The sequence below is a fragment of the Azospirillum sp. P4_B5 genome (assembly GCF_056402275.1).
Window position 1 is genome coordinate 1 of sequence record NZ_JBFUHT010000035.1, and the last position, 51,326, is coordinate 51,326.

The following is a 51,326-nucleotide window of genomic DNA, read 5'->3' on the forward strand; positions in this document are numbered from 1 at the left end:
GGCCCGCTGCGCCGCCTGCGCACCATCGTGGCGCCGCTGGTGGCGCCGGCGGCGGCGGCGGGCGGGGTGCTGGTGTTCCTGACGGCCTTCAACGAGCTGACCGTGTCGATCCTGCTGTGGTCGCAGGGGCGGGAGACGCTGGGCGTCGTCGTCTACGCGCTGGAGGAGGGCGGCAGCCCGACGCTCGCCGCGGCGCTGAGCGTGGTGACCATCGCGGTGGTGGTGACGGTGCTGCTGGCGGTCGGCTGGCTGGGCCGGCGGTTGCCGGCGGGGATCATTCCCTGGCGGGGGTGAGGCGTTCCTGAAACGGGCCCCCACCCAACCCTCCCCCGCTCCGCAGGGGAGGGCTTTTCTCCTCCCCCTGCGAAGCGGGGGGAGGTCGGGAGGGGGGCTTTAGGCCGCCACCTCACACCCCCTCCGGCACCACCCACCCATCGCGCACCGCGAGGCGCAGCGCTTCGCCCGGCGCGACCTGCGCGTCGCCGGACACCCGCAGCAGCAGGCGCACGCCCGGTGCCGCCTGGGGTTCGACCTCCACCAGCACGAATCCGCCCTTGTAGGCGGCGCGCACCACCGTCGCGGCGATGGGGCCGTTCACCGCCGGCTCCAGATCCTCGGGCCGCAGGCAGACCAGCGCCGGCCCCTCCGGCTGCCCGGCGCGGCAGCGGACCAGCGCCTCAGCCCCGAACAGGCGCACCCGCACCCGGCCGTCGGCGGCCGGCCCTGTCACCGCACCCTCCACCACCGCGCCCTGGCCGACGAAGCCGGCGACCATGCGCGTCGCCGGCTCGCGGTAGAGCGTCCGGGGCGCCGCCACCTGGGCCAGCCGCCCGTGGTCGAGCACCGCGATGCGCGTCGCCAGCGCCATGGCCTCGGCCTGATCGTGGGTGACGTAGACCATGGTGGCGCCGGTCTTGGCGTGGAAGTCGGCGAACTCCTCCTCCATCGCCGCGCGCAGATGCACGTCGAGGTTGGCGAGCGGCTCGTCCAGCAGCACCAGCTCCGGGCTCATCACGAGGCAGCGGGCCAGGGCGACGCGCTGCCGCTGGCCGCCCGACAGCTCGGCGGGGTGGCGGGCGTCGAAGCCCGACAGCCCCACCGTGTCGAGCGCGGCGCGGACCCGCTGCTCCCGCTCCGCGCGGGGAACGCGGGCGGTCTCCAGCGGGTAGGCGACGTTGCCGGCCACCGTCATGTGCGGCCACAGCGCGTAGGACTGGAAGACGAGGCCGATCCGCCGCTCCTCCGGCGGGACGTGGGTGCCGGGGCCGGACAGGGTGCGCCCGCCGACCGTGATGCGCCCGCCGTCCAGCCGCTCGAACCCGGCGACCATGCGCAGCAGCGTGCTTTTCCCGCAGCCCGACGGGCCGAGCAGGGCGAGGAACTCCCCCGCCGCCACGTCGATGGTCACGCCGTCAACCGCGGGGGCGGGCGTCCCGGCATAGTGGCGGGAGGCGTCGTCGATCAAGAGGGCGGGCGTCTGAGTGGTCATGGCACCGGAAGTCGCGCTATTCAGGAAGGCGGCGAGGGATAGGCACAGTGCGGAACGGGGGCGTGATGTCAAGTGACGCTGCTATGACGGGGGCAATGACGGGACGCGGACGCAAGGTCCGGCTGCGCGCCCTGTCGGGGCTGGGCAACAAGGGGCCGGCCTGCTTTCTGGCGATGATCGGCGGGGCGCGGCTGCTGCTCGACCTCGGCGAGGGGCCGGACGCCGGGCGCCTGCCGCCGCTGAGCGGGGCGGGGCGGGTGGACGCCATCCTGGTCACCCACACCCACGGCGACCATGCCGGCGCCCTGGGCCTGCGCCACCGGGTCGGCAGCCCGCCGGTCTACGCCACGCCGCTGGCCGCCTGCCTCCTGCCGCCGACCGTCGCAGCCTTGCCGCTGCCGGTGCGCGGAACGGTGGAGATCCAGGGCGTGCCGGTGACCACCGGGCGGTCCGGCCACGCGCCGGGCGGGGTGTGGATCCACCTGGGCACGGAGGATGGCGGGATTCTCTACATGGGCGACCATTCCGACGAGTCGGCCCTGTTCCCCTTCGACCCGCCGCCGCCGGCGCGGCGGGTGATCCTCGACGCCTCCTATGGGCTGGACGACACCCCGCAGGCGGAGCGGCTGGCCGCGCTGGAGCCCTTCCTCCACGCGGGCGGCGCTCTGTTCCCGGTGGCGGCGGACGGGCGCGGGCCGGAGATGGCCCTGTGGGCGATGGACCACGGCGTCGTCCCGGCCATCGACGACGCCCACCGCGCCGCCATCACCCATCTGTTGGCGGAGGCCGACACCGCCCTGCGGCCCGGCGCGGAGGAGCGGCTGCGCCGGCTGCTCGACCGCGCCAAGGAACCGGGCGACCCGCGCGACGTGACCTTCGCCGCCGGCCCCAACGCCACCAGCGGCACCGCCGCCGAGTTGGTGGAGCGCTGGGCCGGGGCGGGCGGGCTGGAGACAAGCGGACCGGACATCGTCTTCACCGGCTACCTCGCCGAGGGCACGCCGTCGCGGACGCTGGTCGATGTGGGCCGTGCCCGCTACCGGCGCTGGAACGTCCACCCGACGCTGCGCCAACTGACGGCGCTGGTGGCCGCCACGGGGGCGGAACTGGTGCTGCCCGCCTTCGGCGACATCCGGCACCGGGAGGGCTGGCGGGCCGCCTTCGCCCCGGCGATCCTGGAGGGGCTGGACGACCCGGAGGTCTGACGCGCGAGAGGAACGCGGCGGGCGCCCTGTTGGCATGGCTTGTCCCTTTGCCGACGGATGTTCATGGGCACGTTCGAGTTGCTGTCCATCCTGCTGACCCTGGCGGCGCTGTTCAGCTTCGCCAGCCGCGGCCTGCTCGGCCTGCCGGCGACGGCGGGGGTGTTCCTGCTGGCCTTCGGCTTCGCCTTCGCGACGGCGGTGGTCGGGACGTTGGTCCCGGCCATCGACATCCGCGCCTGGGAGGAGCGGCTGGTGACCAGCGCCCACCTGCCCGAAGCGCTGCTGGAGGGGGTGCTGGCCTTCCTGCTGTTCGCCGGGGCGGTGGAACAGGACAGCGGTACGCTGTGGCGGCGGCGCTGGGCAGTGGCGCTGCTGGCGACGCTGGGTGTCGTGATCTCGACCGCCGTCATGGGCACCGGCATGTGGCTGGTCTTCGACGCCATGGGCCAGCCGGTGCCGCTGATCTGGTGCCTGGTGCTGGGGGCGGCGCTGGCGCCGACCGACCCGGTGGCGGTGCTGGCCGTGCTGCGCAAGGCGCCGCTGCCGGAGGGGCTGCGCACCGCCATCGCGGGGGAGAGCCTGTTCAACGACGGCATGGGGGTGGTGCTGTTCGCCCTCCTGCTCGGGCTGGCCACCGGGACCGACACCGACCTCACGGTGACGGGCGTCGCCTGGGACATCGTGAAGGAGGCGGGCGGCGGCGCCCTGCTCGGGCTGGGTACCGGCTCCCTGGCCTTCTGGGCGAAGAGCCGGGCGGACGATCCGGCGGTGGAGCTGTCGATCTCGCTGGCCCTGGCGGCGGCGACCTACAGCCTCGCCCAACGGCTCGGCCTGTCCGGCCCGATCGCCGTCGTGGTGGCGGGACTGCTGATCGGCAACACCGCCAAGCACCATGTCTCGTCGGAGCGGACGGGCTTCATCATGAAGGCCTTCTGGGCGATGGTGGACGCCATCCTGAACGCCATCCTGTTCATGCTGGTCGGGCTGGAGGCGGCGGTGGTGCTGTCCTGGCAGGCGCCGGTGATGGTCGCGGCGTTCCTGGCGCCCCTGCTGGCGCTGGTGGCCCGGCTGGCGAGCGTGCTGCCCGTCGTGGCCGTCCATCTGCGCAGCCAGCGCAAGGCGGCGGCGACCGCCGTGCTGACCTGGGGCGGGGTGCGCGGTGGCATCGCCGTGGCGCTGGTCCTGTCTCTGCCCGACAACCCGCACCGCGACCTGCTGCTGGTCGCCTGCTACGCCGTCGTCGCCTTCACCATCATCGTGCAGAGCCTGACGCTCGGCCGGCTGGCCCGTCGCCTGTTCCCCGAGGGCTGACGGGTCATCCCGCGCAGGACAGGGATGCGCAGAACGGCCTTTCCTGTGGAAAGCATCCCATTATCTACTGAAGTCAATCAGGCAATCGCCTTTATCAACGTACAATTTTTGTTGTTTTGGAGTGTCGGGATGACGGACACGACTCTGGGCCGGGCGGCGGGTTCGGCCACGCTTCTGCCGGGGATCGACTGGCGGGTGGTCGCCGTGGCGCTGCTCGCCCTGGCGGGCGGCGGCCTGTGGATCGGCGACGCCGTGTCGGGGCGGCAGGCGGCGCTCTACCTGGTGGGCGGCGCGATGGGCCTCGTGCTCTACCACGCGCTGTTCGGCTTTACCTCCGCCTTTCGCGTCTTCATCGCCGACCGGTGCGGGGCGGGGCTGCGGGCGCAGATGGTCATGCTGGCCGTGGCCTGCGCGCTGTTCTTCCCGGTGCTGGCGGCGGGGACGCTGTTCGGCACGCCGGTGAAGGGGCTGGTGTCGCCGGTCGGCCTGTCGGTGGTGGCCGGCGCCTTCCTGTTCGGCATTGGCATGCAGTTGGGCGGCGGCTGCGCCTCGGGCACGCTGTTCACGGTGGGCGGCGGCAGCACGCGGATGGTCGTGACGCTGGCCTTCTTCATCGTCGGCTCGGTGCTGGGCGCCTATCACCTGCCCTGGTGGCAAGCGCAATGGACCGCCGCTCCGGTGTCGGTGGTCGCGGCCTGGGGCTGGCCGGTGGCGCTGGCGGTCAACCTCGCCATCTTCGCCGCGGTCTATGCCGGCACCCTCGCGCTGGAGAAGCGGCGCCACGGCCGCCTGGTCGAAGGCGCCCCGGTCAGGAGCGAGGGGCTGCGGCGCTTCCTGCGCGGTCCCTGGCCGCTGGTCTGGGGCGCGGTCGCTTTGGCGGTGCTGAACTTCGCGACGCTGGCGCTGGCCGGGCGTCCGTGGGGCATCACCTCGGCCTTCGCGCTGTGGGGCAGCAAGGGGCTGGCTGGGCTGGGCGTGGACGTCGCCTCCTGGCCCTTCTGGCAGGCCCCGGCCCAGGCCAGGGCGTTGCAGGACAGCGTGCTGGCCGACGTCACCTCGGTCATGGATTTCGGCATCATCCTGGGCGCGCTGCTCGCCGCCGGCTTGGCCGGCAAGTTCGCCCCGGTGTGGAAATTGCCGCTGCGGTCGCTGGTGGCAGCGGTGGTCGGCGGGCTGCTGCTCGGCTACGGCTCGCGCCTCGCCTACGGTTGCAACATCGGCGCCTATTTCAGCGGGATCGCGTCGGGTAGCCTGCACGGCTGGGTGTGGATTGTCGCGGCTCTGGCCGGCAATTATCTGGGCACCGCGCTGCGCCCGTTCTTCGGTCTGGAGGTCGAGCGCACGCCGCGCCAAACCGCTTGCTGAATGAGCGCCTGCTGACGGGTCAGCGGTATTCCGGCCGCCGGGCCAGCCCTTCCTTGAGATGCTGGATCAGCAGCCGCACCTTGGGCGACAGGTGGCGCTGCGGCGGGTAGACGGCCCAGACGGCGGTGTTGGGCGGGCGATGGGCTTCCAGCAGGGAGACCAGCCGCCCCGCCGTCAGTTGCTCCACCACATAGTAGTCGGGCAGCTGGCACAGCCCGAAACCGCGCAACGCCGCGTCGAGGACCGCCGTGCCGCTGTTGCACCGCCAGCGCCCCTGTGGCCGGAACAGCCATTCCGGGCCGCCATCCTCCAGCGATCCCGCATCGAAGGTCCAGCCGTCCGCGGTGCCGGTCAGGCAGTCGTGCTCGGCGAGGTCGGCCAGCCGGCGCGGCGTCCCGCGGCGCTCCAGATAGGACGGGGCGGCGCACAGATGCATGACCCGCGGCGCGATCCGCGTGGCGACGAGGCTGGAATCCATCAGCCGCCCCAGCCGCACCGCCAGATCCACCCCCTCATGCACCAAGTCCAGCCGGCGGTTGGTCAGCTCGATCTCGACGCGGAGCTGCGGGTGGCGCTCCAGGAAATCGTTCACCAGCGGCACCACGAACCGCTCGCCGTAGGCCACGGCGCAGGTCAGCCGCAGCAGGCCCTTGGGCTCCGCCTGGAGGTCGCTGACGGCGAGCAGCGCCTCGTCCCGCTCCTCGATCAGGCGGCGGCAGTGGGCGAGCAGGGAACGGCCCGCCTCGGTCAAGGTCACGCTGCGGGTGGTGCGGTAGAACAGGCGGGCCTGCAGCCGGTCCTCCAGCCGCGCCACCTGCCGGCTGACCTGCGAGGAGGAGATGCGCAGCCGCTCCGCCGCGCGGGAGAAGCCGCCGCACTCGGCGACCGCCACGAACTCGTCGATGCCATCCCAGCGGCTCACCCGTCAGACCCCCGATTCCGCGCCGATTATCCCCATACGGCAACAATCCTCTCCAACATTGCAGCGTTGTCAACGCGCGCGGAATGCTAACGTCGATCATCAAAGAAACGCGAACGCATGGAGACGGTGGGATGGTGAAGTCACGCGCGGCGGTGGCCTGGGAAGCGAAGCGCCCCCTGGAGATCGAAGAGGTCGAGGTCGCGGCGCCCAAGCAGGGCGAGGTTCTGGTGCGCATCGTCGCCACCGGCGTCTGCCACACCGACGCCTACACCCTGTCCGGCATGGATTCGGAGGGCGTGTTCCCGGCCATCCTGGGCCATGAGGGCGCCGGCATCGTGGAAGAGGTCGGGCCGGGCGTCACCTCCGTCCAGGTGGGCGACCATGTGATCCCGCTCTACACGCCGGAATGCGGCAAGTGCAAATTCTGCCTGTCCGGCAAGACCAACCTCTGTCAGGCGATCCGCGCCACCCAGGGCAAGGGGTTGATGCCGGACGGCACCAGCCGCTTCACGGTGAAGGGCCAGCCGGTGTTCCATTACATGGGCACCTCCACCTTCTCCGAGTACACGGTGTTGCCGGAGATCGCGGTCGCCAAGATCAACAAGGCGGCGCCGCTGGAGAAGGTCTGTCTGCTCGGTTGCGGCGTGACCACCGGGATGGGCGCGGTGCGCAACACCGCGAAGGTCGAGCCGGGCTCGACGGTGGCGATCTTCGGGCTGGGCGGCATCGGCCTGTCGGCGATCATCGGCGCCGTCATGGCGAAGGCGTCGCGCATCATCGGCATCGACATCAACCCCGACAAGTTCGAGATCGCCAAGCAGCTCGGCGCCACCGACGTGGTGAATCCGCAGGACTACGACCGCCCGATCCAGGAGGTGCTGGTCGAGATGACCGACGGCGGTGTCGACTACAGCTTCGAGTGCATCGGCAACGTGAAGGTGATGCGCGCGGCGCTGGAATGCTGCCACAAGGGCTGGGGCGAGTCGGTGATCATCGGCGTCGCCGGGGCGGGGGAGGAGATCAGCACCCGCCCGTTCCAGCTCGTCACCGGGCGCGTCTGGCGCGGCTCCGCCTTCGGCGGCGTGCGCGGCCGCTCGGAGCTGCCGGATTACGTGGAGCGCTACCTGAAGGGCGAGTTCGAGCTGGACACCTTCATCACCCACACCATGGGGCTGGAGGACATCAACCACGCCTTCGACCTGATGCACGAGGGCAAGAGCATCCGGTCCGTCATCCTCTACAACCCGTGAGGACCGGATGGAGTCGCAACTGACCCAGATCGCGGCGAACCGCTGCTTCGGCGGCTGGCACAAGCGCTTCCGGCACCGCTCCGCGGTGCTGGACTGCGACATGGTCTTCGCCGTCTATCTGCCGCCGCCGGCCGAGTCGGCCAAGGTGCCGGTGTTCTACTGGCTGTCCGGCCTGACCTGCACCGATGAGAACTTCATGCATAAGGCCGGCGCCATGCGGATGGCGGCGGACCTCGGCATCGCCATCGTCGCGCCGGACACCAGCCCGCGCGGTCCCGACGTGCCCGGCGACCCGGACGGCGCCTGGGACTTCGGGCTGGGCGCCGGATTCTACGTCAACGCGACGCGGGAGCCGTGGGCGAAGCACTACCGCATGCACGACTATGTGGTGCGGGAGCTGCCGGAACTGGTCGAGGCGGAGCTGCCGGTGACGGACCGGCGTTCCATCGCCGGCCATTCCATGGGCGGGCACGGCGCGCTGGTCTGCGCGCTGCGCAACCCCGGCCGCTACCGCGCCGTGTCGGCCTTCGCGCCGATCGGCAACCCGGCCAGCGTGCCGTGGGGCGAGAAGGCGTTCGAGCGCTTCTTCGGCACCGACTACGCGGCGTGGCTGGAGTGGGACAGCTGCGCCCTGCTGGGCCGCGCCACGGAGAAGCTGCCGATCCTGGTGGACCAGGGCGACGCCGACAGCTTCCTGGAGAAGCAGCTGAAGCCGGAAAACCTGCAGCGGGCGGCGGAGGCGGCGGGCCACCCGCTGACCCTGCGGATGCAGCCGGGCTACGACCACAGCTACTTCTTCATCGCCAGCTTCATCGACGACCATCTGCGCCACCATGCGGCGGCGCTGCTGAAGGACTGACGCGTTTCGTCCGGACATACGGCCCACCCATTCCCGGAATGGGCCGTATGACGGGACAGGACACCCATACGTATCGACAAGCCTCCTACCCAAAGGCATGATTTCGTTACGACGCGAAATAAATGGGAGGTTGTCGTGAAGTTCATGTCCAAGACCCGCCGTCTGGCCTTCGCAGCCGTCGCGGGTGCGGTCGCCATCGGCGCCACCATCGCCGTGGCGCAGACGCCGGCCTTCTTCCGCATCGGCACGGGCGGCACCGCCGGCACCTACTATCCGGTGGGCGGCCTGATCGCCAACGTCATCTCCGGCACCAACGGCGGCGTGCCCGGTCTGGTGGCCACCGCCGTGGCCTCCAACGGGTCGGTCGCCAACATCAACGCGATCAACGGCGGCTCCTCCGAGTCGGGCTTCTCGCAGTCGGACGTCGCCTATTGGGCCCACACCGGCACCGGTCTGTTCGAGGGCAAGGGCAAGGTGGAGGACCTGCGCGTCATCGCCACGCTCTACCCGGAAACCATCCATCTGGTCGCCCGCAAGGACGCCAACATCAAGTCGGTCGCCGACCTGAAGGGCAAGCGGGTGTCGCTGGACGAGCCGGGCTCGGGCACGCTGGTCGATGCGCGCATCGTGCTGGGCGCCTTCGGCCTGACCGAGAAGGACGTGAAGGCGGAGTATCTGAAGCCGGGTCCGGCCGGCGACCGCCTGCGCGACGGCGCGCTGGACGCCTATTTCTTCGTCGGCGGCTACCCGACCGGCGCCATCTCCGAACTCGCGACCTCGTCGGGCATCTCGCTGGTTCCGATCACCGGGCCGGAAGTCGACAAGATGCTGGGCCAGTACCAGTTCTTCGCCAAGGACACGGTTCCGGCCAGCACCTACAAGGACGTTCCGGAGACGGCGACCATCTCCGTCAACGCCCAGTGGCTGACCAGCGCCAAGCAGCCGGACGACCTCGTCTACAACATCGTCAAGACGCTCTACAACGAGAAGAGCCGCGCCGCGCTCGACGCCGGCCACGCCAAGGGCAAGCTCGTCACGCTGAAGAACGCCACCTCGGGCCTCGGCATCCCGCTGCATCCGGGTGCGGAGAAGTTTTACAAGGAACAGGGCGTCCTGAAGTAAGGCTGCGGTTTGCTGCCGATTTTCAATACCGCATCCGAGCCAACATAGCCCTCTCCCCCCTGGGGAGAGGGTGGCCCGAAGGGCCGGTGAGGGGGATGCGCCTTTGTTGAACGTCCCGACACGCGCAACCCCCTCACCCTAACCCTCTCCCCAGAGGGGAGAGGGGAATGGAGCATCCATGACCGATACCCATCGCGACCCGCCGCCCGACATCCGGCTGGAGTCCGCGTCCATGGAACTCGACGAGGCCAAGGCGCGGGAGCTGGAGGAGAAGTTCGACTCCGAAATCCGCTTCCGGCCGCTGTCGCCGCTGGCGGGACATCTGGTCGGCGGCCTGCTGATTATTCTGTCGCTGTTCCACTACTACACCGCGGGGTTCGGCCTGCTGGCGGAGATGGAGCACCGCGGCATCCATCTGTCCTTCGTGCTGGGCCTCGTCTTCCTGGTCTTCCCCTTCACCAAGCGCGGCTATGGCGAGCCGGTGATGGGCACGCTGCTGCGCCCGCTCGGCATCGGCCTCCAGGATTGGGCGCTGGCCATCGGCGCGGTGGTCGCGGTGATGCACGTCCCGCTGATCCCGCTCGACGATCTGGCCTTCCGCGTCGGCAACCCGACCACCACCGACGTGATCCTCGGTTCCATCCTGATCATCGTGCTGCTGGAGGCGACCCGCCGGTCGGTTGGCTGGCCGCTGCCGATCATCGCGTCGATCTTCATGCTCTACGCGATCTGGGGACCACAGATGCCGGGGCTGCTGAAGCATCCCGGCGCGACGATCTCGCAACTTGTCGATCACCTGTACCTGACGACGCAGGGCATCTACGGCATCGCACTCGGCGTGGTGGCGACCTACGTCTTCCATTTCGTGCTGTTCGGCGTCTTCGCCACGCGCATCGGGCTGGGTCAGCTCTTCCTCGACTGCGCGGCCTGGGTGGCCGGGCGCTACGCGGGCGGTCCGGCCAAGGTCGCCATCTTCGGATCGGCGCTGTTCGGCATGATCTCCGGCTCGTCGGTCGCCAACACGGTGACGGTGGGCTCGCTGACCATCCCGGCGATGAAGCGGCTGGGCTACAAGCCGCATTTCGCCGCCGCCGTGGAATCGACGGCCTCGACGGGCGGGCAGATCACCCCGCCGATCATGGGGGCCGCCGCCTTCCTGATGATCGAATTCCTGGGCCTGCCCTACACGACGATCATACTGGCGGCCATCGTCCCGGCCTTCATGCATTTCTTCGGCGTGCTGGTTCAGGTGCATCTGGAAGCCAAGCGCAACGGTCTGCGCGGCCTGCGCCCGGACGAGATGCCGGACCTGAAGGAAGCCTTCCGCCGCGACTGGCCGACGGTCATCCCGCTGGTGGTGCTGATCGGCATCCTGATCGCCGGCTACACCCCCTATCTGGCGGCCTTCTGGGGCATCACCCTGTGCATCGCGGTCGGCCTGCTGAACCCGCGCAAGCGCATGACCATCCGGGAGGTTCTGGACGGCCTGCGCGACGGCGCCAAATACGCGCTGGCGGTCGGCGCCGCCGCCGCTTCCGTGGGCATCATCGTGGGCGTGGTCACGCTGACCGGCGTCGGCTTCAAGATCTCCTACATCGTCACCTCCACCGCCGGCGAGATGGCCGGGGTGCTCGGCGCCTTCCTGCCGGGCTGGCTGGCCGACGTGAAGGGGCTGACGCTGCTGTTCACGCTCGTCATGACCGGCATCGTCTGCATCCTGATGGGTTGCGGCATCCCGACGACGGCCAACTACATCATCATGGCGACCATCGCCGCGCCGGCGCTGGGGCTGCTGGGCGTGGCGCCGATCGTCGCGCACTTCTTCGTCTTCTATTACGGCGTGCTGGCGGACATCACGCCGCCGGTCGCGCTGGCCGCCTACGCGGCGGCGGGCATGGCGGGAGCGGACCCCTTCAAGACCGGCAACACCGCCTTCCGGCTGGGTCTGGCGAAGGCTCTGGTGCCCTTCGTCTTCGTCTTCTCGCCGTCGCTCCTTCTGGTGGCGCCGGGCTTCACCTGGCCGGACTTCCTCATCGCCTTCTTCGGTTGCATCGTCGGCATCGTCTGCCTGGGCGCCACGCTCACCGGCTGGCTGCTGACCACCATGCGGACCTGGGAACGGGTGCTGCTGGGGTTTGCTGCCATCCTGCTGGTCGCGCCGGAGCTGTATTCGTCGCTGCTGGGGCTGGCGCTGATCGTGCCCGTCCTGCTCCGCCAGATGTCCGCCCGACGCCTGACGCCGGAAACGGCCTGAGCCCCGAAGCCGCCTGACAAGAACAACCGGTCTCTTCGAGAGGACCCGATCATGAACATTCCCCATCCCTACCTGATGTTCCTGGGCGACGTGCAGGACCAGCTCGGCGCCAAGACGGCGCAGGGCATCGTGGACTGGCGGCGCGACTGGTGCCTCGGCCAGATCCGGCTGGAGGGCTGCAAGGCCGACCTCGGCATTCCCGACATGACCATCGCGGAGGCGGCGGGGCAGGGCGCCCGCACGCTGGTGGTCGGCGTGGTGAACGCCGGCGGCGTCCTGCCGGAGCATTGGACGAGCATCATCGTCCAGGCCATCGAGGCCGGCATGGACGTGGCGAGCGGCCTGCACACCCGATTGGAAAGCATCCCGGCCATCGCCGACGCGGCGGCGCGCCATGGCCGCCAACTCTTCAACGTGCGCCATTCCGACGAGCGCTTCGCCACCGGCAAGGGGACCAAGCGTCCAGGCCGGCGGCTGCTGACGGTCGGCACCGACTGCTCCGTCGGCAAGAAATACACCGCGCTGGCACTGGAGAAGGAAATGCGCGCCCGCGGCATGGACGCGGATTTCCGCGCCACCGGCCAGACCGGCGTCTTCATCTCCGGGCGCGGGGTCGCCATCGACGCGGTGGTGGCGGACTTCATCTCCGGCGCGGTGGAGTGGATCGCCCCGGCGGCCGATCCGGCCCATTGGGACCTGATCGAGGGGCAGGGCTCGCTCTACCACCCGTCCTTCGCGGGCGTGTCGCTGGGGCTGCTGCACGGCGCCCAGCCGGACGCCTTCGTCGTCTGCCACGAGCCGACCCGGACCACCATGCGCGGCGTGCAGCACCCGCTGCCGTCGATCCAGGAGGTCATCGACCTGACGATCCGCTGCGGGCAACTGACCAACCCGGCCATCCGCCCGGTCGGAATCGCCATCAACACCAAGGCTTACGGCGAGGATGAGGCACGCGCCTGCCTGGAGGCGGCGGCCAAGGCCCATGGCCTTCCGGCCAGTGACCCTATCCGGTTTGGCGTAGGCGAAATTATTGACCGTCTGACGGAAGAATTTGCCACTGAGTAACGTTAATAGGGGATGATCATGATGACGATGGGCGGCACGAAGCACAGCCGCCCATCGTCATAAGAATGATCGCCCGCCATCCCGTTCAGCCGAATTGGATCGCGGGTCCGGCCTTCCCACTTGGACATGATGAGCAGCCGCACTCCCGCCACCCAATACGCCGCCCTTCCTTTCCGCCTTCGCAACGGTCGGCCGGAAATCCTTCTGGTCACGTCGCGGGAAACCAAGCGGTGGATCATCCCCAAGGGGTGGGCGGAGGAGGGCGTGAAGCCCTGCGCCATGGCGGCGCGGGAGGCCTACGAGGAAGCCGGCGTGCGGGGCACCGTCGATCACCGGCCCTTCGGCAACTTCCGCTACATGAAGCGGCTGAGCGTCAACAAGTCGGTGCTGTGCGCGGTGACCGTCTTCCTGCTGGAAGTCGACGAGGTGCTGGACGAGTGGCCCGAGAAGGGCCAGCGCGAGCGCCGTTGGCTGACCCCGTCCCAGGCCGCCCTGGCCGTGGGGGAAAGCGGCCTCGTGGAGATGCTGCTGCGGCTGGGCATTCCGCCGGACTGAGCCCGTCCGGCGGGCTTACCGATCGGGAGCGGATGTCCCTGGAACCTCCTCGCCGGCCCGACGGTACCCTCCGGATCGGTTGGTGTCCGTGCCGGATTGGGGATGGACAGGCTGCTCATCCGTGCTTGGGGACGGATGCTGGTTGACGGCCAGCGGCCCGCTGAACAGGCCGCGGATCACCGTGTAGAACACCGGGGTGAAGATCAGGCCGAACAGGGTGACCCCCAGCATCCCCATGAACACCGCGGTGCCCAGCGACTGACGCATCTCCGCCCCCGCCCCTTGCGCGATCATCAGCGGCACGACCCCCAGGATGAAGGCAAAGGACGTCATCAGGATCGGGCGAAGCCGGGTGCGCGCCGCCGCGACGGCAGCCTCGAAGCGGTCCTTGCCCTCGAACAGCTCGTTCTGGCGGGCGAACTCGACGATGAGGATGGCGTTCTTGGCGGCCAGCCCGACCAGCACGACGAACCCCACCTGCGCCAGGATGTCCACCGCCAGCCCGCGCATCAGCAGGCCGGTCACCGAGGCCAGCAGGCACATCGGCACGATCAGGATGACCGACAGCGGCATCGCCCAGCTCTCGTACTGCGCCGCCAGCACCAGGAAGACGAAGACGACGGACAGCCCGAACACCAGCAGGCCGGTGTTGCCCGCGGCCTTCTCCTGATAGGCCAGCTCGGTCCATTCGAAGCCGAAACCGTCGGGCAGGGTGTCGGCCGCCGCCTTCTCCATCGCCGCCAGCGCGTAGCCGGTGGAGAAGCCGGGCAGCGTGTTCCCCTGAAGCTCCGCCGCCGGATAGAGGTTGTAGCGGGCGACGCGGTAAGGGCCGGTGATGTTCTGGAACTCCGCCACCGCGCCGATCGGGACCATGTCGCCCTGCGCGTTGCGGGTCTTCAGGTTGGCGATGTCGCGCGGGGTCTGGCGGAACCGCCCGTCGGCCTGCGCGGTCACCCGGTAGGTGCGGCCCAGCAGGTTGAACTCGTTGACGAAGGCGGAGCCGACGTAGATCTGCAGCGCCTCGAACACCTGATCGGCGGTGACGCCCAGCATTTCCGCACGCTGGCGGTCGATGTCGGCGAAGACCTTCGGCGTCTTGGTGTTGAACAGCGAGAACACGCCGACGAGGCCCGGGATGCGGTTCGCCGCGCCGGACAGCTCGTTCACCGCTTCCTCCAGCGCGGGCAGGCCGCGGCCCCGCTTGTCCTCGACCATCATCTTGAAGCCGCCGGAATTGCCGATGCCGCGCACCGGCGGCGGCGGGATGGTGATGATGAAGGCGTCCTCGATGGTGCCCAGCCGGGTCCGCAGGTCGCCCAGCACGGACTCCGCGGTCTGGCCCTTCGGGATGCGGTCCGCGAAGGGGGCGAGGGTGACGAAGATCGCCCCGGCGTTCGGCGCGTTGGTGAAGGTGGCGCCGTCGAAGCCGGCGAAGGGCACGGCGTGGATCACCCCCGGCGTCTTCAGCAGCGTGTCGACCGCGGTGCGCACCACCTCGTCCGTGCGGGCCAGCGACGAGCCGGGCGGCAACTGCACCACCGTGATGAGATAGCCCTGGTCCTGGTTCGGGATGAATCCGGTCGGCGCCCGGCTGAACTGCCACGCCGTCAGGGCGAGCAGCACCCCGTAGACCGCCAGCACGATCACCGGCAGCCGCACCAGCCGCCCGGTCAGCCCGGCATAGCCGTTGGACAGCCGGTCGAAGCCGCGGTTGAAGCCGCGGAAGAAGGCGTGGACCGGGCGCGTCAGCGGCGACGGCTTGGGCGGGTGCTCCTCGTGCGGCTTGAACAGCAGCGCGCACAGCGCCGGGCTGAGGGTCAGCGACACCAGGCAGGAGATCACCGTGGCGGTCGCGATGGTCACCGCGAACTGGCGGAAGAACTGGCCGGAGATTCCGCTGACCAGGGCGGCCGGGATGAACACGGCGGTGAGCACCAGGGCGATGGCGATCAGCGCGCCGCCGACCTCGTTCATCGTCTCGTGCGCGGCGTCCTTGGGCTTCATGCCCTGGCGGATGAAGCGCTCCACATTCTCCACCACGACGATGGCGTCGTCCACGACGATGCCGATCGCCAGCACCAGCCCGAACAGCGACAGGGTGTTCAGCGAGTAGCCCAGCGCCGCCAGCACCGTGAAGGTGCCGATCAGAGAGACCGGAATCGCGGCGATCGGCACGATGGAGGCGCGCCACGTCTGGAGGAACAGGATGACGACAAAGACGACCAGCGCCACGGCCTCGAAGATCGTCTTGTAGACCTCCTCCACGGACTGCGCGATGAACTCCGTCGGGTTGTAGACCACATCGTAGCGCATCCCGCTGGGGAAGCCCTTGGACAGGTCCGCCATGGTTGCCAGGATGCGGTCGGCGGTTTCCAGCGCGTTGGAGCCCGGCCTCTGGAAGATGACCAGCGGCACCGCCTGCTGACGGTCCAGATAGGCGTTGAGGTTGTAGTCCTGCGCCCCCAGCTCGACCCGAGCCACGTCGCGCAGGCGGGTGACCGCGGAGCCCTCGGTCTTGACGATGATGTTGCCGAACTCGCGCGGGTCGGTCAGGCGGCCCAGCGTCTCGACGTTGAGCTGGAAGGCGCCGGGGGTCGGCACCGGCGGCTGGTTGATGACGCCGCCCGACACCTGGACATTCTGCGCCTGGATCGCCCGCACCACGTCGCCGGCGGTCAGGCCGCGCGCCGCCACCCGGTCGGGGTCGAGCCAGACGCGCATGGCGTAGTCGCGGGCGCCGAACACCTGGATGTCGCCCACCCCGTCAAGGCGTGCCAGCACGTCCTTGATCTGCAGAAGCGCGTAGTTGGACATGTAGAGCTGGTCGCGTGATCCGTCCGGCGAGTTCAGGTGGATCACCATCAGCATGTCGGGCGAGTTCTTGCGCACCGTCACGCCGATGCGCCGCACGTCCTCCGGCAGGCGGGGCTCGGCCACGGCGAGGCGGTTCTGCACCAGCACCTGCGCGGTGTCCAGGTCGGTGCCCAGCTTGAAGGTGATGGTGAGCTGGAGGCGCCCGTCGCTGGTCGCCTGTGAGGCCATGTAGAGCATGTCCTCGACGCCGTTGACCTCCTGCTCGATGGGAGCGGACACGGTGTCGGCGACCACCTGCGCCGACGCGCCGGGGTAGGTCGCGTTGACCACGATGGTCGGCGGGGCGATCTCCGGGTACTGCGCGACCGGCAGGGTCAGATAGGCGAAGACCCCGATCAGCGTGATGAAGATGGACAGGACCGCCGCGAAGATCGGCCGGTTGATGAAGAAGTGCGAGAGGTTCATGGTGCCGGCTCCGCTCAACCGGCCGGCGGTTTCGGCGGCTCGATCCGTCCGGCTTGCGGGGTTACCTTGGCGCCCGGCCGGGCCCGGACGAGGCCGTTGATGATGACCTTGTCCGTCTCGTCCAGTCCGGAGCGCACGACGCGCAACCCGTCCTCGATTGGGCCGAGGCGCACGGGCTTCGGCACCACCGTGCCGTCGTCGGCGACCGTCAGGACGATCTTGTTGGCTTGGTCGCTGACCACGGCCTGATCGGGAATCAGAGTGGCGGTGTAGCGGTCGGACCCTGGCAGGCGCAGCCGCCCGAACTGGCCGGGTGTCAGCAGCAGCGACGGGTTGGGAAAGACGGCGCGGGCACGGATGGTGCCGGCGCCGGGGCTGACCTGATTGTCGATGAAGTTCAGCGTGCCCTTCAAGGGCCAGCTCTGCTCGTCGAACAGGCGGCCTTCGACCTCGACGCCGCCGTCGCGTTGCGATTTCAGCGCGCCGCGCGCCGCCGCGCGCTGGTAGGCGAGGTAGTCGGACTCGCTCATATCGAAGGTGAAATAGATCGGATCGAGCGAGACGATGGTGGTCAGCAGGGTCGCCGTGCCGCTGTCCCCGCCGACGACGAGGTTGCCGACGCTGACCTCGCGCCGGCTGATGCGGCCGGCGATCGGGGCGGCGATGCGGGTGAAGTTCAGGTTCAGCTCCGCCGTCCGGACGGCGGCCTTCGCCACCTCGACCCCGGCGGCGTCGACGCGGACCTGCTGCTGGCGCTCGTCGAACACGCTGGCCGCGACGTTGTCGCTGCGCCGCAGCTCCGACGCGCGGGCGAGCTGGCGGTTCGACAGGTCCAGCTTGGCTTCGGCCTGCTGCTGCTCGGCCCGCGCCGAGGCCAGGGCCGCCTCGAACGGCCGCGGATCGATGACGAACAGCGGATCGCCCTGTTTGACGAGCTGGCCGTCCTGGAACGCGATGGAGTCGAGGTAGCCGCTGACCCGCGCTCGGATTTCCACGAAGTCCACCGCCTGGAACTGGCCGGTGAACTCGTCCCATTCGACGATTTCCTTGCGCAGCGGCGGGCTGACCGTCACCGGCGGCGGTGCGTTCTGGGCGGTCTCGGCGGCATGGGCGCGATGGCCGGATGGGCCTGCCATTCCCAGGCCACCGACCGCCGCGATGGCGATAAGGAGCATCGCCGGACCGGCCTTCATCCAGGATGCGGCTTTGCTTGTCCCCACCACCATCATGGCCGCCTTCGCTCCCGCTTCAGGAACATCGATGGTTGCATGGATCGGCAGAGTTCCACAGCGCGCGAAAGCTGCGGCTGCCACCCATTATAAAAGGGAAGAGTGACGCCGAACGGCCAGACCGGATGGAGTCAAAAGGCGTTGCCGGCCGTCTGCATGGTTGCTCGTTCTTATGTTTCGCGTTTGCGCGCCCCCGTCAGCGCTCTCGCAGGGACACTATGATTGGAGCGGGGCATGGCGGAAATGCAGATCATGCCGCGTTCCGGATCAGTTCCGATCAGGCCGGAAGGGCCGGCGCCCTGGGGAAGTCGAGGTCGGTTTCGATCAGGTTGTTGGCGTAGTTGGTCAGGATGCCGCCGACGGTGTTGGCCAGCACCTCCAGGATGATGGCGTCGTCCAGCCCGGCGGTCCGAACGGCCTCGAGCACCACCGTCGGGACGCGCCCACGGTTGTCCAGGATGGACCGGGCCAGCGTCACGATGGCGTTCGAGCGCGGGTCCTCCGGTTGGCCGGCGCGCGCCGCCAGCACCTCCGTCTCGCTCAGCCCGACGGCTTTGCCGCTCAGGCTGTGGGCGGAAAGGCAGTAGTCACAGCCGTTCGCCTGCGCGACCGCCAGCGCGATGCGCTCCCGATCCTTGGCGGACAAGGCGCCTCCGGCCAGGGCGCCGGTGATGGCGAGATAGCTGCCGAGCGCCGCGGGGGACTGCGCCAGGGTGGCCAGCACGTTCGGCACCTTGCCGATCTTCGCCTTGATGGCGGCGAGTTGCGGGGCGACGGCGGCGGGCGGGTTGCTGCGGTCGACGGGAATGATGCGGGCCATGGGGGCTGTCTTTCCAATTCGGTGAGGCGACCCGATGCCGCCTCGACATGGGCGGAGAATAGACATACGTTCAGCAACAGATCGTCCGAGTTTGTTTGCAGATCGTCCGAGAAGCCCGCCATGAACCAGCCGGACCGTTTGGCTGCCGCCTTGCAGCGTGTGCGCATCACCGCGCGGGTGTTTCACGCCGGCGGCTTCTGCGGGACGGGCGCCGTGCTGGGTGAGCGCGCCGGTGGTCATCTTCACCTGCTGCGGGGCGGGCGTCTCGGTCTGGAGAGCGGTCATGGGCAACTCATCGACGTGATGGGGCCTGCAGCCATCCTCCTGCCACGGGCACACCGTCACCACCTCACCACCGACCTCGATGAACGCGGCGATGCGGACACGGTCGATCTCGTCTGCGCCGACATCGACCTTGGTGGCCTGCGCAACCCGTTGGAGCATGGACTGCCCGACGTCATGGTTGTTCCGCTCGATCAGGCGCAGCCCCTGGCCGCGGTGTTGGAGTTGCTGTTCGGCGAAGCGGCGGGGCAGGGCTGCGGCCGTCAGGTCGTCCTGGATCGGCTGGCGGAGGTCGCGATCGTCCATGTGCTGCGCCATGCCATTGAACGGGCGGACGGCCGCACGGGATTGCTGGCCGGATTGGCCCATCCCGCGCTGTCCCGCGCGCTGGTCCGGCTGCATGAGCAACCGTCGGCGGCCTGGACCCTGGAACGCATGGCGGACGAGGCCGGCATGTCGCGCAGTGTCTTCGCGGAAACCTTCGCCGGGGTGGTGGGCATGACGCCGGGCCTCTATCTGCGGAACTGGCGCCTTCAGTTGGCGAGAGCCCGGCTGGGCGAGGGGGCAACGCTGAAGCAGGCGGCTCGCGAGGTCGGCTATGCCAGCCATGCCGCGCTGTCGCGGGCCCTGTCGGCAAGCGTGTCGTAGAGAGCCGCTCCAGGGGTGGGACGTCCCGGATGCGAGACACGGCGACGCCGTCTGGTGGCAGAGTGGCGGGCCGCAAGGCGGCCTGGGCTTTCGGCTCGCCGGACCAATATTGACCTCATCAATTTGCCATCAACCGCGATGGTCCGATGCCGAAGCCGCTCCGCCGCAGGTCGCTTGCCCTCATCGCCATTGCCCACATGGCCAGTGCCGTTTTGATCGCGTGTTCCGCTTCGGTGGGTTCGGCCGCTGATCCTGGCAAGGCCGATCCAAGGGGACTGATCATCCTCATGAGGCACGCGGAGGCGCCGGGAGTCGGCGACCCACCGAATTTTCAACTCCGCGACTGTGCGACCCAGCGCAACCTCGACGCGAACGGTCGCGAGCAGGCCCGGCGGGTCGGTGATCGGCTGCGCAGCCTCACTGTCGGGGAGGCCACGGTCTATTCAAGCCAATGGTGTCGATGCCTGGAAACGGCGCGGCTTCTCGATGTTGGGGCGGTGCAGGAACTTCCGGTGCTCAACTCCTTCTTCGAGCGGCGTGAGGAGCAGGATGCGCAGATGGCCTCGTTGCGCCGTTTTCTGGCGGGGCTGCCTGCCGATGGTGCGCCGGTCGTGCTGGTGACGCATCAGGTGGTTGTGACCGCGTTGACCGGCGTCTTCCCGGCGTCCGGAGAATCGGTTCTCCTGCGGGCAAACGGGACGAACAAGCCGACCATCGAGGAGCGCATCGAGACCGACGGCTCCAGATAGACGGTTGGCGCGTAGAAGCCTTCGGGCCACGGCGCCAGCACCGTGACCGTGCGCCTGGGCAACATCGGATGGACCCGGGCGCCATCCGGGCGCGCTACGCGCCCCAGGCCGGCCAGGAATGCCCCTGTTACTCCGCCGCCATGGCCAGGGGGGTGTAGGAGAATTCCTGCGGTTTTGACGTGGCCGCCCTAAAATATTCCAGTACGTAGACCCGTACGGCGCTGGACAGGTTGCTGGCATCCACAGCCTCCACCCGCTCGGCGAGGCGATTGCACAGTTCGCCCACGGTCAGGCTTTCTCTCTGCGCGATTTCCTCCAACCCCTCCCAGAAGGCGGCCTCCAGCCGCATGCTGGTGCGCTTTCCGGCGACATAGACGTTTCTGAGCTTCTTCGATGACATGGCAGGACCATTGCGCGACAGGTTGCACTCTTATGTGTGAAGCGTCGCGGAGTCCGAGCCGAAAAACATGTGATGAACTTCACATAAATCGCAGAGGACCATGCCGCGGCGCCACAATGACACAGCGGGGCGGCTACCGGTTCAATTGCAGAAGCCGCGCTTACAGGTGGCCCTCCTGGGCTTGGATTCGCCCCGCCTCAGCGCCGGGCGTCGCATCGGCCACCCGTCTGGTTGCTCCTCATTTCGCACCGGCCAGTGCCGCCCCCTGTTCCGATGACCGGATATCCAACAGTTCCCACTCCATGCCAAGCTGAACGGCGGGCCGAAGGGCATGGCGTCGTGGCCGATCTCCTTTGGTACCGGATCGAAGCCCCAGCCGGGCTGCAAGCGGACGGAGCCGGCTATGATCACGCTGTACACCTACCCCCACCTTTATGGCTTGGCGGACAACAACCCCTACGGCCTCAAGGTTGTGGCGTTTCTGCGCCTGTGTGGATTGTCCTATCGGCAAGAGCATGTCATCGACGTCCATGACGCCCCCCGCGGGCAATTGCCGTATATCCTGGATGGCAGAACTGTGGTCGGAGACAGCGATCTCATCATCGCGCACCTGATCCGACAACACCGTCTGCCGATCGATGATGACCTCAGTGAGGCCGAACGACGCATTGACCATATGATCCGGCGCACACTCGACGACTTGTATTGGGTAATGTCCTACTCACGGTGGTCCGATGTACGGTTCTGGCCCTTGTTTCGGGACCAGTTGCTCAACACGCATCCAGACATCACTGAGGCATTGCTTGAGGCGGCACGGCAGTACAACCTGAAACGCTACCATTTCCAGGGCATCGGCCGTTACGATACCGACCAAATCTACAACCGCGGTCTCACTGACCTGGACGTTATCGCGGGCACCTTGGCGGACCGGCCTTTCCTGTTCGGCGCCACTCCACACAGCATCGACACGGCGCTGATGGGCTTCCTGCCCAACATTTACCGGTACGAGATCGACACGCCGTTGCGCGCGTTTGTCGCGGCACAGCCCAACCTGACCGATTTCTGCCGGCGCACGGCTCCCTTGGTGAGTTTGGCACCATCCGCACAGTGAGCGCTTGCGGCTGGCGAGACCGTACGGGAACCAGCATCACCTCGGCCTCGCCGTTTGATGAGGGAGGCAGTCCGTGCCATTCACTCGTGCTTTGGCCTATGCGGTCTACACGCTGTGGGTTTCGGTTTGTGCCTTCGCCCCAGAGCTCCTTTGGCAAGGGTTCTTGCTGATGCGCGGCCATTTTGGCGCCGCGGAGCTGTTTTCCGCGCTGTTCATCGGCACGCTCTTTGCCTTTTTCGTGGAACCGCTGGTGGAACGGCTCAAGGCCGGGCGGTGGCGTTTGGCGCACGCGCCATCCGGTGGAATGCTGCTTGGCGTTCTGGTGTCGCTGGTCTTTGGGATTGTCGTCGTGTGCATCCACGAAGCGATGATTGCCTATCTCGGTGCTGAGCACGCTGGTGACGAAGCCAAGCGAGCCAGTTTGGCAAGAGCGATCGACAGCGCCTGCGAGTGGGCTTCCATTCCAGCAGCGATCACGGCCGCCTGGTTCGCCGTGGGTACGTCTCGCCGGCTTGCTCTACCGGCGACGGGCTTCGCGTGCGTCTGGATTGTCATCATCGGCCACTCTTACGGGTGGGGGTGGCCGATCGTGATGACGAGCGCCGTGCCGGGCTTTCTGATTGCGCTGCTTGGCAGCAGAATCGTGCTTCGCCAATGGGATGCGGGCACCATTCCGGCGTTGGCGCAGCTCACAGCGTGGGTGGCAGGGAGTTGGATGCTGCTGGCCTGGGGAATTCAGGCGGGCTCCGCAATGATCGACAGCCCAGGCTTGCAGCTTTACACGCCGGAGGCGTTCTACGAGGATATTCGCTTCTACCTTGGCTGGTGCTTGGGGCTTTTGGTCGCTCCCAATCCGGTGCCGGACCATGCGTCGCAGACCGGTCACGCAACCTGAACGACCAGCGGCTTGCGGTCCAACTCGGACTCCCGGATATCCGCATCGTGCGCAAGCTGATCAATTCGCATCGGAACCGGTTGGCTGGCTTGGGCCGGATCGTGAACGTCGCCGCTGGCGAAGGGGGATGATTCGGCTGCAGCGCAGCTGGTCGCTTGATTCGCTCAACATCGCCCCTCTGGCCCAGATAACCCGAAACCGGGCTTCCCCGTGTGCACATGGTGTGCACAAGAAATTTTCGTACAAAATTGGAAAGTGAGAATTCTGAGGGGGTTCTATTACCTTCTGTCCTTCAGTGCACAGTCTGGTGCGCACGAAAAAGGACCCCAACCAACTCGAAAAAAAGAAAACAAAATCAGTGAGTTAAAGTGGCTGGGGCGCCAGGATTCGAACCTGGGAATGGCGGTACCAAAAACCGCTGCCTTACCGCTTGGCGACGCCCCAACCGAACGGCGCGATCAGCGCCGGAAGGGTCGGGACCATAATCGGAAACCCGACCCGATTGCAACAGCTTCGTTGACCCTTACCGCCCCTCGCGACGCCACGCCATCAACAGCGCCCCCAGCGCCAGCGCCAGCACCGCGGCCACGGGCAGCAGCGGCACCTCGGACACACCCGTCACCGTGAAATCGCCGTTGGCGCGCAGGCCGATCCAGTCGTCGCCGCTCTGCGCCCGGTCGGGGCGGGTGCGGCGCACGTCGATGCCGGGGCGCACGCCGCCCTCGGTGTCGGAAATCCAATGCACGCCGCCGCCGGTCTCCTCGGCGACGCCCGACAGGCGGTCGCCGGTGGAGCGCACGTCGGCCAACTCCGGCGGGTTGACGGCGCCGACCACGGCCAGGGCCGTGCGCTCGCCGTCGGTGATGCGGTAGATGCCCGGCTCGCCGGCGACCACGGTGGCGCTGGCGCGGCCCGTGCGGTCCTCGGTCATCTCCAGCGTCCGGGTCTCGTCGGAGGGGGTGGTGAGGGTGATGCTGCGCGGGTCGGGCTCCAGGGAGCGGCGCTCCACGGTGATGCGGTTGCCGTCCACATGGGCGCGCAGGTCGTTCTCCTCCAGCTCCGGCTCCTTCATCAGCCAGTGGGCGAGGCGCCGCAGAAGCTCGGCCTGGGGGCCGCCACCCTCGAAGCCGCGACTCCACAACCACATCTGGTCGGACGCCAGCTGCGCCACCCGGCCCTTGCCGACGCGGTCGAGGATCAGCAGCGGCCGGTCGTCGGCCCCGTTCATCACCACCGCGCCGTTGCCCGGCACGACCTCCACCTGATGGAACCAGCGGCCCCAGCTCGGTTCGCCGTCCGGGCGGTCGCCGGGCAGCCCCGCGGTCACCGGGTGGCGGCGGCCGACCTCCGTTACGGTCGGCTTGAAGGGGCGGTCGATGGCCTGGCCGGTCGGCTCCGCCGGCATCACCTGGCCCAGCGGCGTGCGGAACAGCGACAGCGGCGTGGCGTAGCCCTGGCCGGACGCCTCCAGCAAGGCGCCGCCCTTCTGCACGTACTCGGCGATGTTCTCCAGATACATCTGCGGCAGCACGCCGCGCCGGCGGTAGCGGTCGAAGATGATCAGGTCGAACTCGTCCAGCTTGATCTCGAACAGCTCGCGGATCGGGAAGGCGATCAGCGACAGCTCGCGGATCGGCGTGCCGTCCTGCTTCTCCGGCGGGCGCAGGATGGTGAAGTGGACGAGGTCGACCGACGGGTCGGCCTTCAGCAGGTTGCGCCACGTCCGCTCGCCGGCGTGCGGCTCGCCGGACACCAGCAGGACGCGCAGGCGGTCGCGAACCCCGTTCACCACCACGGCGGTGCGGTTGTTGGCGAGCGTCAGCTCCTGCCGCGCCGCCTCGACCTCCATTTCCAGCACGTTCTGGCCGCCGTGGTTGACCGGCAGCTCCATGTGGAAGTCCTGCCCCACGGGCACGCGGATGGTGCGCGGCGGCCCGCCGTCCTGGCGCAGAGTCACCGCCGCGTCGGCCGACTGGCGGCGCGGCATGTCGTCGACCCGGATGGTCAGCTCCACCGGCTTGCCGACAAGGCCGTAGGCCGGCGCCTGGACGATGGCCAGACGGCGGTCGCCCTCGTCGCGGTTGCCGGTCAGCAGCGTGTGCACCGGGCCGATCTCGGCCAGCCGGGCGAGGTTTTCCGGAACGTCGTGGACCTGCCCGTCGGTGATCAGCACCGCCCCTGCCATGCGGCGGCGCGGCACGTCGGCCATGGCGCGGTTCAGCGCGTCGAACAGATGCGTCTCGTTGATGGCGGAGGCGCCCGATTCCGCGTCGCCGGCGCGGACCACCCGCAGTTCCAGGTCATCGAAGGCCTTCAACCGCTCGGTCAGGCGCTCCAACTCGGCCTCGGCGCGGGCGCGGCGGTCGCCGACATTCTGGCTGGGCGAGGCGTCGAGCACGACGACAGCCACGTCCTTGATCGGCTCCCTCTTCTCCTGCACCAGCGACGGGTTGATCAGCGCGAGTGCCAGCACCGCCACCGCCAGCGCCCGCAGCCAGACTCCGCGCGCCCGGCGGAAGACGGCCAGCGCCAGGATCGCCAGCGCCACCACGAACAGCGGCACCAGGAAGACCCAGGGCAGCAGCGGCGCCAGTGCGATGGAGGTTCCGTCAAGCAGGGTCACTGGCCGAGCCTCTCAAGGATCGCGGGCACATGGACCTGATCGGCTTTGTAGTTGCCGGTCAGCGCGTACATGACGAGGTTGACGCCGAAGCGGTAGGCCATCTCGCGCTGCCGCTCCCCGCCGGGGACGACGGCGTAGAGGGGCTGGCCGTTGCGGTTCGCCGCCCAGGCGGCGGCCCAGTCGTTGCCGCCGATCAGCACGGGAGACACGCCGTCGTTGGCGCGGCCCTCGCGCGCCTCGATCCACAGATTGCCGCCGTTGTAGCGGCCGGGAAAATCGTTCAGCAGGTAGAAGGACTTGGTCAGCACGTGGTCGGGCGGCACCAGGGCCAGCGGCGGAATGTCCAGCCCCTGCACCATGCCCTGGAGCGCCTGGTTGCCGCCAACGGCACCCGCCGACTGGTCGCGCGTGTCGAACAGGATGGTGCCGCCGTTGCGCATGTACTCGTTCAGCCGGGCGCGGGCGCGGTCGCTCAGCGCGCTCTGTCCGCCGGACACCGGCCAGTAGAGCAGGGGGTAGAAGGCCAGCTCGTCGGTTTCCGGATCGACGCCCACCGCCCCGGCGGCCTCCACCGCGGTGCGGCGGGTCAGCACGTCCACGAGGCTTTCCAGACCGGCGCGCGAGGTGTCGTCCACCGTACCGTTCCCGGTGCGCACATAAGCGAGGTAGGTTTCCGCCGTCACCTTGGTCGACCGCGCGTCGTCGGCGCGGGCGGGGGACCAGGGCACTGCGGCCATGGGAAGCGCCGCGCCCAGCGTCAGCAGGACCGCGGCGGCGGCCCCAGCGCGGCGACGCTTGTTGCCGAAACGCAAGCCGCCGAGCAGGCCGCGCAGCATCAGGGCGATCAGCAGGTCGATCATGGCGAGCGACAGCGCGATGCCGAGCAGCGCCGGCTTCAGCGCCACCTCGCCCCGCGTGCCGTAGGGGCCGCGGGCGACCCCGCCGGGCATGGCGCCCAACGGCTCGATCCGCGTCAGCGTGGCGGTCAGGTTCAAGGCGCGGCGGGCCTCCTCCGTGCCGTAGAAGCCCGGCGGGTGGCGCGGACCGATCACGTCGGCCCCGGCGTCCCCGGCGATGGGGAAGGCGGCGGCCGGCGGCGGCACCAGCCGGCCGAAGCCGTCCAGCACCTCCAGCGGCTCCAGCGTGCCGCCATGGGCGCCGCCGGCGACGCCGCCGCTCAGTGTCACCAGACGGCGCAGCATGTCGACGAACAGGCCGGACATCGGCAGGTTGGACCATTCCGGGCTGGCGGTGGTGTGGACGAGCACGATGTAGCCGTCTCCGCGCTTTTCCGAGGTGACCAGGGGCGTGCCGTCCTGGAGCCGCGCCCAGGTGCGGTCGGCGAGGTCCAGCGCCGGCTCGGCCAGCACCTGCCGCGAGACGGCGACGTCGTCGGGAATGTGCAGTCCGACGAAGGGACTGCGGCCATCGAAGGGCTGGAGCTTCGCCGGCTCCGACCAGGACAGGGCGCCGCCCAGCGCGCGGTCGCCCAGGCGCAGGCGCACCGGGACCAGACGGTCGGGATTTTGGGCCAGCCGCGGCCCGGCGAAGCGCAGCAGCACGCCGCCCTTGCGCACCCAGTCCTCGATGGTCTGGGCCTCCTGCCCGGTCAGGGCGCCGATGTCCGACAAGACCAGCACGGCGAGGTCGCGCTTGAGAAGCTCGTCCGGCTCGCCGCGCCGCACCTCGTTGTAGGGGGCCAGCGCCCGTTCCAGATAGTGCAGGTCGGACAGCAGCGGCTGGTTCTCGCCGTTGGCGCGGCCCGAGGCCAGCCCGACCGGGCGGCGGCGCCAGCGCTCGTCGAGGAGGACGGTGGCCCCGGCGGTGGTGTCGTTCTCCACGCGCAGGCTGGCGGCGTCGTTGCGCAGCTCCGCCGGCACCTCGAAGCGCACCTCGCGGGTGAGCTGCCCGGTGTCGAAGGCGACGGGTTGGCGGGTCAGCAGGCGGCCGTCGGCGCCGGACAGGCGCACGGTGACGCTTTCCGGACGGGAGGAGTCGGCGCGCACCACGCGGGCGGACAGGCCGGAGCCCTCCGACGACGGGGGAAGCAGCAGGTGGGGAGGCTTCTCCGCGGAATCGTCGAGGATCTCCAGGGAGCCCATGCGCTGCAGCGTCTCGGCGAGGCCGCGGGCGGTGCGGTCTCCGATGCCGTCCGACAGCCAGACGGTGTGGGCGGAGCCCCGCGCGGCGAGGCCGCGCACCGCCTCCAGCGCGCTGGCGCGATCGGTCGGCCAAGGGTGCGGCTCCAGCGCCTGGATCAGGCGGCGGGCTTCCGAGGCGGGCAGGGGCGGGCTGGCCTTCACCGCCTCGCCGCCGGCGGGCCGGGCGGTCGGCAGCAGGACGACCGGGCGGTTCTGCCGCTCCGCCTGCGACACCAGCTCCTCCATGGCGGCGCGGCGGCTCGTCCAGTCGCGGCCCGACGCCCAGCCGTTGTCGACCAGAAGCAGCAGCGGACCGCTGCCCGGCAGGGCGGCGCGCGGGTTCAGCAGCGGCCCGGCCAGCGCCAGGATCAGCAGCGCGGCGACGATCAGGCGCAGGATCAGCAGCCACAGCGGGGTGCGGGCGGGAGTCTCCTCCCGCGCCGTCAGGTCGCGCAGCAGCCGGATGGCGGGGAAGCGCACCACCCGCGGGGCCGGCGGCGTGACGCGCAGCAGCCACCACAGCACCGGCAGGACGGCGAGGGCGGCCAGCACCCACGGGACGGCAAAGGCGATCGGTCCGAAACCCAGCATCGGCGTCTACGCTGTTGGAGGATGAAGAATCGAGTGCGATGCAATTGCCCCCACCCCGACCCTCCACCGCTTTGCAGGGGAGGGAGACTTCGCCCTCCCCTGCGTGAGCGGGGGAGGGAGGGGACCCATGCGGAGCATGGGGAGGGTGGGGGCAACGCGCCGCCCCACCTAAACCGCCTCGCGCGCCAGGGCGCCCCACAGCCCGAGCAGAGCGGTCTGGGGCGGCCGGTCGGTGCGGTGGACGGCGTAGGTCCAGCCGGCGGTGCGGGCGAGCGCGTCCAAGCCGTCCTGGTGGGCGCGCAGCCGCTCCAGGTAGGTCTCGCGCACCGCCTCAACCCGCGGCACCAGCAGTTCCTCCTCGCCTTCGAAGCCTTCGAACTCGACGCGGCCCTCGTAGGGCAGGGTCTCCTCCGCCGGGTCGAGGATCTGCAGCAGATGGCCGCGCACGCCGCGTCCGGTCAGGGCGGATACGGTGGCGTGGATCTCCGGCAGCGGCGACAGCAGGTCGCCGACCAGAACCACCTGGGCGTGGCGGGGCAGCGGCTCGGGCTGCGGCAGCGCGTCGGGGGAATGGGCGTTGCGCGCGTCGGTCATCTGACCGGCCATGCGGTTCAGGGCGAACTTGCCATGGTCCGGGCGCTGGCCGGAGTTCAGCAGGCCCACCCGTTCGCCGCCGCGCACCAGCAGGACCGCGGTAGCGAGGGTCAGCAGGTCGGCGCGTTCCCGCTTGGTCGGCAGGCTGTTGACCGAGCGGTAGTCCATGGAGGGCGAGCGGTCGCGCCACAGCCAGACGGTCTGGGCGGCCTCCCACTCGTTCTCGCGCACATAGACCGGCTGGGTCTTGCCGGACTGCCGCCAGTCGATCATTTGCGGCGAGTCGCCGGGCTGGTAGCGACGGAACTGCCAGAAGGTCTCGCCCAGCCCGACGCGGCGCCGTCCGTGCACGCCCTGGGCCACCGTGGAAGCGACGCGCTCCGCCGCGACCAGAAGCGGCGGCAGGGTGGCGGCCAGCCCCTCCGCGCGCTGCTGCGCCCGCAGGGTGGTGGCGCCTAGGGTGGGACTGGCCATCGGCGGGTCCTTACGACAACGGGGCGCAGAGGCGGTTGATGATGTCGTCCAGCGTGATCCCGTCCGCCCGCGCCGCGAAGTTCAGCGCCATGCGGTGGCGCAGCACGGGCTTCGCCAGGGCCACCACGTCGTCGAGCGACGGCGCCAGCCGCCCGTCCAGCACCGCGCGGGCGCGGGCGGCGAGCATCAGCGCCTGGCTGGCGCGCGGGCCGGGACCCCAGGCGACGTGGCGCTGCACCTCCGGCAGGTCGGTCGCCTCCGGACGGCCCCGCCGCACGAGGTCGAGGATGCCGTCCACCACCCCTTCGCTGACCGGCACGCGGCGGACCAGGCGCTGCGCGACCTGGAGGTCGGCGGGGGAGAGCACCGTCACCGCCTGCTCGTCCAGTGATCCGGTGGTGGCGATCATCATCCGCCGCTCGGCGTCGCGGTCCGGGTAATCGACGTCGATCTGCATCAGGAAGCGGTCGAGCTGGGCTTCCGGCAGCGGGTAGGTGCCTTCCTGCTCCAGCGGGTTCTGGGTGGCCAGCACGTGGAAGGGCTGAGGCAGGGCGTGGTAATGGCCGGCGACCGACACGCGACGCTCCTGCATCGCCTGGAGCAGGGCGGACTGGGTGCGCGGGCTGGCGCGGTTGATCTCGTCGGCCATCAGGAGCTGGCTGAACACCGGCCCCGGAATGAAGCGGAAGGAGCGGCGGCCCTGCTCGTTCTCCTCAAGCACCTCCGACCCCAGGATGTCGGCGGGCATCAGGTCGGGCGTGCACTGGATGCGCTTCTCGGCGAGGCCCAGCACGGTGCCCAGCGTCTCGACCAGCCGCGTCTTGGCGAGGCCCGGCACGCCGATCAGCAGCACGTGGCCGCCGGCCAGGAGCGTGATCAGCGTGAGGTCGATGACCTCCTGCTGACCGAAGATGATCCGGCCGATGCGGTCGCGCACATGGGTCAGCCGGCCGCCCAGCGCCTCGATCTCCGCCATGAGCTGGTGCGGGTTCTCGCCGGCGGGAAAGTTCTGGCCCGGATTGGCCCCCGGATTGACGGCGTCGGTTGCGCTCACGTCTCTGCTCCCGTTTAAGACCATGCACTCTGGTGGGCACTCTGGTGGGCAATCATGACCACTCAATCATGACCGCTGGGGTCGAAACGGCCATCGTGGCAAATCCGCCAGTCTGGACCTATGTGACGAGTATGGCGAAATTACGTTGCGCGGCCAGTTCCCTCTGCCCCCCTCAGGCTCGAAAAAGACGAGAAGGCTAGCGATGAAGGTCGGCAATGACGGGGCGAATGACAAGCGCCCAATTGAAACGCTCTCAGGTGGGGAAAACGTCGAAAGCCTGCCCCTGACCGCAAGGGAGCAGCGGTTCGACATCCGCATCGCCCGCGATGGCACCTGGTTCCACGAGGGCGACCCGATCCGGCGGATCGAGCTGGTCAAGCTGTTCGCCACCGTCCTGCGGCGGGACGAGGCGGGCGACTTCTGGCTGGTCACTCCGGTTGAGCGCGGGCGGATCGTGGTCGAGGACACGCCGTTCGTCGCCGTGGAAATGGCCGCAAGCGGAAGTGGAGACGAACAGGTCCTATCTTTCCGTACAAATTTAGACGAATGGGTCGAATGCGGACCGGATCATCCGATCAGGGTCATCCACAATCCTGAAAATGGCGAACCGACGCCCTATATCCTCATAAGAAACGGGCTCGAAGCGCGAATTCTCCGGCCGGTCTACTACGAAATGGTGGACCGGGCCGACACGCGCGGCCATGATGGTGAGGCTGAGGTGGGGGTATGGAGCAAGAAGGTCTTCTTCGCGCTGGGCAGGCTGCCTGGCGAGTGAGTCTCGACGAGATCCGCAAGCGCTTTCCGGGAAGCGCCGCCGCCGGCCTGCGCCCCATGAAGGTGCGCGGCGACCACGATCTGAATCCCGGTTTCGAGCCCTCCCAGGGCAAGCTGCGGGAGGCCGCCGTCCTGGTGCCGCTGGTCGACCGTCCGGAGGAGTTGACGGTCATCTTCACCCAGCGCACCGCCAACCTGACCGCCCATGCCGGGCAGATCAGCTTTCCTGGCGGGCGGATGGAAAGCGACGACCGCGACCCGGAAGACACCGCCCTGCGCGAGACCGAGGAGGAGATCGGGCTGGGACGCGACCGCATCGAGGTGCTGGGGCGGCTCGACACCTACGTGACGCGCACCGGCTTCCGGGTGATTCCGGTGGTCGGGTTGGTGCGCCCGCCCTTCCAGGTGACTCCCGACCCGACCGAGGTGGCGGAGGTGTTCGAAGTGCCGCTGGCCGCCATCCTCGATCCGACCAACCCGCAGCGCCACAGCCGCGAGTTCCAAGGCGCCCGGCGCTATTTCTACGCCTTCCCCTACCAGCAGCGCTTCATCTGGGGGGCGACGGCGGGGATGCTGGTGAATCTCTGCGATGTCCTGCGCGCCGAGGGCTTGGGGGGCGACTGCCTGGGAAGCGATCGTCTGGGCGATCGCTCCGCCGGCGGACCATCGTAAGGCGGACGGCGCGGTGCTGCGGATCTTCCTGACGGTCATCCTGCCCCTGGTCCTGCCCACGGTCGGCTATGCCCTGTATGTGCTGGTCGTCGAGCGGCGCCGCCGTGAGGCGGAGGAGGCGCACAGCCCGGCGCCGTGGTGGGCGACCGCGCCCTGGCCCTGGCTGGTCTTCGCCGGGGTGGCGGCGATGGCGGTGACTCTGGGCTCCGTCGCCCTGACCAGCGGGGTGGCGCCGCACACGCCCTACACGCCGGCCCACCTCGAAGACGGGCGGGTGGTCGGCGGCGGGCCATCTGGCAATTGAGCGTTTTGCGGGCTAGCCTGCCGCCATGACCGTCAACGCCCGCATCGCTCCCCAGCCCTGGATGGTCGCGCCCGAGACGCGCGCCGTGTTCGACGCCCTCGCCGCGGGAGGGGCGGACGCGCGCTTCGTCGGCGGCTGCGTGCGCGACGCGTGGCTGGGCCGCAAGGTCAAGGACATCGACATCGCCACCCACGCTCCGCCGGAGCGGGTGATGGAATTGCTGAAGGCCGCGGGCATCGGCGCCATCCCCACCGGGATCGAGCACGGCACCATCACCGCCGTGGTGGGGAAGGCTCATTACGAGATCACCACGCTGCGCCGTGATGTCGAGACCTTCGGTCGCCACGCCCGCGTGGAGTTCACCGACGACTGGCGGGAGGACGCCGCCCGGCGCGATCTGACCATGAACGCGCTGAGCTGCACGCTGGACGGCTGCGTCTACGACCCCTTCGGCGGGCTGGCGGACATGGCCGCCGGGCGGGTGCGCTTCGTCGGCGACCCGCGCCAGCGCATCGAAGAGGACGTGCTGCGCCTGCTGCGCTTCTTCCGCTTCCACGCCCATTATGGACGCGGAGCGCCGGACGAAGCGGCGCTGGCCGCCTGCGCGGAGATGGCCCCCCGCCTGCCCACGCTGTCGGGGGAACGGGTGCGCGGCGAACTGTCCCGCCTGCTGGCGGCGGCCGACCCGGCGTCGGTCTGGGGGTTGATGATCCGGCTCGGCGTGATGGCGCATCTGCTGCCCGATGCGGTGCGCACCGCTCCGCTGGACGGCCTGGTCCGGCTGGAGCATGACCTGGACGAGCCGCCCGACGCCGTGCGCCGCTTCGCCGCCGTGCTGGACACCGACCGGGCGGGGGCGCTGGCCGTGGCGCAGACGCTGCGCCTGTCCAACGCCGACCGCGACCGCCTCGCCGCACTGACCGAGCCACCGATGGCCGTGGCTCCCTCCGACGGGCCGGTGAAGCGGCGGCAGGCGCTCTACCGGCTGGGCGACGCCGGGCTGTACCGCGACCTCGTGCTGCTGGCGGCGGTGGACGCCCCGGGCCCGGTGGCGCTCGACGCGGTGAAGGCGGCGCTGGCGACCGCGGACGATCTGCCGTCCCTGGTCCTTCCCATCGCCGGGCGCGACCTGCTGGCCATGGGGATGCCGCGCGGCCCGGTGGTGGGCGCGTTGCTGAAGCAGGTCGAGGCGTGGTGGATCGCCGAGGATTTCCGGCCGGGACGGGACGAGTGCCTGGCGGAGGCGGGGCGTCGTTTGGGGTGAGGTGGCGCCGTTACGGCCACTTCACCTCGGGCGGCATGCTCATCAGGATGGCCTCGGTGTTGCCGCCGGTCTTCAGGCCGAAGGTCGTCCCGCGGTCGTAGAGCAGGTTGAACTCGACGTAGCGGCCGCGGCGGATCAGCTGGTGCTCGCGCTGCTCCGGGGTCCAGGGGCGGTTCATGTGGCGGCGGACCAGGGCGGGGAAGACCTCCAGGAAGGCCAGCCCGACGTCGCGGGTGAAGGCGAAGTCAGCCTCCCAGTTCCCGGAATCCAGGTTGTCGTAGAAGATGCCGCCGACGCCGCGCGCCTCGCCGCGGTGCGGCAGGAAGAAGTAGCGGTCGCACCATTCCTTGTAGCGCGCGTAGCAGGTCGGGTCGTGGCGGTCGCAGGCGTTGCGGAAGGCGGCGTGGAAGTCGGCGGTGTCCCGCTCGTCGGGCACCATCGGGGTCAGGTCGGCGCCGCCGCCGAACCAGCCGATGCTGGTCACGATGTGGCGGGTGTTCATGTGGGTGGCCGGGACCAGGGGCGAGCGCATGTGCGCGACGAGGCTGATGCCCGACGCCCAGAACCGCCCGTCCTCCGCGGCGCCGGGGATGTTGGCGCGGAACTCCGGGCTGAAGGTGCCGTGCACCGTGGAGACATTGACCCCCACCTTCTCGAACACGCGGCCGCGCATCACCGACATAACGCCGCCGCCGCCCTCGCCGCCGCCATGGTCGGGGCGCTGCCAGGGCTTGCGCTCGAAACGGCCCGCCGGCAGGTCGGAATGGGTGCCGGTCAGCTCGTCCTCGATACGTTCGAACTCGGCGCAGATGCGGTCGCGCAGTTCGGCGAACCAGGCGCTGGCCTGGGCCTGCCGGCCGGTTCTGATGTCCATGGCGTCGGTGGAGGGGGTGGTCATGGGCGGGCGTCCGGCGTCGGTCAGGGCAAAGGAAGGGGCGAGGGTCTCGGCAATGCGGCCGTCTGCCGCAGGGCTTCACCCAACACCATCGCGGCACTCAGCGCAACATTCAGCGACCGGGCGGGCGGCATCAGGGGAATGACCAGACGGGCGTCGGCGGCCTCGTGCACCGCGTCGGGCACCCCGGCGCTCTCGCGCCCGACCATGATCCGGTCGTCCGGCGCGAAGGCGAACTCCGTATAGGGAACGGCGCCGCGGGTGGTCAGCAGCACCAGCCGCCCGCCCTGCGGCAGTGCCCGGTAGGCCGCCCAGGAGCTGTGCCGAACCAGGGCCAACTGGTCGATGTAGTCCATGCCGGCCCGCCGCAGCTTGCGGTCGTCCAGCACGAAGCCGCAGGGCTCGATCAGGTCCAGGGGCACCCCGAGTCCCGCCGCCAGACGCATCAGAGTCCCGGCGTTCTGGGGGATGTCCGGTTCGAAGAGAACGAGGTGCATGAAATTCCCTTTTGGTTCAGCGATGTCTAATGGTGCACTGCAAAGCGCGACAAGTTGTCCCGATGACAAAACCTTTTCAAGGCGTTGCCGCGACTGTATACCGCACCCCGGATACCCGGGAGATACAACCCCGGTCGACGCGGCGCGCACCCACCCACCCAGTGAGCGGACATGCCCGTCAAGTCGTGATAAACACTGGTCCACGTGTCATAGGGCGCTTCGGCGCGCCGCGTATGCCTTGAGGAGATTAACGCTTATGGCTCAGACCACGCATCCGCCCGGGACGGGTGGCCACGCGGCCCCCGGCGGCGAGGGGGCTTCCCGCCGTGATTTTCTCTACCTCGCCACTGGGGCCGTGGGTGCCGTTGGTGTCGCGTCGGCCGTCTGGCCGTTCATCGACAGCATGAACCCGGCCGCCGACACCCTCGCGCTGGCTTCGATCGACGTGGATCTGGCCCCGGTCCAGGAAGGCCAGGCGATCACCGTCACCTGGCGCGGCAAGCCGGTCTTCGTCCGCCACCGCACGGCAAAGGAGATCGAGGAGGCCCGCACCGTCAACCTCGGCGACCTGCGCGACCCGGCCGCCGACGACGCCCGCGTCAAGAAGCCGGAATGGCTGATCGTCGTCGGCATTTGTACGCACTTGGGCTGCGTGCCCCTGGGGCAAAAGCCGACCGATCCGCGCGGCGACTACGACGGCTGGTTCTGCCCGTGCCACGGCTCGCACTACGACACCGCAGGGCGCATCCGCAAGGGTCCCGCCCCGGCCAACCTCGTCGTTCCGCAGTACGCTTTCACGAGCGACACCGCGGTCCGGCTCGGCTAAGCGGCCCTTAAGGTTCTGGAGACCCCAAGATGGCTCAGGCTCACGCCCCCCAGTTCAAGAATCCCGTCGTGAAGTGGATCGACAGCCGCCTGCCGATCTTCACGATGCTGGACCATGAGTACAACCAGTATCCGATGCCCCGGAACGTCAACTATCTGTGGGCGTTCGGTGCCATCGCCGGCATCATGCTGGTCATCATGATCGCCACCGGCCTCGTGCTGGCGATGCAGTATGCCGCGCACACGACCATCGCCTTCGATTCGGTCGAGCGCATCATGCGCGACGTCAACTACGGCTGGCTGCTGCGCTACGTCCACGCCAACGGCGCGTCGATGTTCTTCATCGCCGTCTACATCCACATGTTCCGCGGCCTCTACTACGGCTCCTACAAGGCGCCGCGCGAGATCCTGTGGATCCTCGGCGTGCTGATCCTGCTGGCCATGATGGCGACCGCCTTCATGGGCTACGTGCTGCCGTGGGGCCAGATGAGCTTCTGGGGCGCCACCGTCATCACGAACCTGTTCTCGGCCTTTCCGCTGGTCGGCGACCCGATCGTGACCTGGCTGTGGGGCGGCTTCTCGGTCGACAACCCGACGCTGAACCGCTTCTTCGCGCTGCACTTCCTGCTGCCGTTCGTGCTGCTCGGCCTGGTCGTCCTGCACACCGCCGCCCTGCACGTCTCCGGCTCCAACAACCCGCTGGGCATCGACGCCAAGGGCCCGCAGGACACCGTGCCGTTCAACCCTTACGTCACGGTCAAGGACGGCTTCGCGGTCGTCGTGTTCCTGATCTTCTACGCGGGCTTCGTCTTCTTCGCCCCGAACTACCTCGGCCACCCGGACAACTACATCCCGGCCAACCCGCTGGTCACCCCGGCGCACATCGTTCCGGAATGGTACTTCCTGCCGTTCTACGCGATCCTGCGCGCGATCCCGGACAAGCTGGGCGGCGTGCTCGCCATGTTCGGCGCCATCGCGGTGCTGGCGGCCCTGCCGTGGCTCGACACCTCCAAAGTGCGCAGCTGCAAGTTCCGTCCGATCTACCGCCAGTTCTTCTGGATCCTCGCCATCGACGCCCTGGTCCTGGGCTACGCCGGCGCGATGCCCGCGGAAGGCGTGTGGCTGCTGGTCGCCCGCATCGGCACGGCCTACTACTTCTTCCACTTCCTGATCCTGCTGCCGCTGCTGGGCAAGCTGGAGCGGCCGCTGCCGCTTCCCGCCAGCATCTGCGAACCGGTTCTGAAGGGCGGTGGCCGCGTTGCCGCCGGCGCCCACGCCAAGCCCATGGAGAAGGCATAATGCGCTCTCTGAAGTCTGCCATCCTCTCCGCGGCCGTCGCCCTGGGCCTGGCCGGCGCCGCGCAGGCGTCGGAAGCGGTGCACATTCCCAAGCAGGAGTGGTCGCACAGCGGCGTCTTCGGCACCATCGACAAGGCCTCGGCGCAGCGCGGCTTCCAGATCTTCAAGGAAGTCTGCGCGACCTGCCACTCGGCCAAGCTGGTCCCGATCCGCACGCTTGCGGGCATCGGCTTCAATGAGGACGAGTTGAAGGCGATCGCCGCCGGCTACGAGGTCCAGGCCGGTCCGAACGACGCGGGCGAGATGTTCATGCGTCCGGGCATCCCGGCCGACCGTTTCCCGTCGCCGTTCCCCAACGACAACGCCGCCCGGGCCGCCAACAACGGCGCCCTGCCGCCGGACCTGTCGCTGATGGCGAAGGCCCGCGTCGGCGGCGAGGACTATCTCTACGCCTTCCTGACCGGCTTCGAGGAGAACCCACCGGAAGGCGTGACCCTGATGCCGGGCATGAACTACAACAAGTACTTCCCGGGCCATCAGGTGGGCATGCCCAACATCCTGATGCCGGACGGCGTGACCTACGCCGACGGCACCCCGGCGACGGTGCAGCAGCAGGCCCACGACATCAGCACCTTCCTGACCTTCATCGCCGAGCCGCACATGGATGCGCGCAAGCAGATGGGCGTGAAGGTGATCCTGTTCCTGATCGTGCTGGCCGGCCTGATGTACGCCACCAAGCGCAAGCTGTGGAGCACCCTGCACTGAGCCGCATCGACGGCCCGGTGTGGATGATCGAGACTGGACAGGGCGCCTTCGGGCGCCCTGTTCTTTTATGGCCGAGGATTTCTTTACCGACGACCCCATTCCCAGGCGAAGGTGGTGCAGATGACCGACAGGCTGATCGACGAGATCGTGGATTTCTGGTTCGACGAGGCGATGAAGCCCTACTGGTTCCGCCAGTCCGACAGCTTCGACCGGACGGTGCGCGACACGCTGCTTCCCCATCACGAGGCTGCGGCGGCGGGGCGGTACGATCATTGGCTGGAGGATGTGGACGGCTGTCTGGCGCTCTGCGTCCTGCTGGATCAGGTGCCGCGCAACGTCTTCCGCGGTTCGCCGCGGGCCTTCGCGACCGACGGCAAGGCGCTGGCGGTGGCCCGCCATGTGGTCGAGCAGGGCTATGACCTCGAATGCAGCGAGGACGAGCGGATCTTCCTCTACCTGCCGTTCGAGCATCAGGAGGACATGGACTGTCAGGATCTGTCCTGCACCCTGTTCCGGGAACGGGTGAGCGATCCGGAGGTCGTGGATTACGCCGAACGCCACCGCGCGGTCATCGCGCGCTTCGGCCGTTTTCCCCACCGCAACGCCGTCCTCGGCCGCGAGACGACGCCGGAGGAGGCGGAGTTTCTCAAGGAGCCGGGCTCGTCTTTCTGACGGTCTCGCCCTCCGGCATCCCGGGATCCAGCCAGCGCTTCAGGGCGGCCAGCAACTCGGGGCGGCGGACCGGCTTGGGCACGTAATCGTTCATGCCGGCGAACACGCAGCGGTCGCGGTCCTCGGCGAAGCCGTGGGCGGTGACCGCGATGATCGGCACCATGGCGCGGGGGCCGGTCATCGCCCGGATGGCCAGGGTCGCGGCGATCCCGTCGACGTCCGGCATGGCGACATCCATCAGCACGGCGTCGTAGGGCGTTTCCGCCATGGTGACGGAGGCGATGGCCTCCGCCCCGCCGTCCGCGGTGTCCACGGTGAAGCCGACCTTTCGCATCAGCGCCGCGGTCAGCAGCCGGTTGGTCGGGCTGTCGTCCACCACCAGCAGACGCCCGCCGCGCGCCATCGCCCAGGCGATCAGCCGATCTTCCGTGGGCGATGATGACGCGGTCAGCGAGACCGGCGCGCTGTGCGGCGCCGGTTCGATGTGGCGGGTGTCTTGCGGCTGCCGGTGCAGAATGTTGTGGTTCACGACGAGCCTTTGGCATTTTGCAAATCAATTTGCGCCGGACCGCCGCAAACTCCCGGTTTCCCGAGGGGGTAGGATGGCCGGCCTGCCCATGCTAAGCAAAGGGTGGGCCAGTTGGTTACGAGATCGAACTTTTCCCGCCGCCCGCAATCGGCGGAATGCGGGAACGCCAGCGTGGAGAGGACCTATGGGATTGGTTGATCGGCTCTGGGTGGCCTTCGCGGCCCTGAACGGTGCGGTTGCGGTGGGGGCCGGCGCTTATGCCAGCCATGGGCTCGCCGACGACCCGCGGGGGCAGGAGCTGTTCCGGCTCGCCGGGCAATACCAGATGTGGCACGCCCTGGCCCTGGTCGCCCTGGTCGCTCTGCTGCGCACCGCCGATGGCCCGGCGCGCTTGGCGCTGCGCCTGTCGGGGTGGCTGTTCGTGGCCGGAATCCTGCTCTTCAGCGGAACACTCTACGCCACGGCAACCAGCGGCCCGCTCTCCTTCGCCATGACGGCCCCGACCGGGGGCAGCGCCTTCATTCTGGGCTGGCTGGTCCTGGCCCTGGCGGTTCTTCTGTTCGGGCGGCGCTTCTTCGGAAAAGCCTGAGCCGAGAAGGAGCCGCGCTCAGGCCGAAGCGCTGCTGGGTTCTTCGGCGGAGGTGGGGGACTCCTCGTCCTTCTTGCGGGCGACGGGCGCGCAGAACAGATCGTGGAGCGTCGCCATGATGGTCTGCGCTTCGTGACCGTTCAGCGAGTAATAGATGTTCTGGGCGGCGCGGCGCGTCCGCACCAGCTTGTCGCGGCGCAGGCGGGCCAGATGCTGGGACAGGGCCGACTGGCTGAGGTCGACCAGTTCCTCCAACTCGCCGACCGACTTCTCGCCCTCGGTCAGATAGCACAGGATGAGCAGGCGGCGCTCGTTGCTCATGGCTTTGAGCAGCGTGCTGGCCCGCCGTGCGTTGCTCTGCAGATCGGCAATGTTCATGAAACGACCGTTTCCATCGGCGCCAAGCAACAGCGAACCGTTGCGCCCAACCTTTGCGCCGCAGCACCGCCGTTTATCGTTCGTGTTCAATCATATGGAAGAGTGTACCGCCCTGTCTACCCGTGGATGTCCCGTAGTCGAAAGAATGTTCCCCGTTCCGCGAAAGCACCGTTCAACGGGTTGAAGGCGCGTGCGCCACCGTTCTAGACTCGCGGCCTCGAATCGTTGCGGCGGTGACCGAAGGAGTTCAAGGAACGATGGCCGACCAGACGCTCGACGCCAAGGGGCTGCAATGCCCGTTGCCGGTGCTGCGCGCGCGCAAGGCGCTGAAGACGGTGCCACCCGGATCGACGCTGACCGTCGAGGCGACCGACCCCAGCGCGCCCAAGGATTTCGCCGCCTTCTGCGAGGCCACCGGCAACCGGCTGGCCTCCAGCGTGGAGGAGGGCGGTGTCTACCGCTTCGTGATCGAGCGTTGCGCCTGACGGCGCCGATGAGCGGTATGGCTTGCACGTACGCCGCGCAAAAGGGGTGGGGGCGGCGGTTGGGGGATGTGACGATAAGCCCCGCAATCATCCTGTACTTTCATTAGCGTTCCGGGAAGAATGGACGCAGGGAAATGCCTCGAACACGAACGAAAAAGACAGAAAAGCATGTTCACCACCCTGTTCACCCACGCCGCCTGCCTGGACCACGACACAGGGCTGGGCCATCCGGAATGCGCCGACCGGCTTCGCGCGGTGCTGGCGGCTCTTGAGACCGAAGAATTCTACATGCTCGAACGGCAGGAGGCGCCGCTCGCCACCTTGGAGCAGCTCTCCCGGGCGCACCCGCAGGAGCATGTCGAGCGCATCCTGGCCCTGGTCCCGGAACAGGAGCACGCCGGCATCGACGCCGACACGGTGATCTCCCCCGGTTCGGGCGAGGCCGCGCTGCGCGCCGCCGGGGCGGTGGTCGCGGCGGTGGACGCGGTGGCGTCGGGCCATTCGCGCAACGCCTTCTGCGCCGTGCGGCCGCCGGGGCACCATGCCGAGCATGAAAAGGCCATGGGCTTCTGCCTGTTCAACAACGCCGCGGTCGGCGCCTACCACGCGCGGGCGGCGCACGGGCTGCAGCGGGTGGCGGTGATGGATTTCGACGTCCACCACGGCAACGGCACGCAGGACATCTTCCAGCGCGACCCGGACCTGCTCTATTGCTCCACCCACCAGTCGCCGCTCTATCCCGGCACGGGCGACGCGGGGGAGAAGGGCGAGTACGGCAACTGCGTCAACGCGCCGCTCGCCGCCATGTCCGGCTCGCCAGAGTTCCGGCACGCGATGACCCACATCATCCTGCCGGCCATCGATCACTTCAAACCGGACCTGCTGATCATCTCCGCCGGATTCGACGCCCATTCGCGCGACCCACTGGCCGGCCTGCACCTGACCGACGACGACTTCGCCTGGGCCACCCGCAAGCTGGGCGATCTGGCCCGCACCCATTGCGGCGCCCGCATCGTGTCCGTGCTGGAAGGCGGCTACAACCTGCGTGCGCTGGCGTCGGCCACCGCGGCGCATGTGCGCGAATTGATGTATTGCTGAGCTTTCCGACTCTTCCGGCCGATTCTTCCGGCTAGGCCCGTGGTGGGAGCGTGATACGCCCGCCGCGGGCCTTGCGCATTTGGGGGCTGAGCCATAATTTCGGTTTTCGGTCCCATCGCGGGCACCCCATCGTATGGATCATTGGCCGGATGGATCATGGCTGACCTCGCTCACATTCCCCCCGACATCGCCGCCCTCAGCTTCGAGGACGCGCTGGCCGAGCTTGAGCGCATCGTGCGCCAGCTCGAAGACGGGCGCGGCAAGCTCGACGACGCGATCTCCTCCTACGAGCGCGGCACTGCGCTGAAGCGGCATTGCGAGGCGAAGCTGCGGGAGGCCCAGGCCAAGATCGACCGCATCACCGTTGCCGCCGATGGCACCCTCGGCACCGAACCCGCCCGGATCGACTGACGTGCAGACCGACCTCAAGACAGCCATGGCCGACATGGCCGCCGATGTGGAGCGTGCGATCCTGCACCTCCTGCCGACCACCGACCTTCCCGAATCGCGTGTGCTGGAGGCGATGCGCTACGGTTGCCTGAACGGCGGCAAGCGGCTGCGTCCCTTCCTGGTGTGCCAGTCCGCGGCGCTGTTCGGCGTCAACCCGGATTGCGCGCTGCGCGTCGCCGTGGCCGTGGAGTTCGTCCACAGCTACTCTCTGGTCCACGACGACCTGCCGGCGATGGACGACGGCGAGTTGCGCCGCGGCCAGCCGACCGTGCACCGCAAGTTCGACGAGGCGACCGCCATCCTGGCCGGCGACGGGCTGCTGACCTACGCCTTCGAGGTGCTGGCCGATCCGGCGACCCACGAAGACCCGAACGTGCGCTGCCAGCTCGTGGCGGCGCTGGCCAAGGCGGCCGGACCGCACGGCATGGTCGGCGGTCAGATGCTCGACCTGATCGCCGAGCATGAGACCTTCGACCTCGGCACGACGACGCGGCTCCAGCGCATGAAGACCGGCGACATGATCGCCTTCTCCTGCGAGGCCGGCGGCATCCTGGGCAAGGCCCCGCCGCCGCAGCGGCTTGCGTTGCGCGCCTACGCCCACGATCTCGGGCTGGCCTTCCAGATCGTCGACGACCTGCTGGACGTCGAGGGGACGGAGGCGGAAACCGGCAAGTCGGTCGGGCGCGACGCGGAGGCCGGAAAGTCGACCTTCGTGTCCATCCTCGGGCAGGACCGTGCCCGCTCGCAGGCCGCGATGCTGGCCGTCCAGGCCAAGGCGCACCTGGAGATCTTCGACGGGCGCGCCGATATCCTCAAAGCGGTCGCCGACTTCGTCGTCGCGCGGCGGACCTGAACGGAGGACGTTTCGAACGTGACCCCCAACGACAAGACGCCGCTTCTCGACCTCGTCCGCACCCCCGCCGACCTGCGCGCGTTCAAGCCCGAACAGCTCCGGCAGGTGGCCGACGAGCTGCGCACGGAAACCATCAGCGCGGTGTCGGTGACCGGCGGTCATCTGGGCGCCGGGCTGGGGGTGGTCGAGCTGACCGTCGCCCTGCATTATGTGTTCCAGACACCGGCCGACCGGCTGATCTGGGACGTCGGGCACCAGTGCTACCCGCACAAGATCCTGACCGGGCGCCGCGACCGCATCCGCACCCTGCGCACCGGCGGCGGGCTGTCGGGATTCACCAACCGGTCGGAGAGCGAGTACGATCCCTTCGGCGCCGGCCACAGCTCCACCTCGATCTCCGCGGGGCTGGGCATGGCGGTGGCGCGCGACCAGCTGGGCCGCGACAACCATGTGGTCGCCGTGATCGGCGACGGCGCGATGAGCGCCGGCATGGCTTACGAGGCGATGAACAACGCCGGGTCGGCGAACAGCAAGCTGATCGTCATCCTGAACGACAACGACATGTCCATCGCCCCGCCGGTCGGCGCGATGAGCGCATACCTGTCGCGGCTGATCTCGTCGAAGCCCTATCTCAGCCTGCGCCATCTGGCCAAGGACATCGCGGAGCAGCTGCCGCGGCCGCTGCGCACGGCGGCGCGGCGGGCGGAGGAGTACGCCCGCGGCATGGTCACCGGCGGCACGCTGTTCGAGGAGATGGGCTTCTACTACATCGGCCCGATCGACGGGCACAATCTGGACCATCTGCTGCCGGTCCTGCAGAACGTGCGCGACGCCGACGACGACAAGCCGGTCCTGATCCACGTCGTCACCAAGAAGGGCAAGGGCTACGGCCCCGCCGAGGCGTCGGCCGACAAGCTGCACGCGGTGGCCAAGTTCGACGTCGTCACCGGCGCCCAGTCGAAGCCCAAGTCCAACGCCCCGACCTACACCCGCGTCTTCGCCAACGCCCTGATCGCCGAGGCGGAGCGCGACCCCAGCGTGCTCGGCATCACCGCGGCCATGCCCTCGGGTACGGGTCTCGACCTGTTCGGCCAGCGCTTTCCCGACCGCTGCTTCGACGTCGGCATCGCCGAGCAGCACGCCGTGACCTTCGCCGCCGGGCTGGCGACCGAGGGCTTCAAGCCCTTCTGCGCGATCTATTCAACGTTCCTGCAGCGCGCCTACGACCAGGTGGTGCACGACGTGGTGCTGCAACGCCTGCCGGTGCGCTTCGCGCTCGACCGCGCCGGTCTGGTCGGGGCTGACGGGGCGACCCACGCCGGGGCCTTCGACGTGGCCTATCTCGGCTGCCTGCCCGACATCGTGCTGATGGCGGCGGCGGACGAGCTGGAGCTGATGCATATGGTGGCGACCAGCGCCGCCATCGACGACCGCGCCTCGGCGCTGCGCTACCCGCGCGGCGAGGGGGTGGGGCTGGAACTGCCGGAGCGCGGCGAGGTGCTGCCCATAGGCAAGGGCCGCATCCTCCAGGAAGGCACCAAGGTGGCGATCCTCAGCTACGGCACGCGTCTGGCCGAGGCGCGCAAGGCGGCGGCGGAGCTGGGCGCGCGCGGCCTGTCCACGACGGTGGCCGACGCGCGCTTCGCCAAGCCGCTGGACGAGGAGCTGGTGCGCCGTTTGGCGTTGGAGCATGAGGTGCTGATCACCATCGAGGAGGGCTCGGTCGGCGGCTTCGGCAGCTTCGTGCTGCAGCATCTGGCGATGGCCGGGCTGCTGGACGGCGGGTTGAAGATCCGCCCGATGGTCCTGCCCGACCGCTTTCTCGACCATGACAGCCCGACGAAACAGTATGAGGAGGCCGGTCTGGCCGCTCGCCACATCGTCGCCACCGCGTTGCAAGCGCTGGGGATCGAGGCGGCGGCGGTGCGGGCCTGAATCCGGAAGGAAAGCGCCGCCGGCTCGATCCTGGACGAAGGGGCTAATGCCATTAGCCTAAGGTTGGGCGGGGCGCTTTCTCTGGTGCGGCTGGGACTGCTGTCTTACAATTCGAAAACAATAGATAATTAACGTATCCGGCGGGACTGGGTTTTGTCGAACATGCCTCAGGTGTTTGCAGCGGGCGCTGGGCGCGCATCCGACGAAAACGGAGCTTCGGCTCAGGATGGTCCGGGGATGTTCCGGTCCATCGTTGAAGCGTCGCCGATGCCCACCGCCGTGGTCGACGGCGCGTCCTTCCGTTGTCTTTACGCCAACGCGACCATGCGCGCCCTGGGCTTGGTACCAGGGCATCCCTTGCCGGACCGTTTCCCGGAGGCCTCCGCCGCGCGCGTCGCCGAGGCGCTGGCCAACGGCGAGGGCGCCCGCCTGCGGGTCTCCGGGCCGGACGAAGTGTCCTGGAACCTTGATCTGGCCGCGCTCGACGGCGGCCCGTCGCTGCTGGTCACCCTGCGTCCCGCCGAATCCGAATCGACCGAGACCGCCCAGCATCACGCGCGGGAGGTCAGCCACCGGGTCAAGAACACGCTTCAGCTCGTATCCAGCCTCTTGACGCTCCAGACCCTGTCGGCCAAGGACCCGGACATGCGCCGCGCCTTCCAGGAGGCGTGCAGCCGCATCGGCACGGTGACCCAGGCGCACCAGCGCGTGCACGCCGCCGCCCGCGGCAGTCTCGTCGATTTCGGGGCCTATCTGAGCGATGCCTGCCGGGAGATGGAAAGCCACTTCGCGGTCGGCGGGCCGGAACGGCGCATCGCCGTGACGGTGGAACAGGCGATGCTGCCGGTGGATTCGGTGATCCCGCTCGCCCTCATCGTCAACGAACTGGTCGGCAACGCCACCAAATACGCTTACGCGGCAGGCAGCCCGGGAGACATTGAAGTCAGCCTCGTGCCGCAAGACGAGGGTGGCCATCGCTTGACCGTCTCCGACCATGGGCGCGGTCTGCCACAGGGATTCGAGGTGGCGCGTGCCGACACGCTGGGCATGAAGGTGGCGCGGGCCTTCGCCGGCCAATTGAAGGGCAAGCTGCGCGCGGAGCCGAACGTTCCAGGCACCCGCTTCGTCCTGGATCTGCCTTTCTGACCATCCTTCGCTCGTGACGGTCCATCGCCTCTTGCCGAACGCCGCGTCCTGCGCCATGCATCCACCCTCGTCGATGGGGGAGTTCTGAGATGGCGCGGGTGCGTGCGGATGTGGCGCTGGTGGAGCGCGGGCTGGCGGAAAGCCGCGCCAAGGCGCAGGCGCTGATCCTGGCCGGGCTGGTCTATTCCGACACCAAGCGCATCGACAAGGCCGGCGATCCGATCGCCGAGGACGCTCCTCTGTCGGTGAAGGGGCAGGACCATCCCTGGGTGTCGCGCGGCGGGTTGAAGCTGGTCAAGGGGCTGGACGCCTTCGGCATCGACCCCACCGGCCTGACCGCCATCGACGTGGGCGCCTCGACCGGCGGCTTCACCGACGTGCTGCTGACTCGCGGTGCCGCCAAGGTCTATGCGGTGGACGTCGGGCATGGACAGTTGGCCTGGAAGCTGCGCAACGACCCGCGCGTCGTGGTGCTGGAGAAGACCAACGCCCGCCACTTGACCAGCGCCGAGATTCCCGATCCGGTGGACATGGTGGTGTGCGACGCCAGCTTCATCGGGCTGGAGGTGGTGCTGCCGGCGGCGCTCGCCCTGACGGTGCCGGGCGGGCAACTCGTCGCCCTCATCAAGCCCCAGTTCGAGGTCGGCAAGGGCCGCGTCGGCAAGGGCGGGGTGGTGCGCGAGCCGGAATTGCACCAGGAGGTCTGCGACCGCATCCGCGGGTGGCTCGACGCCTTGCCGGGTTGGCGCGTGCTGGATATCACCGAAAGCCCGATCACCGGTCCCGAGGGAAACAAGGAGTTCCTGATCGGGGCGGTGAAGGACTTCTAGATGGAACCATAAACTGTTACGAGAGCACGCATAAACCGCACTCCGTGGAACCATAAAATGGTCCGCTGCAACCGCGCGCCAAGATCGCCGACCAGGATGTTGGGTGGCTGTGAAACAGCGCCCAATGGACAATTTTTCTTGTGAAATAGGATGCGCTTTCTGCGTGTTGTGGTCGCTTGGCCAAGGCTCGCTTTTGGATTGCTTTCATGGTCAGGAAGGGTAGGTTTCGTGATGGTTGAGAAATAATATTTACTCCTCCCATCTGTAAATAAAAAGGCATCTATGGAATATAAATTGGATCAACGTCTTTTGATAAACCTAATAGAGAACTCAAATAATCAGTATTGAATAGAATGATGATCTATATATCGGTGAATTTTTCTATGATTCACTTACGAATGCCCGATTTCAGAGAGGTGGAATTCGACTGTCCTGCTGGTGAACGCTCACCGTAGGAGGCCCGCATGTCGCACAGCGTCACATTGCGCGTCTCGGGGGCCCGGGCTTGCTTTTCCCGCGCGGAGTCGAAAACCGAACGCGTCTCCTATGATGTCATTACTCCGTCCACCGCTCGCGGTATCTTCGACAGCGTGTATTGGCGCTCTGGGCTGCGCTGGATCATCGACCGCATCCATGTCCTCAAACCGATCCGCTTCCAGTCACTGAGCCGCAACGAGATCGGCAACCGCATTCCGCTTGCCTCCGTGCGCCAGGCCATGCGGAACGGTGCCTTTCAGACCCTGCCGCGAATCGCCGCCGACAACCGGCAACGACGCGCCGCCACCATCCTGGTCGAGGTCGATTATCTCATCACCGCCCGCCTCACCCTGACCGATGACGCCCCGGTTGGGGACCGGCTGGACATCCCCCTTGGCATCTTCACCCGTCGCGCCCGGCGCGGCCAATGCTTCCGCTCCCCCTGCCTCGGCACCCGCGAGTTTCCGGCCGACGTCATGCTGTGGGAGGGCCCCCCCGATGCACCAGCTCTCCGACGACCAGCGCGACCGCGACCTCGGTCTCATGCTCCTGGACATCGATTACGCCAACAATCATGCCTCCCGTTTTTTTCATGCCGTCCTGCGCGACGGCGTCATCTGCGTTCCGCCTTTTGTTGCGGCGGCGGTGCGGCCATGAGCGTCCTTGCCGCTCTTGCCGCCCATTACGACCGGCTGGAACGCTGCCATGACGTCGTCCCCTTCGGCTTCACCCGCGAATGCATCACCTTCGGGCTCGTGCTGTCCACCGATGGTGAGGCCGTCGCCTGCGACGATCTGCGGCTCGGGGCGAACGGCCAGAGCCACGGGCGGCCGATGACGGTGCCACGCTCGTTCAAGCGGTCGGGGATCAAGCCTCCTCCGTTCTTCCTGTGGGACAGCAGCCGCTATGTCCTCGGGCTCGGACGCTCGGCAGAGGGGAGCAAACCATGGGCCTACGCCGACCGCGCTGCCGCCTTCCGCCACTGGCACGAGCGGCTGTTCGACGGCACGGACGATCCTGGTCTGTTGGCGGTCCGTGCGTATTCCGGTGATTGCGCGCGGTGGTTCCAGCGCGAAGGTGTCCACCGATTCCGGTCGATGGCGTCCAGGTGTTCCGGCGGATGACGTCCACTCCGCGCGGGGGCAGCCTCGGCTGGCTGCTGGATGACGTGTAGGTTGCAGAAGCGCGGCGGCCGGGTCAAGCCGTCGCGGCGAACGCGTTGCGCTTGCGCATGGACTCGCCGGCCAACTCGATGCGATGGGCGCTGTGCAGCACGCGGTCCAGGATGGCGTCGGCCAGCGTCAACCCGCCGATCGCCGCGTGCCATTCCGGCACCGGCAACCGGCTGGTGATCAGCGTCGCCGCGCGGCCGGTTCGGTCGTCGATCACCTCCAGCAGATCGCGCCGCTGGTCGGCGGTCATCGGCGTCACGCCCCAGTCGTCCAGGATCAGCAACTGAACGCGCGCCAGCGTCTTGAGCAGGCGCGGATAGCGGCCGTCGGCGCAGGCGAGCGCCAGATCCTCCAGCAGCCGCGGCGTGCGCGTGTACAGAACCGAGAGGTTGTCCCGGCAGGCCCGGTGCCCGAAGGCACAGGCCAGCCGTGATCTCGATCCCGCCGATGGCCATCTTGCACAGCTATGTGGTCACCGGGCCATCAAAGGCTTTTCCTTTACCTCCCACGTAATCGCAGATGGATCGCGGAATGACGATGCTGTGGGTGTCCGGTCGATCCGGGCAATCCTACAAAGGAGTTCCGCCATGACGAATGCCACCCAAATCGCTCAGCGCTACATCGACACATGGAACGAGACAGCCCCCAACCGCCGGCTGGCGTTGCTCATTGAACACTGGAGCGATGACGCGCATTACCTTGACCCGATGATGCAGGCAAATGGCCACACCGGCATTAACGCCCTGATCGGCGCCGTGCAGCAGCGGTTCCCGAGTTGTCGTTTCTTCCTGCACGGCACGCCCGACGGTCACAACGACCGCGTGCGCTTCTCCTGGTCCCTCGCTCCGGCGGGGGCAGAGCCCATTGCCGGCGGCACCGACTTCATCCGGTTGGCCGCCGATGGACGCATCCGCTCGGTGAGCGGCTTTCTGGACCGGGTTCCGGAAGGTGCATAGCGCACCGGCTTTCCCGTCCCGCAGCGTCCCGAACGCAGGAGCACCAACTATGAACATGCCTTCGATATCTCCCGCCGACCCGGCCCAGCCCGGCTTCATCCACACGGACGACGGCGTAAAGCTTTACTACCGGGATTGGGGGCTGGGGAAACCCGTCGTCTTTCTGTCCAGTTGGTCGCTGAACTCCGACTCCTGGGCCTATCAGATGTTGGCGCTGACTGAGCGCGGTTACCGCTGCGTCGCGTACGACCGTCGCGGCCATGGCCGGTCGAGCGACCCGGGAATCGGCTTCGACTTCGACCGGCTGGCCGACGACCTCGCAACCCTGCTCGACACGCTGGATCTGGACGGTGTTACGTTGGTCGGCCATTCCATGTCCTGTGGGGAAATCATCCGCTACCTGAGCCGGCACGGCAGCCGCCGCGTTTCCCGCACGGTTCTGGTCGGCACGATGACACCAACGCTTTCCCGGACCGACGACCACCCTGACGGAATCGATCCTGCCGTCTTCGAAGCCTTCCGCTCGGATTGGCTGATGCGGGACTTTCCGGCATGGCTGGAGGACAACATTCGCCCCTTCATGACGGCGGACAGTTCACCCGGCATGATGGCCTGGGTGAAATCGATGGCCTTGCAAGCCTCGATGAAGGCGCTTCTGGACTGCCATCGGGCGACGACGTCCACCGACTTCCAGCGGGAGCTTCGGGACATCACCGTGCCGACCCTGCTGATCCACGGCGATCTGGATGTCTCCAGCCCGCTTGGCATCACCGGAAGGAAAACCGCCGAGTTGATGCCGAACGCGACGCTGACCGTCTACGAGGGGGCGCCGCACGGTCTGTTCCTGACGCATATGGACCGCTTCAACCGCGACCTGCTGACCTTTCTGGATGCATGATCGGCAGCGTTGGTATCATGTGGAGCGCAAAACACCGAAAACGCCGGACCGGAGGCCGGAACAATGCCGCAAACAGCCACCCGGCACCGACCGCCCCCCAGGACCGTGCCGCGCCAACCGGTCGGCGAGTTGCTGCGCGCGTGGCGCAAGCGGCGTGGCTTGAGCCAACTCGACCTCGCCTGCGAAGCCGACATCTCGACCCGGCACGTCAGCTTCTTGGAAACCGGGCGCTCGCAGCCCAGCCGGACCATGCTGCTCCATTTGGCGGAGCGGATGGACATTCCGCTGCGCGACCGCAACGCGCTGCTCGCCGCCGCGGGCTTCGCGCCGGTCTTTTCCGAACACCGGCTGGGCGATCCGGAGATGCAGGCCGCCCGTCAGGCGGTCGATCTCGTGCTGACCGGGCACGAGCCTCACCCGGCGTTGGCCGTGGATCGGCACTGGACGCTGGTTGCGGCCAACCGGGCGGTCGCCCCGCTGCTCACCGGCGCTTCGCCGGACCTTCTCCAGCCTCCGGTGAACGTGCTGCGCCTCAGCCTTCACCCTTCCGGGCTGGCACCGCGGATCGAGAACTTCGCCCAGTGGCGGGCGCACATCCTGCACCGGCTGATCCGGCAGATCGACGTCAGCGCCGATCCCGTGCTGGCTGCGCTGTTCGGCGAGTTGAAGGGCTACCCGATGCCCGGCGGGCAGGCTCCGCACGGCCGGGGCGAGCCGTTGTCGTCGCATGATGGCGTGGTGGTTCCTCTGCGGCTCAGGACGGAAGCCGGGACGCTCAGCTTCTTCAGCACCACGACGGTGTTTGGAACGGCGGTGGACATCACCTTGTCCGAACTGGCCATCGAAGCTTTCTTTCCGGCTGACCTCGCCACGGCGGAAGTGATGCGGCAGACCCTTGCCCAGTTGTGAGGGACTGAGGTGATCCCCGTTCCCCGGTTCTCCCGCACTTTGCGTGGATCAGGTTGCGAGGAGATCGCGACGGCGCAGCAGATCGAAGCTGGCGCGTCCGTACATCTGACGAGACCAATCGCATCAACAGGTTCAACCTTCACGACACGGCAGTCCGGGATCACAGAAAGCTCTTGCATGCTCCATTACATAGGATCCGCCGAGGCGCCGGCTCCAGCGGAGCTATGCGGGAAAGTGGGTGATGGTCTGGTCAGGCGGCGCTCTGTGACGCGGTTTCCGTGACCTCGATGCCATCGCGGAATGTGACGCCCTGGATGACCTTGGGCAACTGGTTTTCCCCCTGCAGGCGACGCCAAGTCTTCGCGGCG

At 68.5% G+C, this 51,326-nt stretch carries 48 protein-coding genes, 1 tRNA gene and 2 pseudogenes; 34 read left to right on the plus strand and 17 right to left on the minus strand.

Going from position 1 to position 51,326, the window contains the following annotated elements; all coding sequences use genetic code 11:
* Positions 1–294, plus strand: a pseudogene (locus AC1DVI_RS23440) (iron ABC transporter permease); the annotation flags it as partial.
* Positions 295–406: 112 nt separating this feature from the next.
* On the opposite strand, the gene AC1DVI_RS23445 reads toward AC1DVI_RS23440, so the two are convergent.
* The gene (locus tag AC1DVI_RS23445) at positions 407–1,489 is read right to left on the minus strand and encodes an ABC transporter ATP-binding protein (protein WP_476960014.1); all 1,083 of its coding nucleotides are present in this window, start codon (positions 1,487–1,489) and stop codon (positions 407–409) included.
* Between the two features lie 95 nt (positions 1,490–1,584).
* On the opposite strand from AC1DVI_RS23445, the gene AC1DVI_RS23450 reads away from it, so the two are divergent.
* The 3 genes from AC1DVI_RS23450 (at position 1,585) to AC1DVI_RS23460 (ending at position 5,370) form a co-directional block, all read left to right on the plus strand.
* Complete coding sequence (locus tag AC1DVI_RS23450; RefSeq protein ID WP_476960015.1) at positions 1,585–2,694, plus strand: MBL fold metallo-hydrolase; 1,110 nt, start codon at positions 1,585–1,587, stop codon at positions 2,692–2,694.
* 63 nt (positions 2,695–2,757) lie between these two features.
* The gene (locus AC1DVI_RS23455) at positions 2,758–4,005 is read left to right on the plus strand and encodes a cation:proton antiporter (RefSeq protein WP_476960016.1); all 1,248 of its coding nucleotides are present in this window, start codon (positions 2,758–2,760) and stop codon (positions 4,003–4,005) included.
* A 129-nt stretch (positions 4,006–4,134) separates the two neighbouring features.
* Positions 4,135–5,370, plus strand: coding sequence for a YeeE/YedE family protein (locus AC1DVI_RS23460; RefSeq protein WP_476960017.1), 1,236 nt, complete (start codon positions 4,135–4,137; stop codon positions 5,368–5,370).
* Positions 5,371–5,389: 19 nt separating this feature from the next.
* Here the strand turns inward: AC1DVI_RS23460 and AC1DVI_RS23465 are convergent, their stop codons facing one another.
* Positions 5,390–6,292: a LysR substrate-binding domain-containing protein gene (locus AC1DVI_RS23465; RefSeq protein ID WP_476960018.1), complete on the minus strand. Its 903-nt coding sequence runs from the start codon at positions 6,290–6,292 to the stop codon at positions 5,390–5,392.
* A 134-nt stretch (positions 6,293–6,426) separates the two neighbouring features.
* Between AC1DVI_RS23465 and AC1DVI_RS23470 the strand changes: the two genes are divergently transcribed.
* The 5 genes from AC1DVI_RS23470 to dgcN all read left to right on the plus strand — a co-directional run bounded on the left by AC1DVI_RS23470 (position 6,427) and on the right by dgcN (position 12,842).
* Positions 6,427–7,542 (plus strand): S-(hydroxymethyl)glutathione dehydrogenase/class III alcohol dehydrogenase, encoded by a 1,116-nt coding sequence (locus AC1DVI_RS23470; RefSeq protein ID WP_476960049.1) that lies wholly within the window; start codon positions 6,427–6,429, stop codon positions 7,540–7,542.
* 7 nt (positions 7,543–7,549) lie between these two features.
* Positions 7,550–8,401, plus strand: a complete 852-nt coding sequence (gene fghA / locus AC1DVI_RS23475; RefSeq protein ID WP_476960019.1) for an S-formylglutathione hydrolase — start codon at positions 7,550–7,552, stop codon at positions 8,399–8,401.
* Positions 8,402–8,545: 144 nt separating this feature from the next.
* Positions 8,546–9,523, plus strand: a complete 978-nt coding sequence (locus tag AC1DVI_RS23480; RefSeq protein WP_476960050.1) for a TAXI family TRAP transporter solute-binding subunit — start codon at positions 8,546–8,548, stop codon at positions 9,521–9,523.
* A 178-nt stretch (positions 9,524–9,701) separates the two neighbouring features.
* Entirely contained in the window at positions 9,702–11,777 is a 2,076-nt protein-coding gene (locus AC1DVI_RS23485) for a TRAP transporter permease (RefSeq protein ID WP_476960020.1), read from the plus strand.
* 51 nt (positions 11,778–11,828) lie between these two features.
* Positions 11,829–12,842 carry an N-acetyltransferase DgcN gene (gene dgcN / locus AC1DVI_RS23490; RefSeq protein ID WP_476960021.1) on the plus strand — a complete coding sequence of 338 codons (1,014 nt, stop codon included), beginning with the start codon at positions 11,829–11,831 and terminating at the stop codon, positions 12,840–12,842.
* A gap of 2 nt (positions 12,843–12,844) precedes the next feature.
* Here dgcN and AC1DVI_RS23495 read toward each other — a convergent pair whose 3' ends face one another.
* Positions 12,845–12,970 (minus strand): hypothetical protein, encoded by a 126-nt coding sequence (locus tag AC1DVI_RS23495; protein WP_454017610.1) that lies wholly within the window; start codon positions 12,968–12,970, stop codon positions 12,845–12,847.
* Between the two features lies 1 nt (position 12,971).
* Here AC1DVI_RS23495 and AC1DVI_RS23500 point away from each other — a divergent pair, with 1 nt between their 5' ends.
* The gene (locus AC1DVI_RS23500) at positions 12,972–13,397 is read left to right on the plus strand and encodes an NUDIX hydrolase (protein ID WP_094304876.1); all 426 of its coding nucleotides are present in this window, start codon (positions 12,972–12,974) and stop codon (positions 13,395–13,397) included.
* Between the two features lie 15 nt (positions 13,398–13,412).
* On the opposite strand, the gene AC1DVI_RS23505 is transcribed toward AC1DVI_RS23500, so the two are convergent.
* From AC1DVI_RS23505 to AC1DVI_RS23515, 3 genes are all read right to left on the minus strand, one after another.
* Positions 13,413–16,676 (minus strand): efflux RND transporter permease subunit, encoded by a 3,264-nt coding sequence (locus tag AC1DVI_RS23505; RefSeq protein WP_476960022.1) that lies wholly within the window; start codon positions 16,674–16,676, stop codon positions 13,413–13,415.
* Between the two features lie 14 nt (positions 16,677–16,690).
* Positions 16,691–17,812 (minus strand): efflux RND transporter periplasmic adaptor subunit, encoded by a 1,122-nt coding sequence (locus AC1DVI_RS23510; protein ID WP_476960023.1) that lies wholly within the window; start codon positions 17,810–17,812, stop codon positions 16,691–16,693.
* Between the two features lie 370 nt (positions 17,813–18,182).
* Complete coding sequence (locus AC1DVI_RS23515) at positions 18,183–18,725, minus strand: carboxymuconolactone decarboxylase family protein (protein ID WP_476960024.1); 543 nt, start codon at positions 18,723–18,725, stop codon at positions 18,183–18,185.
* Positions 18,726–18,845: 120 nt separating this feature from the next.
* Between AC1DVI_RS23515 and AC1DVI_RS23520 the strand changes: the two genes are divergently transcribed.
* The gene (locus tag AC1DVI_RS23520; RefSeq protein WP_476960025.1) at positions 18,846–19,655 is read left to right on the plus strand and encodes an AraC family transcriptional regulator; all 810 of its coding nucleotides are present in this window, start codon (positions 18,846–18,848) and stop codon (positions 19,653–19,655) included.
* Positions 19,656–19,801: 146 nt separating this feature from the next.
* Positions 19,802–20,404, plus strand: a complete 603-nt coding sequence (locus tag AC1DVI_RS23525; protein ID WP_476960026.1) for a histidine phosphatase family protein — start codon at positions 19,802–19,804, stop codon at positions 20,402–20,404.
* A gap of 127 nt (positions 20,405–20,531) precedes the next feature.
* On the opposite strand, the gene AC1DVI_RS23530 is transcribed toward AC1DVI_RS23525, so the two are convergent.
* Positions 20,532–20,804 carry a ribbon-helix-helix domain-containing protein gene (locus AC1DVI_RS23530; protein ID WP_476960027.1) on the minus strand — a complete coding sequence of 91 codons (273 nt, stop codon included), beginning with the start codon at positions 20,802–20,804 and terminating at the stop codon, positions 20,532–20,534.
* A gap of 403 nt (positions 20,805–21,207) precedes the next feature.
* On the opposite strand from AC1DVI_RS23530, the gene AC1DVI_RS23535 reads away from it, so the two are divergent.
* Both AC1DVI_RS23535 and AC1DVI_RS23540 read left to right on the plus strand, forming a co-directional pair.
* A complete protein-coding gene (locus tag AC1DVI_RS23535; RefSeq protein ID WP_476960028.1) occupies positions 21,208–21,915 on the plus strand; it encodes a glutathione S-transferase family protein in 708 nt (235 codons plus the stop codon).
* Positions 21,916–21,988: 73 nt separating this feature from the next.
* Positions 21,989–22,810: a hypothetical protein gene (locus tag AC1DVI_RS23540; RefSeq protein ID WP_476960029.1), complete on the plus strand. Its 822-nt coding sequence runs from the start codon at positions 21,989–21,991 to the stop codon at positions 22,808–22,810.
* A 369-nt stretch (positions 22,811–23,179) separates the two neighbouring features.
* Here the strand turns inward: AC1DVI_RS23540 and AC1DVI_RS23545 are convergent.
* From AC1DVI_RS23545 to AC1DVI_RS23565, 5 genes are all read right to left on the minus strand, one after another.
* Positions 23,180–23,254 (minus strand) — tRNA-Gln (locus AC1DVI_RS23545).
* Positions 23,255–23,333: 79 nt separating this feature from the next.
* Positions 23,334–25,433, minus strand: a complete 2,100-nt coding sequence (locus tag AC1DVI_RS23550; RefSeq protein ID WP_476960030.1) for a hypothetical protein — start codon at positions 25,431–25,433, stop codon at positions 23,334–23,336.
* A complete protein-coding gene (locus AC1DVI_RS23555; RefSeq protein WP_476960031.1) occupies positions 25,430–28,165 on the minus strand; it encodes a DUF4159 domain-containing protein in 2,736 nt (911 codons plus the stop codon). The genes AC1DVI_RS23550 and AC1DVI_RS23555 overlap by 4 nt, the downstream gene beginning before the upstream one ends.
* A 168-nt stretch (positions 28,166–28,333) precedes the next feature.
* Positions 28,334–29,233, minus strand: coding sequence for a DUF58 domain-containing protein (locus AC1DVI_RS23560; RefSeq protein WP_476960032.1), 900 nt, complete (start codon positions 29,231–29,233; stop codon positions 28,334–28,336).
* A 10-nt stretch (positions 29,234–29,243) separates the two neighbouring features.
* Complete coding sequence (locus AC1DVI_RS23565; RefSeq protein ID WP_376998767.1) at positions 29,244–30,287, minus strand: AAA family ATPase; 1,044 nt, start codon at positions 30,285–30,287, stop codon at positions 29,244–29,246.
* Positions 30,288–30,489: 202 nt separating this feature from the next.
* On the opposite strand from AC1DVI_RS23565, the gene AC1DVI_RS23570 reads away from it, so the two are divergent.
* Genes AC1DVI_RS23570 through AC1DVI_RS23585 form a run of 4 tightly spaced genes read left to right on the plus strand, consistent with a single transcriptional unit; the run spans position 30,490 to position 33,301 of the window.
* Positions 30,490–31,062 (plus strand): DUF1285 domain-containing protein, encoded by a 573-nt coding sequence (locus tag AC1DVI_RS23570; protein WP_476960033.1) that lies wholly within the window; start codon positions 30,490–30,492, stop codon positions 31,060–31,062.
* A complete protein-coding gene (locus AC1DVI_RS23575; protein ID WP_476960034.1) occupies positions 31,059–31,733 on the plus strand; it encodes a CoA pyrophosphatase in 675 nt (224 codons plus the stop codon). The genes AC1DVI_RS23570 and AC1DVI_RS23575 overlap by 4 nt, the downstream gene beginning before the upstream one ends.
* Before the next feature lie 13 nt (positions 31,734–31,746).
* Entirely contained in the window at positions 31,747–32,037 is a 291-nt protein-coding gene (locus tag AC1DVI_RS23580; protein ID WP_454016957.1) for a DUF6111 family protein, read from the plus strand.
* Between the two features lie 25 nt (positions 32,038–32,062).
* Complete coding sequence (locus AC1DVI_RS23585; RefSeq protein WP_476960035.1) at positions 32,063–33,301, plus strand: CCA tRNA nucleotidyltransferase; 1,239 nt, start codon at positions 32,063–32,065, stop codon at positions 33,299–33,301.
* A gap of 10 nt (positions 33,302–33,311) precedes the next feature.
* Here the strand turns inward: AC1DVI_RS23585 and hemF are convergent, their stop codons facing one another.
* Both hemF and AC1DVI_RS23595 read right to left on the minus strand, forming a co-directional pair.
* Positions 33,312–34,199 (minus strand): oxygen-dependent coproporphyrinogen oxidase, encoded by an 888-nt coding sequence (gene hemF, locus AC1DVI_RS23590; RefSeq protein ID WP_476960036.1) that lies wholly within the window; start codon positions 34,197–34,199, stop codon positions 33,312–33,314.
* Between the two features lie 20 nt (positions 34,200–34,219).
* On the minus strand, positions 34,220–34,693 hold the full coding sequence (locus AC1DVI_RS23595) for a tRNA (cytidine(34)-2'-O)-methyltransferase (RefSeq protein ID WP_476960037.1): 474 nt from the start codon (positions 34,691–34,693) through the stop codon (positions 34,220–34,222).
* 256 nt (positions 34,694–34,949) lie between these two features.
* On the opposite strand from AC1DVI_RS23595, the gene petA reads away from it, so the two are divergent.
* The 4 genes from petA (at position 34,950) to AC1DVI_RS23615 (ending at position 38,253) form a co-directional block, all read left to right on the plus strand.
* Positions 34,950–35,519: a ubiquinol-cytochrome c reductase iron-sulfur subunit gene (gene petA / locus AC1DVI_RS23600; protein ID WP_109469495.1), complete on the plus strand. Its 570-nt coding sequence runs from the start codon at positions 34,950–34,952 to the stop codon at positions 35,517–35,519.
* A 29-nt stretch (positions 35,520–35,548) separates the two neighbouring features.
* The gene (locus tag AC1DVI_RS23605) at positions 35,549–36,817 is read left to right on the plus strand and encodes a cytochrome b (RefSeq protein WP_149167068.1); all 1,269 of its coding nucleotides are present in this window, start codon (positions 35,549–35,551) and stop codon (positions 36,815–36,817) included.
* Positions 36,817–37,581: a cytochrome c1 gene (locus AC1DVI_RS23610; protein WP_149167069.1), complete on the plus strand. Its 765-nt coding sequence runs from the start codon at positions 36,817–36,819 to the stop codon at positions 37,579–37,581. The genes AC1DVI_RS23605 and AC1DVI_RS23610 overlap by 1 nt, the downstream gene beginning before the upstream one ends.
* Before the next feature lie 120 nt (positions 37,582–37,701).
* On the plus strand, positions 37,702–38,253 hold the full coding sequence (locus AC1DVI_RS23615) for a DUF924 family protein (protein WP_476960038.1): 552 nt from the start codon (positions 37,702–37,704) through the stop codon (positions 38,251–38,253).
* Here the strand turns inward: AC1DVI_RS23615 and AC1DVI_RS23620 are convergent.
* Entirely contained in the window at positions 38,228–38,782 is a 555-nt protein-coding gene (locus tag AC1DVI_RS23620) for a response regulator (RefSeq protein WP_476960039.1), read from the minus strand. The two genes, AC1DVI_RS23615 and AC1DVI_RS23620, sit on opposite strands and share 26 nt — an antisense overlap.
* A gap of 184 nt (positions 38,783–38,966) precedes the next feature.
* Here AC1DVI_RS23620 and AC1DVI_RS23625 point away from each other — a divergent pair, with 184 nt between their 5' ends.
* Positions 38,967–39,371 carry a DUF423 domain-containing protein gene (locus AC1DVI_RS23625; RefSeq protein WP_476960040.1) on the plus strand — a complete coding sequence of 135 codons (405 nt, stop codon included), beginning with the start codon at positions 38,967–38,969 and terminating at the stop codon, positions 39,369–39,371.
* An 18-nt stretch (positions 39,372–39,389) separates the two neighbouring features.
* Here AC1DVI_RS23625 and AC1DVI_RS23630 read toward each other — a convergent pair whose 3' ends face one another.
* On the minus strand, positions 39,390–39,749 hold the full coding sequence (locus AC1DVI_RS23630) for an ArsR/SmtB family transcription factor (RefSeq protein WP_476960041.1): 360 nt from the start codon (positions 39,747–39,749) through the stop codon (positions 39,390–39,392).
* Between the two features lie 257 nt (positions 39,750–40,006).
* On the opposite strand from AC1DVI_RS23630, the gene AC1DVI_RS23635 reads away from it, so the two are divergent.
* The 8 genes from AC1DVI_RS23635 (at position 40,007) to cas5c (ending at position 48,147) form a co-directional block, all read left to right on the plus strand.
* Entirely contained in the window at positions 40,007–40,234 is a 228-nt protein-coding gene (locus AC1DVI_RS23635; protein ID WP_137105360.1) for a sulfurtransferase TusA family protein, read from the plus strand.
* Positions 40,235–40,402: 168 nt separating this feature from the next.
* Positions 40,403–41,332, plus strand: a complete 930-nt coding sequence (locus AC1DVI_RS23640; protein ID WP_149167075.1) for a histone deacetylase family protein — start codon at positions 40,403–40,405, stop codon at positions 41,330–41,332.
* A 156-nt stretch (positions 41,333–41,488) separates the two neighbouring features.
* Complete coding sequence (locus AC1DVI_RS23645) at positions 41,489–41,743, plus strand: exodeoxyribonuclease VII small subunit (RefSeq protein ID WP_149167076.1); 255 nt, start codon at positions 41,489–41,491, stop codon at positions 41,741–41,743.
* A complete protein-coding gene (locus AC1DVI_RS23650) occupies positions 41,706–42,635 on the plus strand; it encodes a polyprenyl synthetase family protein (protein WP_149167077.1) in 930 nt (309 codons plus the stop codon). The genes AC1DVI_RS23645 and AC1DVI_RS23650 overlap by 38 nt, the downstream gene beginning before the upstream one ends.
* Positions 42,636–42,653: 18 nt before the next feature.
* Positions 42,654–44,570 (plus strand): 1-deoxy-D-xylulose-5-phosphate synthase, encoded by a 1,917-nt coding sequence (gene dxs, locus AC1DVI_RS23655; RefSeq protein ID WP_476960042.1) that lies wholly within the window; start codon positions 42,654–42,656, stop codon positions 44,568–44,570.
* Between the two features lie 237 nt (positions 44,571–44,807).
* Positions 44,808–45,716, plus strand: coding sequence for a sensor histidine kinase (locus tag AC1DVI_RS23660; RefSeq protein WP_476960043.1), 909 nt, complete (start codon positions 44,808–44,810; stop codon positions 45,714–45,716).
* 89 nt (positions 45,717–45,805) lie between these two features.
* Positions 45,806–46,546 carry a TlyA family RNA methyltransferase gene (locus AC1DVI_RS23665; protein ID WP_476960044.1) on the plus strand — a complete coding sequence of 247 codons (741 nt, stop codon included), beginning with the start codon at positions 45,806–45,808 and terminating at the stop codon, positions 46,544–46,546.
* A gap of 464 nt (positions 46,547–47,010) precedes the next feature.
* Positions 47,011–48,147 carry a type I-C CRISPR-associated protein Cas5c gene (cas5c, locus tag AC1DVI_RS23670; protein WP_476960045.1) on the plus strand — a complete coding sequence of 379 codons (1,137 nt, stop codon included), beginning with the start codon at positions 47,011–47,013 and terminating at the stop codon, positions 48,145–48,147.
* Positions 48,148–48,220: 73 nt separating this feature from the next.
* On the opposite strand, the pseudogene AC1DVI_RS23675 reads toward cas5c, so the two are convergent.
* Positions 48,221–48,625 (minus strand): annotated as a pseudogene (locus AC1DVI_RS23675) (ATP-binding protein); the annotation flags it as partial.
* A 157-nt stretch (positions 48,626–48,782) separates the two neighbouring features.
* On the opposite strand from AC1DVI_RS23675, the gene AC1DVI_RS23680 reads away from it, so the two are divergent.
* The 3 genes from AC1DVI_RS23680 (at position 48,783) to AC1DVI_RS23690 (ending at position 50,958) form a co-directional block, all read left to right on the plus strand.
* Positions 48,783–49,151, plus strand: coding sequence for a nuclear transport factor 2 family protein (locus tag AC1DVI_RS23680; RefSeq protein ID WP_476960046.1), 369 nt, complete (start codon positions 48,783–48,785; stop codon positions 49,149–49,151).
* Between the two features lie 49 nt (positions 49,152–49,200).
* A complete protein-coding gene (locus AC1DVI_RS23685; RefSeq protein WP_476960047.1) occupies positions 49,201–50,049 on the plus strand; it encodes an alpha/beta fold hydrolase in 849 nt (282 codons plus the stop codon).
* 63 nt (positions 50,050–50,112) lie between these two features.
* Positions 50,113–50,958 (plus strand): helix-turn-helix domain-containing protein, encoded by an 846-nt coding sequence (locus tag AC1DVI_RS23690; protein WP_476960048.1) that lies wholly within the window; start codon positions 50,113–50,115, stop codon positions 50,956–50,958.
* Positions 50,959–51,326: the final 368 nt, after the last annotated feature.

What these genes read in the sequence shown, in the direction of transcription:
- AC1DVI_RS23555 (WP_476960031.1), bottom strand. Translation starts at nt 28,165, where the DNA reads ATGCTGGGTTTCGGACCGATCGCCTTTGCCGTCCCGTGGGTGCTGGCC.
- AC1DVI_RS23450 (WP_476960015.1), top strand. Translation starts at nt 1,585, where the DNA reads ATGACGGGACGCGGACGCAAGGTCCGGCTGCGCGCCCTGTCGGGGCTG.
- AC1DVI_RS23535 (WP_476960028.1), top strand. Translation starts at nt 21,208, where the DNA reads ATGATCACGCTGTACACCTACCCCCACCTTTATGGCTTGGCGGACAAC.
- petA (WP_109469495.1), top strand. Translation starts at nt 34,950, where the DNA reads ATGGCTCAGACCACGCATCCGCCCGGGACGGGTGGCCACGCGGCCCCC.
- AC1DVI_RS23525 (WP_476960026.1), top strand. Translation starts at nt 19,802, where the DNA reads ATGCCGAAGCCGCTCCGCCGCAGGTCGCTTGCCCTCATCGCCATTGCC.
- AC1DVI_RS23560 (WP_476960032.1), bottom strand. Translation starts at nt 29,233, where the DNA reads ATGGCCAGTCCCACCCTAGGCGCCACCACCCTGCGGGCGCAGCAGCGC.
- AC1DVI_RS23500 (WP_094304876.1), top strand. Translation starts at nt 12,972, where the DNA reads ATGAGCAGCCGCACTCCCGCCACCCAATACGCCGCCCTTCCTTTCCGC.
- AC1DVI_RS23480 (WP_476960050.1), top strand. Translation starts at nt 8,546, where the DNA reads ATGTCCAAGACCCGCCGTCTGGCCTTCGCAGCCGTCGCGGGTGCGGTC.
- dgcN (WP_476960021.1), top strand. Translation starts at nt 11,829, where the DNA reads ATGAACATTCCCCATCCCTACCTGATGTTCCTGGGCGACGTGCAGGAC.
- AC1DVI_RS23460 (WP_476960017.1), top strand. Translation starts at nt 4,135, where the DNA reads ATGACGGACACGACTCTGGGCCGGGCGGCGGGTTCGGCCACGCTTCTG.
- AC1DVI_RS23530 (WP_476960027.1), bottom strand. Translation starts at nt 20,804, where the DNA reads ATGTCATCGAAGAAGCTCAGAAACGTCTATGTCGCCGGAAAGCGCACC.
- AC1DVI_RS23615 (WP_476960038.1), top strand. Translation starts at nt 37,702, where the DNA reads ATGACCGACAGGCTGATCGACGAGATCGTGGATTTCTGGTTCGACGAG.
- AC1DVI_RS23495 (WP_454017610.1), bottom strand. Translation starts at nt 12,970, where the DNA reads ATGTCCAAGTGGGAAGGCCGGACCCGCGATCCAATTCGGCTGAACGGG.
- AC1DVI_RS23515 (WP_476960024.1), bottom strand. Translation starts at nt 18,725, where the DNA reads ATGGCCCGCATCATTCCCGTCGACCGCAGCAACCCGCCCGCCGCCGTC.
- AC1DVI_RS23660 (WP_476960043.1), top strand. Translation starts at nt 44,808, where the DNA reads ATGTTCCGGTCCATCGTTGAAGCGTCGCCGATGCCCACCGCCGTGGTC.
- AC1DVI_RS23485 (WP_476960020.1), top strand. Translation starts at nt 9,702, where the DNA reads ATGACCGATACCCATCGCGACCCGCCGCCCGACATCCGGCTGGAGTCC.
- hemF (WP_476960036.1), bottom strand. Translation starts at nt 34,199, where the DNA reads ATGACCACCCCCTCCACCGACGCCATGGACATCAGAACCGGCCGGCAG.
- AC1DVI_RS23640 (WP_149167075.1), top strand. Translation starts at nt 40,403, where the DNA reads ATGTTCACCACCCTGTTCACCCACGCCGCCTGCCTGGACCACGACACA.
- AC1DVI_RS23630 (WP_476960041.1), bottom strand. Translation starts at nt 39,749, where the DNA reads ATGAACATTGCCGATCTGCAGAGCAACGCACGGCGGGCCAGCACGCTG.
- AC1DVI_RS23510 (WP_476960023.1), bottom strand. Translation starts at nt 17,812, where the DNA reads ATGGCAGGCCCATCCGGCCATCGCGCCCATGCCGCCGAGACCGCCCAG.
- AC1DVI_RS23685 (WP_476960047.1), top strand. Translation starts at nt 49,201, where the DNA reads ATGAACATGCCTTCGATATCTCCCGCCGACCCGGCCCAGCCCGGCTTC.
- AC1DVI_RS23595 (WP_476960037.1), bottom strand. Translation starts at nt 34,693, where the DNA reads ATGCACCTCGTTCTCTTCGAACCGGACATCCCCCAGAACGCCGGGACT.
- AC1DVI_RS23610 (WP_149167069.1), top strand. Translation starts at nt 36,817, where the DNA reads ATGCGCTCTCTGAAGTCTGCCATCCTCTCCGCGGCCGTCGCCCTGGGC.
- AC1DVI_RS23645 (WP_149167076.1), top strand. Translation starts at nt 41,489, where the DNA reads ATGGCTGACCTCGCTCACATTCCCCCCGACATCGCCGCCCTCAGCTTC.
- AC1DVI_RS23585 (WP_476960035.1), top strand. Translation starts at nt 32,063, where the DNA reads ATGACCGTCAACGCCCGCATCGCTCCCCAGCCCTGGATGGTCGCGCCC.
- AC1DVI_RS23690 (WP_476960048.1), top strand. Translation starts at nt 50,113, where the DNA reads ATGCCGCAAACAGCCACCCGGCACCGACCGCCCCCCAGGACCGTGCCG.
- AC1DVI_RS23445 (WP_476960014.1), bottom strand. Translation starts at nt 1,489, where the DNA reads ATGACCACTCAGACGCCCGCCCTCTTGATCGACGACGCCTCCCGCCAC.
- AC1DVI_RS23520 (WP_476960025.1), top strand. Translation starts at nt 18,846, where the DNA reads ATGAACCAGCCGGACCGTTTGGCTGCCGCCTTGCAGCGTGTGCGCATC.
- AC1DVI_RS23650 (WP_149167077.1), top strand. Translation starts at nt 41,706, where the DNA reads ATGGCACCCTCGGCACCGAACCCGCCCGGATCGACTGACGTGCAGACC.
- fghA (WP_476960019.1), top strand. Translation starts at nt 7,550, where the DNA reads ATGGAGTCGCAACTGACCCAGATCGCGGCGAACCGCTGCTTCGGCGGC.
- AC1DVI_RS23570 (WP_476960033.1), top strand. Translation starts at nt 30,490, where the DNA reads ATGAAGGTCGGCAATGACGGGGCGAATGACAAGCGCCCAATTGAAACG.
- AC1DVI_RS23605 (WP_149167068.1), top strand. Translation starts at nt 35,549, where the DNA reads ATGGCTCAGGCTCACGCCCCCCAGTTCAAGAATCCCGTCGTGAAGTGG.
- AC1DVI_RS23635 (WP_137105360.1), top strand. Translation starts at nt 40,007, where the DNA reads ATGGCCGACCAGACGCTCGACGCCAAGGGGCTGCAATGCCCGTTGCCG.
- AC1DVI_RS23680 (WP_476960046.1), top strand. Translation starts at nt 48,783, where the DNA reads ATGACGAATGCCACCCAAATCGCTCAGCGCTACATCGACACATGGAAC.
- cas5c (WP_476960045.1), top strand. Translation starts at nt 47,011, where the DNA reads ATGTCGCACAGCGTCACATTGCGCGTCTCGGGGGCCCGGGCTTGCTTT.
- AC1DVI_RS23625 (WP_476960040.1), top strand. Translation starts at nt 38,967, where the DNA reads ATGGGATTGGTTGATCGGCTCTGGGTGGCCTTCGCGGCCCTGAACGGT.
- AC1DVI_RS23455 (WP_476960016.1), top strand. Translation starts at nt 2,758, where the DNA reads ATGGGCACGTTCGAGTTGCTGTCCATCCTGCTGACCCTGGCGGCGCTG.
- AC1DVI_RS23505 (WP_476960022.1), bottom strand. Translation starts at nt 16,676, where the DNA reads ATGAACCTCTCGCACTTCTTCATCAACCGGCCGATCTTCGCGGCGGTC.
- AC1DVI_RS23665 (WP_476960044.1), top strand. Translation starts at nt 45,806, where the DNA reads ATGGCGCGGGTGCGTGCGGATGTGGCGCTGGTGGAGCGCGGGCTGGCG.